The sequence below is a fragment of the Escherichia sp. MOD1-EC6475 genome, from assembly GCF_003046645.1.
GTDB lineage: Bacteria > Pseudomonadota > Gammaproteobacteria > Enterobacterales > Enterobacteriaceae > Escherichia > Escherichia ruysiae.
Map to the genome: position 1 here is coordinate 57,672 of NZ_PZKQ01000043.1, position 57,671 is coordinate 115,342.

46 protein-coding genes (1 of these 46 only partly in view) are annotated in these 57,671 nt (G+C 51.0%); 23 read left to right on the plus strand and 23 right to left on the minus strand.

The annotated features are described in order from the left end of the window. Window positions 1-42: 42 nt before the first annotated feature. Entirely contained in the window at window positions 43-594 is a 552-nt protein-coding gene (gene ampD, locus A7589_RS14230; RefSeq protein WP_000923732.1) for a 1,6-anhydro-N-acetylmuramyl-L-alanine amidase AmpD, read from the plus strand. Next, entirely contained in the window at window positions 591-1,445 is an 855-nt protein-coding gene (gene ampE / locus A7589_RS14235; protein ID WP_000171989.1) for a beta-lactamase regulator AmpE, read from the plus strand. Before ampD ends, ampE begins: the two co-directional genes overlap by 4 nt. Before the next feature lie 42 nt (window positions 1,446-1,487). Here the strand turns inward: ampE and aroP are convergent, their stop codons facing one another. Beyond that, a complete protein-coding gene (aroP, locus tag A7589_RS14240) occupies window positions 1,488-2,861 on the minus strand; it encodes an aromatic amino acid transporter AroP (RefSeq protein WP_077630333.1) in 1,374 nt (457 codons plus the stop codon). Window positions 2,862-3,401: 540 nt separating this feature from the next. Here aroP and pdhR point away from each other — a divergent pair. The 4 genes from pdhR to lpdA all read left to right on the plus strand — a co-directional run bounded on the left by pdhR (window position 3,402) and on the right by lpdA (window position 10,535). Continuing rightward, complete coding sequence (gene pdhR, locus A7589_RS14245; protein ID WP_000331776.1) at window positions 3,402-4,166, plus strand: pyruvate dehydrogenase complex transcriptional repressor PdhR; 765 nt, start codon at window positions 3,402-3,404, stop codon at window positions 4,164-4,166. A gap of 160 nt (window positions 4,167-4,326) precedes the next feature. Further along, window positions 4,327-6,990 (plus strand): pyruvate dehydrogenase (acetyl-transferring), homodimeric type, encoded by a 2,664-nt coding sequence (gene aceE, locus A7589_RS14255; RefSeq protein WP_000003836.1) that lies wholly within the window; start codon window positions 4,327-4,329, stop codon window positions 6,988-6,990. A gap of 14 nt (window positions 6,991-7,004) precedes the next feature. Continuing rightward, window positions 7,005-8,903, plus strand: coding sequence for a pyruvate dehydrogenase complex dihydrolipoyllysine-residue acetyltransferase (aceF, locus tag A7589_RS14260; RefSeq protein ID WP_000963504.1), 1,899 nt, complete (start codon window positions 7,005-7,007; stop codon window positions 8,901-8,903). Window positions 8,904-9,110: 207 nt separating this feature from the next. Next, on the plus strand, window positions 9,111-10,535 hold the full coding sequence (lpdA, locus tag A7589_RS14265; protein ID WP_000102484.1) for a dihydrolipoyl dehydrogenase: 1,425 nt from the start codon (window positions 9,111-9,113) through the stop codon (window positions 10,533-10,535). A 242-nt stretch (window positions 10,536-10,777) separates the two neighbouring features. On the opposite strand, the gene A7589_RS14275 is transcribed toward lpdA, so the two are convergent. Next, on the minus strand, window positions 10,778-12,682 hold the full coding sequence (locus A7589_RS14275; protein ID WP_108188898.1) for a DUF3300 domain-containing protein: 1,905 nt from the start codon (window positions 12,680-12,682) through the stop codon (window positions 10,778-10,780). 354 nt (window positions 12,683-13,036) lie between these two features. On the opposite strand from A7589_RS14275, the gene acnB reads away from it, so the two are divergent. Both acnB and yacL read left to right on the plus strand, forming a co-directional pair. Continuing rightward, on the plus strand, window positions 13,037-15,634 hold the full coding sequence (gene acnB / locus A7589_RS14285; protein WP_010356179.1) for a bifunctional aconitate hydratase 2/2-methylisocitrate dehydratase: 2,598 nt from the start codon (window positions 13,037-13,039) through the stop codon (window positions 15,632-15,634). 175 nt (window positions 15,635-15,809) lie between these two features. Continuing rightward, on the plus strand, window positions 15,810-16,172 hold the full coding sequence (gene yacL, locus A7589_RS14290) for a protein YacL (protein WP_010356181.1): 363 nt from the start codon (window positions 15,810-15,812) through the stop codon (window positions 16,170-16,172). A gap of 37 nt (window positions 16,173-16,209) precedes the next feature. On the opposite strand, the gene speD is transcribed toward yacL, so the two are convergent. The 3 genes from speD to A7589_RS14305 form a co-directional block, all read right to left on the minus strand. Beyond that, a complete protein-coding gene (speD, locus tag A7589_RS14295) occupies window positions 16,210-17,004 on the minus strand; it encodes an adenosylmethionine decarboxylase (RefSeq protein ID WP_000734283.1) in 795 nt (264 codons plus the stop codon). A 15-nt stretch (window positions 17,005-17,019) separates the two neighbouring features. After that, entirely contained in the window at window positions 17,020-17,886 is an 867-nt protein-coding gene (gene speE / locus A7589_RS14300) for a polyamine aminopropyltransferase (RefSeq protein ID WP_000818482.1), read from the minus strand. 105 nt (window positions 17,887-17,991) lie between these two features. Further along, window positions 17,992-18,339 carry a YacC family pilotin-like protein gene (locus A7589_RS14305; protein ID WP_108188899.1) on the minus strand — a complete coding sequence of 116 codons (348 nt, stop codon included), beginning with the start codon at window positions 18,337-18,339 and terminating at the stop codon, window positions 17,992-17,994. Between the two features lie 164 nt (window positions 18,340-18,503). Here A7589_RS14305 and cueO point away from each other — a divergent pair, with 164 nt between their 5' ends. Beyond that, the gene (gene cueO / locus A7589_RS14310) at window positions 18,504-20,054 is read left to right on the plus strand and encodes a multicopper oxidase CueO (RefSeq protein WP_001189661.1); all 1,551 of its coding nucleotides are present in this window, start codon (window positions 18,504-18,506) and stop codon (window positions 20,052-20,054) included. Between the two features lie 41 nt (window positions 20,055-20,095). Here the strand turns inward: cueO and gcd are convergent, their stop codons facing one another. Next, the gene (gcd, locus tag A7589_RS14315) at window positions 20,096-22,486 is read right to left on the minus strand and encodes a quinoprotein glucose dehydrogenase (RefSeq protein ID WP_010356183.1); all 2,391 of its coding nucleotides are present in this window, start codon (window positions 22,484-22,486) and stop codon (window positions 20,096-20,098) included. Between the two features lie 205 nt (window positions 22,487-22,691). On the opposite strand from gcd, the gene hpt reads away from it, so the two are divergent. After that, the gene (gene hpt / locus A7589_RS14320; protein WP_000683335.1) at window positions 22,692-23,228 is read left to right on the plus strand and encodes a hypoxanthine phosphoribosyltransferase; all 537 of its coding nucleotides are present in this window, start codon (window positions 22,692-22,694) and stop codon (window positions 23,226-23,228) included. A 40-nt stretch (window positions 23,229-23,268) separates the two neighbouring features. Here the strand turns inward: hpt and can are convergent, their stop codons facing one another. Next, entirely contained in the window at window positions 23,269-23,931 is a 663-nt protein-coding gene (gene can, locus A7589_RS14325) for a carbonate dehydratase (RefSeq protein WP_000651596.1), read from the minus strand. A 108-nt stretch (window positions 23,932-24,039) separates the two neighbouring features. Here can and A7589_RS14330 point away from each other — a divergent pair, with 108 nt between their 5' ends. The 4 genes from A7589_RS14330 (at window position 24,040) to A7589_RS14345 (ending at window position 27,561) form a co-directional block, all read left to right on the plus strand. Beyond that, window positions 24,040-24,966, plus strand: coding sequence for an ABC transporter ATP-binding protein (locus A7589_RS14330; RefSeq protein ID WP_000150637.1), 927 nt, complete (start codon window positions 24,040-24,042; stop codon window positions 24,964-24,966). After that, the gene (locus A7589_RS14335) at window positions 24,963-25,733 is read left to right on the plus strand and encodes an ABC transporter permease (protein WP_000972201.1); all 771 of its coding nucleotides are present in this window, start codon (window positions 24,963-24,965) and stop codon (window positions 25,731-25,733) included. Before A7589_RS14330 ends, A7589_RS14335 begins: the two co-directional genes overlap by 4 nt. 104 nt (window positions 25,734-25,837) lie before the next feature. Next, window positions 25,838-26,278 (plus strand): PTS sugar transporter subunit IIA, encoded by a 441-nt coding sequence (locus A7589_RS14340; protein WP_000901973.1) that lies wholly within the window; start codon window positions 25,838-25,840, stop codon window positions 26,276-26,278. A 56-nt stretch (window positions 26,279-26,334) separates the two neighbouring features. Beyond that, a complete protein-coding gene (locus A7589_RS14345) occupies window positions 26,335-27,561 on the plus strand; it encodes a polysaccharide deacetylase family protein (protein ID WP_000591840.1) in 1,227 nt (408 codons plus the stop codon). Window positions 27,562-27,564: 3 nt separating this feature from the next. Here the strand turns inward: A7589_RS14345 and panD are convergent, their stop codons facing one another. Then, complete coding sequence (panD, locus tag A7589_RS14350) at window positions 27,565-27,945, minus strand: aspartate 1-decarboxylase (protein WP_000621508.1); 381 nt, start codon at window positions 27,943-27,945, stop codon at window positions 27,565-27,567. 273 nt (window positions 27,946-28,218) lie between these two features. Between panD and A7589_RS14365 the strand changes: the two genes are divergently transcribed. Further along, window positions 28,219-29,151 (plus strand): Rpn family recombination-promoting nuclease/putative transposase, encoded by a 933-nt coding sequence (locus tag A7589_RS14365; RefSeq protein WP_000339893.1) that lies wholly within the window; start codon window positions 28,219-28,221, stop codon window positions 29,149-29,151. Between the two features lie 94 nt (window positions 29,152-29,245). Here the strand turns inward: A7589_RS14365 and panC are convergent, their stop codons facing one another. The 15 genes from panC to thpR all read right to left on the minus strand — a co-directional run bounded on the left by panC (window position 29,246) and on the right by thpR (window position 43,332). Then, entirely contained in the window at window positions 29,246-30,097 is an 852-nt protein-coding gene (gene panC, locus A7589_RS14370) for a pantoate--beta-alanine ligase (RefSeq protein WP_000905367.1), read from the minus strand. 11 nt (window positions 30,098-30,108) lie between these two features. After that, window positions 30,109-30,900 (minus strand): 3-methyl-2-oxobutanoate hydroxymethyltransferase, encoded by a 792-nt coding sequence (gene panB, locus A7589_RS14375; protein ID WP_000805483.1) that lies wholly within the window; start codon window positions 30,898-30,900, stop codon window positions 30,109-30,111. 114 nt (window positions 30,901-31,014) lie between these two features. Continuing rightward, window positions 31,015-32,253: a fimbrial-like adhesin gene (locus tag A7589_RS14380; RefSeq protein ID WP_000648681.1), complete on the minus strand. Its 1,239-nt coding sequence runs from the start codon at window positions 32,251-32,253 to the stop codon at window positions 31,015-31,017. A 46-nt stretch (window positions 32,254-32,299) separates the two neighbouring features. Further along, entirely contained in the window at window positions 32,300-32,896 is a 597-nt protein-coding gene (locus A7589_RS14385; RefSeq protein ID WP_000553774.1) for a fimbrial-like protein, read from the minus strand. A gap of 26 nt (window positions 32,897-32,922) precedes the next feature. Beyond that, the gene (yadL, locus tag A7589_RS14390) at window positions 32,923-33,531 is read right to left on the minus strand and encodes a fimbrial-like protein YadL (RefSeq protein WP_105285311.1); all 609 of its coding nucleotides are present in this window, start codon (window positions 33,529-33,531) and stop codon (window positions 32,923-32,925) included. Between the two features lie 11 nt (window positions 33,532-33,542). Then, window positions 33,543-34,118, minus strand: a complete 576-nt coding sequence (locus A7589_RS14395; RefSeq protein ID WP_108188900.1) for a fimbrial protein — start codon at window positions 34,116-34,118, stop codon at window positions 33,543-33,545. Window positions 34,119-34,133: 15 nt separating this feature from the next. Then, window positions 34,134-36,731 (minus strand): outer membrane usher protein, encoded by a 2,598-nt coding sequence (locus tag A7589_RS14400; protein WP_105282914.1) that lies wholly within the window; start codon window positions 36,729-36,731, stop codon window positions 34,134-34,136. 34 nt (window positions 36,732-36,765) lie between these two features. Then, window positions 36,766-37,506 (minus strand): fimbrial chaperone, encoded by a 741-nt coding sequence (locus tag A7589_RS14405; RefSeq protein WP_000479610.1) that lies wholly within the window; start codon window positions 37,504-37,506, stop codon window positions 36,766-36,768. A 109-nt stretch (window positions 37,507-37,615) separates the two neighbouring features. Continuing rightward, window positions 37,616-38,200 (minus strand): fimbrial protein, encoded by a 585-nt coding sequence (locus A7589_RS14410; RefSeq protein WP_010358095.1) that lies wholly within the window; start codon window positions 38,198-38,200, stop codon window positions 37,616-37,618. Between the two features lie 353 nt (window positions 38,201-38,553). After that, a complete protein-coding gene (gene folK / locus A7589_RS14415; RefSeq protein WP_000215160.1) occupies window positions 38,554-39,033 on the minus strand; it encodes a 2-amino-4-hydroxy-6-hydroxymethyldihydropteridine diphosphokinase in 480 nt (159 codons plus the stop codon). Further along, on the minus strand, window positions 39,030-40,427 hold the full coding sequence (gene pcnB / locus A7589_RS14420; RefSeq protein ID WP_206748363.1) for a polynucleotide adenylyltransferase PcnB: 1,398 nt from the start codon (window positions 40,425-40,427) through the stop codon (window positions 39,030-39,032). The genes folK and pcnB overlap by 4 nt, the downstream gene beginning before the upstream one ends. Before the next feature lie 59 nt (window positions 40,428-40,486). Then, complete coding sequence (gene gluQRS / locus A7589_RS14425; RefSeq protein WP_032147816.1) at window positions 40,487-41,383, minus strand: tRNA glutamyl-Q(34) synthetase GluQRS; 897 nt, start codon at window positions 41,381-41,383, stop codon at window positions 40,487-40,489. A 66-nt stretch (window positions 41,384-41,449) separates the two neighbouring features. Continuing rightward, window positions 41,450-41,905, minus strand: coding sequence for an RNA polymerase-binding protein DksA (dksA, locus tag A7589_RS14430; protein WP_001155227.1), 456 nt, complete (start codon window positions 41,903-41,905; stop codon window positions 41,450-41,452). A gap of 177 nt (window positions 41,906-42,082) precedes the next feature. Next, a complete protein-coding gene (gene sfsA, locus A7589_RS14435; RefSeq protein ID WP_000672748.1) occupies window positions 42,083-42,787 on the minus strand; it encodes a DNA/RNA nuclease SfsA in 705 nt (234 codons plus the stop codon). A 14-nt stretch (window positions 42,788-42,801) separates the two neighbouring features. Then, on the minus strand, window positions 42,802-43,332 hold the full coding sequence (thpR, locus tag A7589_RS14440; RefSeq protein WP_001294671.1) for an RNA 2',3'-cyclic phosphodiesterase: 531 nt from the start codon (window positions 43,330-43,332) through the stop codon (window positions 42,802-42,804). A gap of 73 nt (window positions 43,333-43,405) precedes the next feature. On the opposite strand from thpR, the gene hrpB reads away from it, so the two are divergent. The 8 genes from hrpB to fhuB form a co-directional block, all read left to right on the plus strand. Continuing rightward, entirely contained in the window at window positions 43,406-45,835 is a 2,430-nt protein-coding gene (gene hrpB / locus A7589_RS14445) for an ATP-dependent helicase HrpB (protein WP_108188901.1), read from the plus strand. A gap of 132 nt (window positions 45,836-45,967) precedes the next feature. Further along, the gene (mrcB, locus tag A7589_RS14450) at window positions 45,968-48,472 is read left to right on the plus strand and encodes a bifunctional glycosyl transferase/transpeptidase (protein WP_000918199.1); all 2,505 of its coding nucleotides are present in this window, start codon (window positions 45,968-45,970) and stop codon (window positions 48,470-48,472) included. Window positions 48,473-48,798: 326 nt separating this feature from the next. Next, window positions 48,799-50,955, plus strand: coding sequence for a DNA methyltransferase (locus tag A7589_RS14455; protein ID WP_000986360.1), 2,157 nt, complete (start codon window positions 48,799-48,801; stop codon window positions 50,953-50,955). After that, complete coding sequence (locus tag A7589_RS14460) at window positions 50,955-51,920, plus strand: hypothetical protein (RefSeq protein WP_000323818.1); 966 nt, start codon at window positions 50,955-50,957, stop codon at window positions 51,918-51,920. Before A7589_RS14455 ends, A7589_RS14460 begins: the two co-directional genes overlap by 1 nt. 254 nt (window positions 51,921-52,174) lie before the next feature. Next, the gene (gene fhuA / locus A7589_RS14465; RefSeq protein WP_000135210.1) at window positions 52,175-54,418 is read left to right on the plus strand and encodes a ferrichrome porin FhuA; all 2,244 of its coding nucleotides are present in this window, start codon (window positions 52,175-52,177) and stop codon (window positions 54,416-54,418) included. A 50-nt stretch (window positions 54,419-54,468) separates the two neighbouring features. Then, a complete protein-coding gene (gene fhuC, locus A7589_RS14470) occupies window positions 54,469-55,266 on the plus strand; it encodes a Fe3+-hydroxamate ABC transporter ATP-binding protein FhuC (protein WP_001158929.1) in 798 nt (265 codons plus the stop codon). Beyond that, window positions 55,266-56,156, plus strand: a complete 891-nt coding sequence (fhuD, locus tag A7589_RS14475) for a Fe(3+)-hydroxamate ABC transporter substrate-binding protein FhuD (RefSeq protein ID WP_000016002.1) — start codon at window positions 55,266-55,268, stop codon at window positions 56,154-56,156. The genes fhuC and fhuD overlap by 1 nt, the downstream gene beginning before the upstream one ends. Then, window positions 56,153-57,671: the 5' portion of a Fe(3+)-hydroxamate ABC transporter permease FhuB gene (gene fhuB, locus A7589_RS14480; protein WP_000044015.1), read on the plus strand. The gene runs 464 nt beyond the window's last position; only the first 1,519 of its 1,983 coding nucleotides appear in the window; its start codon is at window positions 56,153-56,155; the stop codon falls past the right edge of the window. The genes fhuD and fhuB overlap by 4 nt, the downstream gene beginning before the upstream one ends.

The window sequence follows — 57,671 nt, forward strand, 5'->3', positions numbered from 1 at the left end:
ACTCTGAACCGGGTATTAGCACCACATATAAGGAGATCCTGCATGTTGTTAGAACAGGGGTGGCTGGTCGGCGCGCGCCGCGTTCCCTCACCACATTACGATTGCCGCCCGGATGACGAAACACCCACCCTGCTGGTGGTGCACAATATTAGCCTGCCGCCAGGTGAGTTTGGCGGTCCGTGGATTGATGCATTATTCACCGGAACTATTGATCCGCAGGCACATCCCTTCTTTGCTGAGATCGCCCATTTGCGCGTTTCCGCCCACTGTTTGATTCGCCGTGATGGTGAAATTGTCCAGTATGTTTCTTTCGATAAACGCGCCTGGCACGCGGGGATATCTCAGTATCAAGGTCGCGAACGCTGTAATGATTTTTCTATTGGGATTGAGCTGGAAGGCACCGACACGCTGGCTTATACCGATGCGCAGTATCAGCAACTGGCGGCGGTTACGCGGGCGCTGATTCATCGCTATCCAGATATCGCTAATAATATGGCGGGGCATTGCGATATTGCGCCGGATCGTAAAACCGATCCTGGTCCTGCATTTGATTGGGCACGGTTTCGTGCGCTGGTCAGCAAGGAGACAACATGACGCTATTCACAACCTTACTGGTGTTAATTTTTGAGCGCCTGTTTAAGTTGGGCGAGCACTGGCAGCTTGATCACCGTCTTGAAGCGTTCTTTCGGCGGGTGAAACATTTTTCGCTGGGGCGCACGTTAGGTATGACCATTATTGCGATGGGGGTGACTTTTTTGCTGTTGCGCGCGTTGCATGGATTATTGTTCAACGTCCCGACGCTGCTGGTATGGCTGTTGCTTGGTTTACTGTGTATTGGCGCGGGTAAAGTGCGTCTCCATTATCATGCATATCTGGCAGCCGCTTCACGTAACGATAGCCATGCCCGTTCCACAATGGCTGGCGAATTAACCATGATTCATGGTGTTCCTGCAGGTTGTGATGAACGTGAGTTCTTGCGCGAGCTGCAAAATGCACTGCTGTGGATCAATTTCCGTTTTTACCTTGCGCCGCTGTTCTGGTTGATTGTAGGGGGAACCTGGGGGCCAGTTACGCTGATGGGTTATGCGTTTTTGCGTGCATGGCAATACTGGCTGGCGCGTTACCAGACGCCGCATCATCGTTTACAGTCCGGTATTGATGCCGTGCTTCATGTGCTGGATTGGGTGCCGGTTCGCCTTGCGGGCGTGGTATATGCCTTGATCGGTCACGGTGAAAAAGCATTACCTGCCTGGTTTGCTTCGCTGGGTGATTTCCATACTTCGCAATATCAGGTGTTAACGCGTCTGGCGCAGTTCTCTCTGGCGCGTGAACCGCATATCGATAAGGTGGAGACGCCGAAAGCAGCGGTTTCAATGGCGAAGAAAACTTCGTTCGTGGTTGTGGTGGTGATTGCGCTACTGACGATTTACGGAGCGTTGGTGTAAAGATTGTAGCCCTCACCCAGCGCGGGTGAGGGCGTAGAGAGATTAATGCGCTTTTACGGCTTTTGCGGTTTTCTCTTTAAACAGATAGCCGATGCCTAACACGAGCAGCCATACCGGGATCAGGTAAACCGAAATCGCCATTCCCGGCGTCATCAGCATAATCACCAGAACCGCCGCCATAAACAGCAGGCAGATCCAGTTACCCAGCGGATAGAGCAGAGCAGGGAAACGGGTAGCCACACCTTGTGCTTGTTTGGCGCGACGGAATTTCATATGCGCAAGACTTATCATCGCCCAGTTGATTACCAGAGCGGAAACCACCAGCGCCATTAACAGTCCGAACGCGGACTCTGGGGCAAGGTAGTTAATCAGTACGCACAATGCCGTAACCAACGCAGAGACCAGAATGGTGTTTACCGGTACGCCGCGTTTATCGACGGAAGCGAGCATTTTCGGTGCGTTTCCTTGTTGTGCCAGACCGAAAAGCATACGGCTGTTGCAGTAGACGCAACTGTTGTAAACCGAAAGCGCCGCCGTCAACACCACGATATTCAGGGCGTTAGCGACAAAAGTATCGCCCAACTCGTGGAAGATCAGCACAAACGGACTGGTATCGGCGGTAACGCGCGTCCACGGCATCAGGGAGAGCAGAACGGCTAAGGAACCAATGTAGAAAATCAGGATGCGGTAGATAACCTGGTTAGTCGCTTTGGGAATACTTTGCTCCGGGTTATCTGCTTCTGCTGCGGTGATGCCTACCAGTTCCAGACCGCCGAACGAGAACATGATAATCGCCATCATCATCACCAGCCCGGTGAAGCCGTGCGGCAGGAAGCCACCTTGATCCCACAGGTTGCTAACGCTCGCCTGCGGGCCACCGTTGCCGCTGAACAGCAGCCAGCCACCGAAGATGATCATCGCCACCACCGCGATAACTTTGATAATGGCAAACCAGAACTCCATCTCGCCAAACACTTTAACGTTGGTCAGGTTGATGGCGTTGATCACCACAAAGAATACGGCGGCCGAAGCCCAGGTGGGGATTTCCGGATACCAGAACTGAATGTATTTGCCGACGGCAGTAAGCTCTGCCATGGCAACTAAAACGTACAGTACCCAGTAGTTCCAGCCAGAGGCGAAACCAGCAAAACTGCCCCAGTATTTATAAGCAAAGTGGCTGAAGGAGCCTGCTACCGGTTCTTCGACCACCATTTCACCTAACTGACGCATGATCAGAAAGGCGATAAAACCGGCAATAGCGTAACCCAGGATAATCCCTGGCCCTGCGGACTGTATTACGGAGGCGCTTCCCAGGAATAGTCCTGTCCCTATCGCGCCACCCAGCGCGATAAGCTGGATATGGCGGTTTTTAAGGCCGCGCTTTAGCTGCTCGCCGTGCTGTTGACCTTCCATCATGAAACCTCGTGCGGTGATTGTTTTTTTGATCTACGCAGTGATGCGTGTGTAAGTTTGCAATTCCGTTTGTTGTATTAATTTGTTTACATCAAAAACGTTTGAATTGTTACAAAGGGACTTCCGTCAGATCAAGAATAATGGTATGCGCCAGTGAATGCACTCGCTTTATGCCAGGTTGAAGATGAGTTGCCTAAAAAGAAATCGTTTGTAAAGGAAAGCCCCGAAACACCCCATCGCAATAAATGAATATAAATTCATTTTAATGGCATTAAAAATCGAAAAATTGGTAAGTGAATCGGTTCAATTTGGATTTTTATAGTTTAATAAACGTTAAAAAAACCATTGATCACGTAAAGTCTACATTTGTGCATAGTTACAACTTTGAAACGTCATATGTGTCAAGTTGTTAAAATGTGCACAGTTTCATGATTTCAATCAAAACCTGTATGGACATAAGGTGAATACTTTGTTACTTTAGCGTCACAGACATGAAATTGGTAAGACCAATTGACTTCGGCAAGTGGCTTAAGACAGGAACTCATGGCCTACAGCAAAATCCGCCAACCAAAACTCTCCGATGTGATTGAGCAGCAACTGGAGTTTTTGATCCTCGAAGGCACACTTCGTCCGGGCGAAAAACTCCCACCGGAACGCGAACTGGCGAAACAGTTCGACGTCTCCCGTCCCTCCTTGCGTGAGGCGATTCAACGTCTCGAAGCGAAGGGCTTGTTGCTTCGTCGCCAGGGTGGCGGCACTTTTGTCCAGAGCAGCCTCTGGCAAAGTTTCAGCGATCCGCTGGTGGAGCTGCTCTCCGACCATCCTGAATCACAGTATGACTTGCTCGAAACACGACACGCCCTGGAAGGTATCGCCGCTTATTACGCCGCGCTGCGTAGTACCGATGAAGACAAGGAACGCATCCGTGAACTCCATCACGCCATAGAGCTGGCGCAGCAGTCTGGCGATCTGGACGCGGAATCAAACGCCGTACTCCAGTATCAGATTGCCGTCACCGAAGCGGCCCACAATGTGGTTTTGCTTCATCTGCTAAGGTGTATGGAGCCGATGTTGGCTCAGAATGTCCGTCAGAACTTCGAATTGCTCTATTCGCGTCGCGAGATGCTGCCGCTGGTGAGTAGTCACCGCACCCGCATATTCGAAGCGATTATGGCCGGTAAGCCGGAAGAAGCGCGCGAAGCATCACATCGCCATCTGGCCTTTATCGAAGAAATTTTGCTCGACAGAAGCCGTGAAGAGAGTCGCCGTGAGCGTTCTCTGCGCCGTCTGGAGCAACGAAAGAATTAGTGATTTTTCTGGTGAAAATTAGCCAGAAGATGTTGTAAATCAAGCGCATATAAAAGCGCGGCAACTAAACGTAGAACCTGTCTTATTGAGCTTTCCGGCGAGAGTTCAATGGGACAGGTTCCAGAAAACTCAACGTTATTAGATAGATAAGGAATAACCCATGTCAGAACGTTTCCCAAATGACGTGGATCCGATCGAAACTCGCGACTGGCTCCAGGCGATCGAATCGGTCATCCGTGAAGAAGGTGTTGAGCGTGCTCAGTATCTGATCGACCAACTGCTTGCTGAAGCCCGCAAAGGCGGAGTCAACGTAGCCGCAGGCACCGGCGTCAGCAACTACATCAACACCATCCCCGTTGAAGAACAACCGGAGTATCCGGGTAATCTGGAACTGGAACGCCGTATTCGTTCAGCTATCCGCTGGAACGCCATCATGACGGTTCTGCGTGCATCCAAAAAAGATCTGGAACTGGGCGGCCACATGGCATCCTTCCAGTCTTCCGCAACCATTTATGATGTGTGCTTTAACCACTTCTTCCGTGCACGCAACGAGCAGGATGGCGGCGACCTGGTTTACTTCCAGGGTCACATCTCTCCGGGCGTTTACGCTCGTGCTTTCCTGGAAGGTCGTCTGACTCAGGAGCAGCTCGATAACTTCCGTCAGGAAGTTCACGGCAATGGCCTCTCTTCCTATCCGCACCCGAAACTGATGCCGGAATTCTGGCAGTTCCCGACCGTATCTATGGGTCTGGGACCGATTGGTGCTATTTACCAGGCTAAATTCCTGAAATATCTGGAACACCGTGGCCTGAAAGATACCTCTAAACAAACCGTTTACGCGTTCCTCGGCGACGGCGAAATGGACGAACCGGAATCCAAAGGTGCGATCACCATCGCTACCCGTGAAAAACTGGATAACCTGGTCTTCGTTATCAACTGTAACCTGCAGCGTCTTGACGGCCCGGTCACCGGTAACGGCAAGATCATCAACGAACTGGAAGGCATCTTCGAAGGTGCTGGCTGGAACGTGATCAAAGTGATGTGGGGTAGCCGTTGGGATGAACTGCTGCGTAAAGATACCAGCGGTAAACTGATCCAACTGATGAACGAAACCGTTGACGGCGACTACCAGACCTTCAAATCGAAAGATGGCGCGTACGTTCGTGAACACTTCTTCGGTAAATATCCTGAAACCGCAGCACTGGTTGCAGACTGGACTGACGAGCAGATCTGGGCACTGAACCGTGGCGGTCACGATCCGAAGAAAATCTACGCTGCATTCAAGAAAGCGCAGGAAACCAAAGGCAAAGCGACTGTAATCCTTGCTCATACCATTAAAGGTTACGGCATGGGAGACGCGGCTGAAGGTAAAAACATCGCGCACCAGGTTAAGAAAATGAACATGGACGGCGTGCGTCACATCCGCGACCGTTTCAATGTGCCGGTGTCTGATGCAGATATCGAAAAACTGCCGTACATCACCTTCCCGGAAGGTTCTGAAGAGCATACCTATCTGCACGCTCAGCGTCAGAAACTGCACGGTTATCTGCCAAGCCGTCAGCCGAACTTCACCGAGAAGCTTGAGCTGCCGAGCCTGCAAGACTTCGGCGCGCTGCTGGAAGAGCAGAGCAAAGAGATCTCTACCACTATCGCTTTCGTTCGTGCCCTGAACGTGATGCTGAAGAACAAGTCGATCAAAGACCGCCTGGTGCCGATCATCGCCGACGAAGCGCGTACTTTCGGTATGGAAGGTCTGTTCCGTCAGATTGGTATCTACAGCCCGAACGGTCAGCAGTACACCCCGCAGGACCGCGAGCAGGTTGCTTACTATAAAGAAGACGAGAAAGGTCAGATTCTGCAGGAAGGGATCAACGAGCTGGGCGCAGGTTGTTCCTGGCTGGCAGCGGCGACCTCTTACAGCACCAACAACCTGCCGATGATTCCGTTCTACATCTATTACTCGATGTTCGGCTTCCAGCGTATCGGCGATCTGTGCTGGGCAGCTGGCGACCAGCAAGCGCGTGGCTTCCTGATCGGCGGTACTTCCGGTCGTACCACCCTGAACGGCGAAGGTCTGCAGCACGAAGATGGTCACAGCCACATTCAGTCGCTGACTATCCCGAACTGTATCTCTTACGACCCGGCTTACGCTTACGAAGTTGCTGTCATCATGCATGACGGTCTGGAGCGTATGTACGGTGAAAAACAAGAGAACGTTTACTACTACATCACTACGCTGAACGAAAACTACCACATGCCGGCAATGCCGGAAGGTGCTGAGGAAGGTATCCGTAAAGGTATCTACAAACTCGAAACCATTGAAGGTAGCAAAGGTAAAGTTCAGCTGCTGGGTTCCGGTTCTATTCTGCGTCACGTCCGTGAAGCAGCACAGATCCTGGCGAAAGATTACGGCGTAGGTTCTGACGTATATAGCGTGACCTCCTTCACCGAACTGGCGCGTGATGGTCAGGATTGTGAACGCTGGAACATGCTGCACCCGCTGGAAACTCCGCGCGTTCCGTACATTGCTCAGGTGATGAACGACGCTCCGGCAGTGGCATCTACCGACTATATGAAACTGTTCGCTGAGCAGGTTCGTACTTACGTACCGGCTGACGACTACCGCGTCCTGGGTACTGATGGCTTCGGTCGTTCCGACAGCCGTGAGAACCTGCGTCACCACTTCGAAGTTGATGCTTCCTATGTAGTGGTTGCGGCGCTGGGCGAACTGGCTAAACGTGGCGAAATCGATAAGAAAGTGGTTGCTGACGCAATCGCCAAATTCAACATCGATGCAGAAAAAGTTAACCCGCGTCTGGCGTAAGAGGTAAAAGAATAATGGCTATCGAAATCAAAGTACCGGACATCGGGGCTGATGAAGTTGAAATCACCGAGATCCTGGTCAAAGTGGGCGACAAAGTTGAAGCCGAACAGTCGCTGATCACCGTAGAAGGCGACAAAGCCTCTATGGAAGTTCCGTCTCCGCAGGCAGGTATTGTTAAAGAGATCAAAGTCTCTGTTGGCGATAAAACCCAGACCGGCGCACTGATTATGATTTTCGATTCCGCCGACGGTGCAGCTGACGCTGCACCTGCTCAGGCAGAAGAGAAGAAAGAAGCAGCTCCGGCAGCAGCACCAGCGGCAGCGGCGGCAAAAGACGTTAACGTTCCGGATATCGGCAGCGACGAAGTCGAAGTGACCGAAATCCTGGTGAAAGTGGGCGATAAAGTTGAAGCTGAACAGTCGCTGATCACCGTAGAAGGCGACAAGGCTTCTATGGAAGTTCCGGCGCCGTTTGCGGGCACCGTGAAAGAGATCAAAGTGAATGTTGGCGACAAAGTGTCCACCGGCTCGCTGATCATGATCTTCGAAGTTGCGGGTGAAGCAGGTGCGGCAGCTCCGGCTCCGGCGGCTAAACAGGAAGCAGCTCCGGCAGCAGCACCAGCGCCAGCGGCTGGCGTGAAAGAAGTTAACGTTCCGGATATCGGCGGTGACGAAGTTGAAGTGACCGAAGTGATGGTGAAAGTGGGCGACAAAGTTGCCGCTGAACAGTCACTGATCACCGTAGAAGGCGACAAAGCCTCTATGGAAGTTCCGGCTCCGTTTGCAGGTGTTGTGAAGGAACTGAAAGTCAACGTTGGCGATAAAGTGAAAACTGGCTCGCTGATTATGATCTTCGAAGTTGAAGGCGCAGCGCCTTCGGCGGCTCCGGCGAAACAGGAAGCGGCAGCGCCGGCTCCGGCAGCAAAAGCTGAAGCTCCGGCAGCAGCACCGGCTGCGAAAGCCGAAGGCAAATCTGAATTTGCTGAAAACGACGCTTACGTTCACGCGACTCCGCTGATCCGTCGTCTGGCACGCGAGTTTGGCGTTAACCTGGCGAAAGTGAAGGGCACAGGCCGTAAAGGTCGTATCCTGCGCGAAGACGTTCAGGCTTACGTGAAAGAAGCTATCAAACGTGCAGAAGCGGCTCCGGCGGCGACTGGCGGCGGTATCCCAGGCATGTTGCCGTGGCCGAAGGTGGACTTCAGCAAGTTTGGTGAAATCGAAGAAGTGGAACTGGGCCGTATCCAGAAAATCTCTGGCGCGAACCTGAGCCGTAACTGGGTGATGATCCCGCATGTTACTCACTTCGACAAAACCGATATCACCGAGCTGGAAGCGTTCCGTAAACAGCAGAACGAAGAAGCAGCGAAACGTAAGCTGGATGTGAAAATCACCCCGGTTGTCTTCATCATGAAAGCCGTTGCTGCGGCGCTTGAGCAGATGCCTCGCTTCAACAGTTCTCTGTCGGAAGACGGTCAGCGTCTGACCCTGAAGAAATACATCAACATCGGTGTGGCGGTGGATACCCCGAACGGTCTGGTTGTTCCGGTATTCAAAGACGTCAACAAGAAAGGCATCATCGAGCTGTCTCGCGAGCTGATGACCATTTCCAAGAAAGCGCGTGACGGTAAGCTGACTGCGGGCGAAATGCAGGGCGGTTGCTTCACCATCTCCAGTATCGGCGGCTTGGGTACTACCCACTTCGCGCCGATTGTGAACGCACCGGAAGTGGCTATCCTCGGCGTTTCCAAGTCCGCGATGGAGCCGGTGTGGAATGGTAAAGAGTTCGTGCCGCGTCTGATGCTGCCGATTTCTCTCTCCTTCGACCACCGCGTGATCGACGGTGCTGATGGTGCCCGTTTCATTACCATCATTAACAACACGCTGTCTGATATTCGCCGTCTGGTGATGTAAATAAAAGAGCCGGCCCAACGGCCGGCTTTTTTCTGGTAATCTCATGAATGTATTGAGATTATTAGCGAATAGACAAATCGGTTGCCGTTTGTTGTTTAAAAATTGTTAACAATTTTGTAAAATACCGACGGATAGAACGACCCGGTGGATAATGGGCGTCATAAAAAAAACGTCAGACCCGCCGGAGATAAATATATAGAGGTCATGATGAGTACTGAAATCAAAACTCAGGTCGTGGTACTTGGGGCAGGCCCCGCAGGTTACTCTGCTGCCTTCCGTTGCGCTGATTTAGGTCTGGAAACCGTAATCGTAGAACGCTACAACACCCTCGGCGGTGTTTGCCTGAACGTCGGCTGTATCCCTTCTAAAGCACTGCTGCACGTAGCAAAAGTTATCGAAGAAGCCAAAGCTCTGGCTGAACACGGTATCGTCTTCGGTGAACCGAAAACCGATATCGACAAGATTCGTACCTGGAAAGAGAAAGTGATCAATCAGCTGACCGGTGGTCTGGCTGGTATGGCGAAAGGCCGCAAAGTAAAAGTGGTCAACGGTCTGGGTAAATTCACCGGGGCAAACACCCTGGAAGTTGAAGGTGAGAACGGTAAAACCGTGATCAACTTCGACAACGCGATCATCGCAGCGGGTTCTCGCCCGATCCAACTGCCGTTTATTCCGCATGAAGATCCGCGTATCTGGGACTCCACTGACGCGCTGGAACTGAAAGAAGTACCAGAACGCCTGCTGGTTATGGGTGGCGGTATCATCGGTCTGGAAATGGGAACCGTATACCACGCGCTGGGTTCACAGATTGACGTGGTTGAAATGTTCGACCAGGTTATCCCGGCGGCTGACAAAGACATCGTTAAAGTCTTCACCAAACGTATCAGCAAGAAATTCAACCTGATGCTGGAAACCAAAGTCACTGCTGTTGAAGCGAAAGAAGACGGTATTTATGTGACGATGGAAGGCAAAAAAGCACCGGCTGAACCGCAGCGTTACGACGCCGTGCTGGTAGCGATTGGTCGTGTGCCGAACGGTAAAAACCTCGACGCAGGCAAAGCTGGCGTGGAAGTTGACGACCGTGGCTTCATCCGCGTTGATAAACAACTGCGTACCAACGTACCGCACATCTTTGCTATCGGCGATATCGTCGGTCAGCCGATGCTGGCACACAAAGGTGTTCACGAAGGTCACGTTGCTGCTGAAGTTATCGCCGGTAAGAAACACTACTTCGATCCGAAAGTTATCCCGTCTATCGCTTATACCGAACCAGAAGTTGCATGGGTGGGTCTGACCGAGAAAGAAGCGAAAGAGAAAGGCATCAGCTACGAAACCGCCACCTTCCCGTGGGCTGCTTCTGGTCGTGCTATCGCTTCCGACTGCGCAGACGGTATGACCAAACTGATTTTCGACAAAGAATCTCACCGTGTGATCGGTGGTGCAATTGTCGGTACTAACGGCGGCGAGCTGCTGGGTGAAATCGGTCTGGCAATCGAAATGGGTTGTGACGCGGAAGACATCGCGCTGACCATCCACGCGCACCCGACTCTGCACGAGTCTGTGGGGCTGGCGGCAGAAATATTCGAAGGTAGCATCACCGACCTGCCGAACCCGAAAGCGAAGAAGAAGTAATTCTTTGTGTGCCGGAACATCCGGCAAATTAAGAAGCGGCTATTCTGGCCGCTTCAGATTGTTGACAAAGTGCTCGTTGTCGATGCCGGATGCGGCGTAAACGCCTTATCCGGCCTACAAAATCATGCAAATTCAATACATTGCAGGTGCCGTGTAGGCCCGATAAGCTTGCGCATCGGGCGATTCGATGTTTGTCATCAGTCTTAAGCGGCTAACAACGCCGCTTTTTTTACGCCTGCAATTTACCTTTCCAGTCTTCTTGCTCCACGCTCAGACAACCGTTCACGTACCGCTGACCGTTGCTCGTTATTCAGCCTGGCAGTATGGTTACTGTCGTTTAGACGTTGCGGGCGGTTCTCCTGAACTTTCTCCCGAAAAACCTGACGTTGCTCAGGAGATGCCGATTGAATACGCTGGCGGGCGTTATCACGCTGTTGTTGGTTCAGTGGGCGTTGCTCAGGTGATGCAGACTGAATACGCTCACGCGCTGCCTCTCTTTGCTGCTGGTTCTGCGGGTTAGTCTGCATTTTCTCGCGTACCGCCTGGCGCTGTTCGGGTGACGCGGACTGAATACGCTGACGCGCCGCCTCTCTTTGCTGCTGGTTCTGCGGGTTAGTCTGCATTTTCTCGCGTACCGCCTGGCGCTGTTCGGGTGACGCGGACTGAATACGCTCACGCGCCGCCTCTCTTCGCTGCTGGTTCTGCGGGTTAGTTCGCATTTTCTCGCGTACCGCCTGGCGCTGCTCAGGTGACGCGGACTGATAACGCTGACGAGCGGCATCCTTTTGCTGCTGGGTCATTGGTTGGCGACGGCTGAAGTCGCGGAAGTCGTCATAGCTCCCATAGTGTTCAGCTTCATTAAACTGCTGTGCCGCTGCCTGACGTTGGGTAACTCGTGTAATGACTGGTGCGGCGCGTGTTCGTTGCTGAAACTGGCTTGCCGCAGCCTGACGCTGACTGTCGCGCGACGGTGCAGGTAGCGACGTGGCGCTCATGCCGCCACTGACATCGGTTTGATGAAACCGCTTTGCCATATCCCTGTCATGATAAGGCACACCATCTCGATAGTTTGGGTTGTGCCGCCATGCCATATTCTTATCAGTAAGATGCTCACCGGTGATGCGGTTGAAATTGTTGACGTCGATATTGATGTTGTCACCGTTGTGTTGCCAGCCGTTGCCGTCACGATGACCGCCATCGTGATGATAATCATCATCGTCATGATGATGATGGTCATGATCGTCGTCATCCCAGTCGATGCTGCTGAATAACGCGTATGTAGTGGCGACGCCCATGCTGTAGCCGAAACCGCGCACAAAGCTGTCAACAAACGGTTCTCCGGCTGGCGGCGGCAGGTAAACCGGCGGATACGCGGAATTGGCCCAGTTCCCGTAAACCACGGTCGGGTTATAGTTGGGAATATAAACCACATCCGGATTGGTTGGTTCGATAGTTATTACGGTTGGTGCAGGCTCTGCAATGACGGGGCTGGCTGTTGAAACGGTATTGGATGGTATGACGGGAGCCGTGACAGCCTGTTTTACCGGTACAGCTTTCTTCGTTGCCGTAATGACTTTCTGTTCGGTTGATGACTTCAGCGATCCGGTTTGTTGCGCCAGTTGACGCAAACGCTGTACCGAGTCCATTACATCCTGCGGCTGCGCCAGAAACGCATCGCCGAGGTTTTGTACCCACTGCGGGTTTTCGCCCATCAATGCCATCAGCTGTGGAAACGCCACCAGTGATTTGACGCTGGCATCCCACGGCTGGTCAGCTACTGCCTGAATAGCAGCGTCACCTTGTTTAAGTGGATTATCGTGCGACCATTGCACTGCTTGCGCAACGTTTGCCGGATAGGTTGATGCCATTAACACTTGTGAAAGCAGAGAATCGGGGTACAGCGCGACAGGCGCGACCCATTGATCAATTTGTGCAGTACTGAAGGTAGATTTGACGACGGCGGGCGTTACTGGCGGCGCGGAAACCGTTGCAGGAAGCGTAGCTGTAGTGACAACAGGCACAGTTTGCGCTTCTACAGGCGTTTCCACAGTGCGGCTTTTTACATACAAAGCACCGGAAGTGGCACAAAGCCCGGCACTGCAAATTAGCGCCAGCACATGGGGTTTAAACGGCAAAGTCATTTTCATAATTCGGATCTCAAGGAAATCGCAATGGTCGGCGAACTGCCACCCGCAGGTGCTGTGAATCCGAGTATAAAGAGGCGGTAGTTTAAATTTTGACTAATCTTGGGATTCGTTGAGAAAGGTGATTATCACTATGCGAATTAACGAAGTTTTTACGAAGGAAAACAATCTCTAGACCATCCTTAACGATTCAGCCACTTTTTTATGTTGCTTTTTTGTAAACAGATTAACACATCGTCAAAATCCTGCTATTCTGCCCGTTGCGGTACTGGGCATTTACCCTACAAACTGCTGTCTCACAGGAGCGTGAAGAGAATCGCCTGCCGCACTATGACAATGAGAGCGAGGAGAACCGTCGTGCTAGAAGAATACCGTAAGCACGTAGCTGAGCGTGCCGCTGAGGGGATTGCGCCCAAGCCCCTGGATGCAAACCAAATGGCCGCGCTTGTAGAGCTGCTGAAAAACCCGCCTGCGGGCGAAGAAGAATTCCTGTTAGATCTGTTAACCAACCGAGTTCCCCCTGGCGTCGATGAAGCCGCCTATGTAAAAGCTGGTTTCCTTGCTGCTGTCGCGAAAGGCGAAGCCAAATCCCCACTGTTGACTCCAGAAAAAGCCATTGAACTGCTGGGCACCATGCAGGGTGGTTACAACATTCATCCGCTGATCGATGCGCTGGACGATGCCAACTTGGCGCCAATTGCCGCCAAAGCACTGTCTCATACGCTGCTGATGTTCGATAACTTCTATGATGTAGAAGAAAAAGCCAAAGCAGGCAACAAATACGCGAAGCAGGTTATGCAGTCCTGGGCGGATGCCGAATGGTTCCTGAATCGCCCGGCGCTGGCTGAAAAATTGACCGTTACCGTCTTCAAAGTGACCGGTGAAACCAACACCGATGACCTCTCTCCGGCACCGGATGCATGGTCGCGTCCGGATATCCCACTGCACGCGCTGGCGATGCTGAAAAATGCCCGTGAAGGTATTGAGCCAGACCAGCCAGGCGTTGTTGGGCCGATCAAACAGATTGAAGCCCTGCAACAGAAAGGTTTCCCGCTGGCGTACGTCGGTGACGTTGTGGGCACGGGTTCTTCGCGTAAATCCGCCACTAACTCCGTACTGTGGTTTATGGGCGATGATATTCCGCATGTGCCAAACAAACGTGGCGGCGGTCTGTGCCTCGGCGGCAAAATTGCGCCAATCTTCTTTAACACTATGGAAGACGCTGGTGCACTGCCAATTGAAGTGGACGTCTCCAACCTGAATATGGGCGACGTAATTGACGTTTACCCGTACAAAGGTGAAGTGCGTAACCACGAAACCAACGAACTGCTGGCGACCTTCGAACTGAAAACCGACGTGCTGATTGATGAAGTGCGTGCGGGTGGTCGTATTCCGCTGATTATCGGTCGCGGTTTGACCACCAAAGCGCGTGAAGCACTTGGTCTGCCGCACAGCGATGTCTTCCGTCAGGCGAAAGATGTCGCTGAAAGCGATCGCGGCTTCTCGCTGGCGCAGAAAATGGTGGGTCGTGCCTGTGGCGTGAAAGGCATTCGTCCGGGCGCTTACTGTGAGCCGAAAATGACTTCGGTCGGTTCTCAGGACACCACCGGCCCAATGACCCGTGATGAACTGAAAGACCTGGCGTGCCTGGGCTTCTCGGCTGACCTGGTGATGCAGTCTTTCTGTCACACAGCGGCTTATCCGAAGCCGGTTGACGTTAACACACACCACACGCTGCCGGACTTCATTATGAACCGTGGCGGTGTGTCGCTGCGTCCGGGTGATGGCGTAATCCACTCCTGGCTGAACCGTATGCTGCTGCCGGATACCGTGGGTACTGGCGGTGACTCTCATACTCGTTTCCCGATTGGTATCTCCTTCCCGGCGGGTTCTGGTCTGGTGGCATTTGCTGCCGCGACTGGCGTTATGCCGCTGGATATGCCGGAATCCGTTCTGGTGCGCTTCAAAGGCAAAATGCAGCCGGGCATTACCCTGCGCGATCTGGTACACGCGATCCCGCTGTATGCGATCAAACAAGGTCTGCTGACCGTTGAGAAGAAAGGCAAGAAAAACATCTTCTCTGGTCGCATTCTGGAAATTGAAGGTCTGCCGGTTCTGAAAGTTGAGCAGGCATTTGAGCTGACCGATGCGTCCGCCGAGCGTTCCGCTGCCGGTTGTACCATTAAGCTGAACAAAGAGCCGATTATCGAATACCTGAACTCCAACATCGTTCTGCTGAAGTGGATGATCGCGGAAGGTTACGGCGATCGTCGTACCCTCGAACGTCGTATTCAGGGCATGGAAAAATGGCTGGCGGATCCTGAGCTGCTGGAAGCCGATGCGGATGCGGAATACGCGGCGGTGATCGACATCGATCTGGCTGATATTAAAGAGCCAATCCTGTGTGCACCGAACGACCCGGACGACGCACGTCCGCTGTCTGCGGTACAGGGTGAGAAGATCGACGAAGTGTTTATCGGTTCCTGCATGACCAACATCGGTCACTTCCGTGCCGCCGGTAAACTGCTGGATGCGCATAAAGGACAGTTGCCGACTCGCCTGTGGGTGGCACCGCCAACCCGTATGGACGCCGCGCAGCTGACAGAAGAAGGCTACTACAGCGTCTTCGGTAAGAGCGGCGCGCGTATTGAGATCCCTGGCTGTTCCCTGTGTATGGGTAACCAGGCGCGTGTGGCGGACGGTGCGACGGTGGTTTCCACCTCTACCCGTAACTTCCCGAACCGTCTGGGTACTGGCGCGAACGTCTTCCTGGCTTCTGCGGAGCTGGCCGCTGTCGCGGCACTTCTTGGCAAACTGCCAACGCCGGAGGAGTACCAGACCTACGTTGCGCAGGTAGATAAAACTGCCGTTGATACTTACCGTTATCTGAACTTCAACCAGCTTTCTCAGTACACCGAAAAAGCGGATGGGGTGATTTTCCAGACTGCGGTTTAAAAAGTCAGCGCACGCGCTGCGCATAAACGAGACAATGCCCGGAGAATGTGATTCCCGGGCATTTTTTTATTTCTAAACCATCGCCGTTCCGCTGTTTTTCTCCGGTAAGGCTGCGATAATTACATCAATGGCGCAATGCGATTTCGGCGCATTGCCGGGAGCAGAGGAACACACTATGGATTACGAATTTCTGCGCGATATTACCGGAGTGGTAAAGGTGCGTATGTCCATGGGGCATGAAGTGGTCGGGCACTGGTTTAATGAAGAGGTGAAAGAAAACCTGGCCTTGCTTGATGAAGTGAAAGACGCCGCGCGCACGCTCAAAGGTAGCGAACGTTCCTGGCAGCGGGCAGGGCATGAGTACACGCTATGGATGGACGGCGAAGAGGTGATGATTCGCGCCAATCAACTGGAATTCGCTGGCGATGAAATGGAAGAGGGGATGAACTACTACGACGAAGAAAGCCTGTCGCTGTGCGGCGTTGAGGATTTTCTTCAGGTGGTGGCGGCTTACCGCAATTTCGTGCAACAGAAGTAACTAAATCAGGCGGAGCCTCGGTGCTCCGCCTGAGCCGTTAAATAGCTGGCATATTGCGCCCGTAATAAATCTCGCGCATTTCTTTCCACAGCGCAGCGGTAATTTCTTTGCGCTCGCTGTCGGTCAAATCTTCCGGTTTGGTGTGGAACATGTAGTGCTTAAGGTCGAACTCTTTAAGCAACATCTTGGTATGGAAGATATTTTCCTGATAGACATTTACATCCACCATGTCATACAGCGCCTTCATATCCTCGGACATAAAGTTCTGAATCGAATTAATCTCATGGTCGATAAAGTGCTTCATGCCGTTGATGTCACGGGTAAAACCGCGCACGCGATAATCAATGGTTACGATATCAGACTCAAGCTGGTGGATCAGGTAATTCAGCGCCTTCAGCGGGGAAATCACGCCGCAGGTGGAGACTTCTATGTCGGCGCGGAAGGTACATAAACCGCCTTCAGGATGGCTTTCCGGGTAGGTATGTACGCAAATATGACTTTTATCGAGATGGGCAACCACGGCTTCTGGCAGCGGGCCGGGGTGTTCTGTTTTGTCGATAAGTTTCGGATCAACCGGCTCTTCGCTCACCAGAATAGTGACGCTGGCACCCTGTGGTTCGTAATCCTGGCGGGCGATGTTAAGAATATTGGCTCCGATAATGGAACAGGTTTCTGACAGGATTTCGGTCAGACGGTTGGCATTATAGAGTTCATCGATATAAGCAATATAACCGTCGCGCTCTTCGGCGGTTTTGGCGTAGCAGATATCGTAAATACAAAAACTCAGACTTTTGGTCAGATTATTAAAGCCATGCAGTTTCAGTTTTTTCAATTTCTTATCTTCTCCTTAGGACGGCTGTGAAGCCAGTGCGTCTTGCAGATACTGAGGTAAGGCAAAAGCTGCCGTATGGACTGCCGGGTTGTAATAACGGCATTTCAGGCCAGAAGCGAGAAAACGCGCCTGAATAATTTCGGTAGAGAGATGGCGTAAGGCGTCGTTATCTGTCGCCCATGCAAAGGTCATGATGCCGCCGTAATAGGTCGGGATCGCCGCCTGATAAAAGCCAACGTCGCTGAAGTAATGGCTGAGTTTGCGATGGCTGTCGATGGCCTCTTCCTGCTGTAAAAAGCAGACGCCGTTCTGCGCGACGAAAATACCGCCAGGATTCAGGCAGCGTTTGCAACCTTCATAAAATGCTGAGGTGAACAGGCTTTCGCCGGGACCGATAGGATCGGTGCAGTCGGAGATAATGACATCAAAGGTCTGGCTGGTTTGATTAACGAAATTGACGCCATCGTCGATCACCAGCTTAAAGCGCGGATCGTCGTAGCTACCGGCGTTATGGTTGGGTAGATACTGACGGCAGAACGATACGACACCCGCATCGATTTCCACCATCGTGATTGACTCAACGTTTTTATGTCGGGTTACTTCACGCAGCATGGCACCGTCGCCGCCGCCGATAATCAGCACATGTTTCGCGTGACCGTGGGCCAGTAGCGGAACATGGGTCATCATCTCATGATAGATAAACTCGTCGCGCTCGGTGGTTTGTACTACGCCATCCAGCGCCATCACGCGACCAAATGCGGCGTTCTCAAAAATGATCAGATCCTGGTGATCGGTCTTTTCATGATACAGAACGTTATCTACAGCAAAGTACTGCCCAAACTGGTCGTGTAGCGTTTCATGCCACCGTTTTTTTTCGGCCATGGGTTGATACCTCCTTTGTTAACACCCGTAAAAAAAGGGCGCAACATAATAGCTAACATTGACCGCAGATGCACGGTCAATGTTTCTACAAAAAGGTATCAGGGATTATTTGACGTAGGCAAGCAGGCTTAAGGAATCGCGAGCCAGGGCTTTGCACTTTTTAGCGACGGGAATACCAATACCGCTGAGATCGCGGTAGCTGTCTTCACCGAGGGATTTCATGTCGAAGGTGTCGTAATTGCTGAGATCCCACTGGTTTTGCTGGGCGAAAAAGACCAGTGCGCGACGAATTTGCCCGTTAGGTAAGTTCTGGTAACCGCAATCGTTCTTCAGAAAAACAAAAACAGCCGTTAAATCGGCCATATCTTCGGCTTCAGACTCGCTGAGCGCGTAACTGTTTGTGCATACAGCCATCAGGCTGCCGAATAATACTGTTCTGAAAAACGTCTTCATTGCTTCTACCAGGACTTAAAGATGATAAACGTTAGCACACTGCGAGCGAGGCGACGACCATTATTGTGGATTAAATTGTGTCTGTGGCTTGACCTTCCTGTAAGGGGAAGGACTATGCTCAACGTTTGATTTTGTTTCGCCTGCTTAAGAATAAGGAAATAACTATGCAACGTCGTGATTTCTTAAAATATTCCGTCGCGCTGGGCGTGGCTTCGGCCTTGCCGTTGTGGAGCCGCACAGTATTTGCGGCGGATCGTCCAACGTTACCGATCCCTGATTTGCTCACGACCGATGCCCGTAATCGTATTCAGTTAACTATTGGCGCAGGCCAGTCCAGCTTTGCCGGAAAAACGGCGACCACCTGGGGTTACAGCGGCAATCTGCTGGGGCCAGCGGTGAAATTACAGCGCGGCAAAGCGGTAACGGTTGATATCTATAACCAACTGGCGGAAGAGACGACGTTGCACTGGCACGGGCTGGAAGTGCCGGGGGAAGTGGACGGCGGCCCGCAGGGGATTATTCCGCCTGGTGGTAAACGCACGGTGACGTTGAACGTCGATCAACCTGCCGCTACCTGCTGGTTCCATCCACATCAACACGGCAAGACCGGGCGACAGGTGGCGATGGGGCTGGCTGGGCTGGTGGTGATTGAAGATGACGAAATCCTGAAATTAATGCTGCCGAAACAGTGGGGTATCGATGATGTCCCGGTGATTGTTCAGGATAAAAAATTTAACGCTGACGGACAGATTGATTATCAACTGGATGTGATGACCGCCGCCGTGGGCTGGTTTGGCGATACGCTGCTGACCAACGGCGCTATCTACCCGCAACATGCTGCTCCGCGTGGCTGGCTGCGTCTGCGTTTGCTCAATGGCTGTAATGCCCGCTCGCTCAATTTCGCTACCAGCGACAATCGCCCGCTGTATGTGATTGCCAGCGACGGTGGTCTGCTGCCTGAACCGGTGAAGGTGAGCGAGCTGCCGGTGCTGATGGGTGAGCGTTTTGAAGTGCTGGTGGAGGTTAACGACAACAAACCGTTTGATCTGGTGACGCTACCGGTCAGCCAGATGGGGATGGCGATTGCGCCGTTTGACAAGCCGCATCCGGTAATGCGTATTCAGCCGATTGCCATTAGTGCTTCAGGTGCCTTACCTGAGGCGTTAAGTAGCCTGCCTGCTTTACCTTCGCTGGACGGATTAACGGTACGCAAACTGCAACTCTCTATGGATCCGATGCTCGATATGATGGGGATGCAGATGCTAATGGATAAATATGACGATCAGGCGATGGCCGGGATGGATCACAGCCAGATGATGGGGCATATGGGGCACGGCAATATGAATCATATGAACCACGGCGGGAAGTTCGATTTCCACCATGCCAATAAAATCAACGGTCAGGCGTTTGATATGAACAAGCCGATGTTTGCGGCGGCGAAAGGGCAGTACGAGCGTTGGGTTATTTCTGGCGTGGGTGACATGATGCTGCATCCGTTCCATATCCACGGTACGCAGTTCCGTATCTTGTCAGAAAATGGCAAACCGCCAGCGACGCATCGCGCAGGCTGGAAAGATACCGTTAAGGTGGAAGGTAATGTCAGCGAAGTGCTGGTGAAGTTTAATCATGATGCCCCGAAAGAACATGCTTATATGGCGCACTGCCATCTGCTGGAGCATGAAGATACGGGGATGATGTTAGGGTTTACGGTTTAATACCCTTTCCGGATGGCGGAGCCGCCATCCGGAATTACACATTACTTCACATCATCCGGCAGCGCATAAGCCACAATATAGTCGCCCATCTTCGTACCAAATGAACCGTGACCGCCTGCGGAGATCACCACATACTGCTTACCATTCACTTCATAGGTCATCGGTGTTGCCTGACCGCCCGCTGGTAGACGACCCTGCCACAGTTTTTCACCGTTGCTCATGTTGTAAGCGCGCAGGTAGTTATCTGCCGTAGCGGCAATAAACAGCACGTTACCCGCCGTGGAGATTGGTCCGCCAAGCATCGGCATACCCATGTTGAACGGCACCGGAACCGGCATCGGGAACGGCATACTGTCCTGCGGCGTACCAATACGTTTCTTCCACACCACTTCATTGGTTTTCAGATCCAGCGCCGAAATATAACCCCATGCTGGCTGTTTACACGGCAGACCAAATGGTGAAAGGAACGGATTGAGCGTGACGCCATACGGTACACCGTACTGCGGCTGAATACCGGATTCCGTACCCGTGCCTTTGGCATCTTTCGGTTGTTCCATTGGGTTGCCAGGGCCGCGCGGGATCAGTTTCGAAACAAATGGCAGCGCCATTGGGTTGGCAATTGCCACTTCACGATTCGGATCAACGGAAATCCCGCCCCATTCGAACATCCCCAGGTTACCCGGGAATACCAGCGTACCCTGTTCAGATGGTGGGGTGAAAATGCCTTCATAGCGCATCTGGTGGAACATCACGCGGCACACCAGTTGGTCAAACATGGTAGCGCCCCACATATCCGCGCCGCTCAAATCTTTCGTCGGACGGAAGCTCAGTTCAGAGAACGGTTGGGTCGGGGTAACGTAATCGCCTTTCGCTGCGCCTTGTGGAACCGGTTTTTCCGGAGCCGGAACCACCAGTTCACCATTACGACGATCGAGCACAAAAATGTTGCCGGTTTTCGCCGGAGCATAAATAACCGGCACCTTCTGACCATTAACGGTGATATCCGCCAGCGTCGGCTGTGCCGGAAGATCCATATCCCACAGGTCGTGGTGAACGGTCTGGTAGCTCCACGCCAGTTTCCCGGTAGTCGCATTTAGCGCCAGAATCGAGCTGGCATAACGTTCCTGTTCCGGAGTGCGGTTACCGCCCCAGATATCTGGTGTGGTCACGCCCATCGGCAGATACACCAGATCCAGCTTCGCGTCATAGGCCGCAGGTGCCCAGGAGTTTGGCGAGTTAAAAGTAAAGGTGTGTTCGTCAGAGGGGATCGCGTTCGGATCTTTCGCGCCCGGATCAAAGGCCCACAGCAGCTTCCCGGTGTTGACATCAAAACCACGGATCACGCCAGACGTTTCGCGGGTTGAGAAGTTGTCGGTGACTGAACCGGCCATTACGATGATTTTATCGGTGATAATCGGCGGCGAAGTCGGCTCATACAGACCCGGCTTCGTGTCCGGCATATTGCTTTGCAGGTTGAGCACGCCTTTATCGGCGAAGGTTTCGCACAGCTTGCCGTTTTCAGCATTAATCGCAATCAGGCGGCCATCATTCACCGGAAGAATGATACGACGCGGGCAATCCGCCATCACTTCCGGCGAAGCGGTTTCAGCTTTGGCTTCATGATAAGAGACGCCACGACAGGTTACGTGCTGGAAAGACTCGTTGGTTTTCAGCTCAGGATCGTAGTGCCATTTCTCTTTGCCGCTGGCGGCATCGAGTGCAAACAGGCGCTGGTGAGCGGTGCACAGGTAAAGCGTGTCGCCCACTTTAATTGGCGTCACTTCATTGGTGATTTCGCCCGGATCGTTCGGCTGTTTCACATCACCCGTGCGAAATACCCAGGCTTCTTTCAGGTTGTGGACGTTATCGGCGTTAATTTGTTTCAGAGGCGAAAAGCGTTGGCCTTCCTGATTGCGGCCATAGGCAGGCCAGTCCTGATCGGCAACGGGGGAGATGGCTTCTGCTGGTGTGGCATCGGCGCTTAAGGTGCCATTGATTTCCTGCGGATCGTTAAATCCCGCCCAGGTGAGGATACCGCCGCTAATCAGCAACGCCACTACCAGCGCGGCAACTGCGCCACTGGAAGGAATGACCAGGCGACGCCAGACAAACGGCAGGATCAGCCAGATGCCGAAGAAGACCAGAATATCGCTGCGCGGGGTCAGCGCCCAGAAATCAAAACCGACTTCCCAGACGCCCCAAATCATGGTGCCGAGCAGCAGAGCCGCGTACAGCCAAAGCGCGGCGCGTTTACTGCGCCACAGCATCCAGGCGACGCCGAGCATCACAAGGCCTGCAATAGGATAGTACCAGGAGCCGCCAATCGCGACCAGCCAGCCTCCGCCAATGAGAAGATACAGCCCGCAAAGAACTGCAAAAAGAGCTGTTAGCGTGACGAGTAATCGTCGCGAGCCGGTATTGTTAATTGCCATAAAGAAACACCATTTCAATTCATTAATATTTTAGTAGCAATTAATTATAGGTTTTAACATGTGTGATCGTCATCACAATTTGAGCTTTATTAACAGATTCCGCCAATGAATAGTTTTACTGGTATACTGCGTGTCTTGCGCTTTGCTGCGGTGCCGAAGCCAGCCCGTGCGAAGTGATTTGTTTTTAAATCATATGGTTAGAGATATGAAACATACTGTAGAAGTAATGATCCCCGAAGCGGAGATTAAAGCGCGTATCGCCGAACTGGGTCGTCAGATTACTGAGCGTTACAAAGACAGCGGCAGCGATATGGTGCTGGTAGGCCTGCTGCGTGGCTCATTTATGTTTATGGCGGACCTGTGCCGTGAAGTTCAGGTATCTCATGAAGTCGACTTTATGACCGCCTCCAGCTACGGTAGCGGCATGTCCACCACCCGTGATGTGAAAATCCTCAAAGATCTGGATGAAGATATCCGTGGCAAGGACGTGCTGATTGTTGAAGATATCATCGACTCGGGTAATACACTGTCGAAAGTGCGTGAAATCTTAAGCCTGCGCGAACCGAAGTCGCTGGCGATTTGTACGCTGCTGGATAAACCGTCCCGCCGTGAAGTGAACGTCCCGGTAGAATTTATCGGTTTCTCGATCCCGGATGAGTTTGTGGTGGGTTACGGTATTGATTACGCACAGCGTTACCGCCATCTGCCGTATATCGGCAAAGTGATTCTGCTGGACGAGTAAGTGCGGATTTGCCGGATGTGTTGCATCCGGCATAGCGAATTTATTTGTGGTTGATGTGCTTCAGCTTGAGGTTGGAAATCCCGTGGCGGTAACGTTGCTCCAGGGTTTCGCGGTTGGTGGCTGTGACATCCAGGTCACGCAGTAAGCCGTCGTGAATGCCGTAAGCCCAGCCGTGAATGGTGACTTTCTGCCCGCGTTTCCACGCTGATTGCATAATGGTGGAGTGACCCAGGTTATATACCTGTTCCATTACGTTCAGTTCGCACAGGGTATCCAGACGACGTTCCGGCGGCATTTCGCCGAGCAATGAGCTATGTTTGAACCAGATATCGCGGATGTGCAGCAGCCAGTTGTTGATAAGCCCCAGTTCCGGGTTTTCAACAGCAGCTTGCACGCCGCCGCAACCATAGTGGCCACAAATAATAATATGTTCAACTTCGAGAACATCCACTGCATACTGAACCACGGAGAGGCAGTTTAGATCGGTGTGAATGACCAGGTTAGCAACATTACGGTGAACAAAGAGTTCGCCCGGCTCAAGACCGGTTAAACGTTCTGCAGGAACGCGACTGTCGGAACATCCAATCCATAGAAAGCGCGGTTTTTGCGCTTGTGCCAGTTTCTCAAAAAACCCGGGATCCTCTTCCACCAGCATTTTTGACCATAGTGCATTATTGCTGATGAGTGTATCTATGTCTTTCATGGAGGTTAACGACCTGTAACCAAATAATTACGTTTGGCTAATATAGGGCAACTCCGGGACGATTTAAACCACAGATAAAGTGTAAGAACGTAAGGTAAGTAAAAATTTATGACCATTGCACTGGAACTTCAACAGCTTAAAAAAACCTATCCAGGCGGCGTTCAGGCGCTTCGTGGAATAGATTTGCAGGTCGAGGCGGGTGATTTTTATGCGCTTCTGGGGCCGAATGGGGCCGGGAAATCGACCACTATCGGTATTATCAGCTCGCTGGTAAATAAGACCTCCGGGCGCGTCAGCGTATTTGGTTACGATCTTGAAAAAGATGTCGTCAACGCCAAACGCCAGTTGGGGCTGGTGCCGCAGGAATTTAACTTCAACCCGTTTGAAACCGTACAGCAAATAGTGGTGAATCAGGCGGGGTACTACGGCGTAGAGCGCAAAGAAGCGTACATCCGCAGCGAAAAGTATCTTAAACAGCTCGATCTATGGGGAAAGCGTAACGAACGTGCGCGTATGTTATCTGGTGGGATGAAGCGCCGTTTAATGATCGCCCGTGCGTTAATGCATGAACCTAAACTGCTGATTCTTGACGAACCAACTGCAGGTGTGGATATCGAACTTCGCCGCTCAATGTGGGGCTTTTTGAAGGATTTAAACGACAAAGGCACCACCATCATTCTCACCACGCACTACCTGGAAGAAGCAGAAATGCTGTGCCGCAATATCGGCATTATTCAACACGGTGAGCTGGTGGAAAATACCTCGATGAAGGCGCTGCTGGCGAAGCTGAAATCGGAAACCTTTATTCTCGATCTGGCGCCGAAAAGCCCGTTGCCGAAACTCGATGGCTATCAGTATCGACTGGTAGATACCGCCACGCTTGAAGTTGAAGTGCTGCGTGAGCAGGGGATCAACAGTGTGTTTACGCAGTTAAGCGAGCAGGGCATTCAGGTATTAAGTATGCGTAACAAAGCCAACCGTCTGGAAGAGCTGTTTGTTTCACTGGTTAATGAAAAACAAGGAGATCGCGCATGATGCATCTTTACTGGGTGGCGCTAAAAAGCATCTGGGCGAAAGAAATTCATCGCTTTATGCGTATCTGGGTGCAGACGCTGGTGCCGCCGGTCATCACCATGACCCTTTACTTTATTATCTTCGGCAACCTGATTGGTTCTCGCATTGGTGATATGCATGGCTTCAGCTATATGCAGTTCATCGTACCGGGGCTGATCATGATGTCGGTGATCACCAATGCCTACGCCAACGTTGCATCATCATTTTTTGGTGCCAAGTTCCAGCGTAATATTGAAGAGTTGCTGGTAGCTCCGGTTCCAACGCACGTGATTATCGCCGGATATGTCGGTGGTGGTGTCGCGCGCGGGTTGTTTGTTGGCATTCTGGTGACGGCGATCTCGCTGTTCTTTGTGCCGTTTCAGGTGCATTCGTGGGTATTCGTTGCTTTAACGCTGGTGCTCACAGCTGTGTTGTTCTCCCTTGCGGGTTTGCTGAACGGTGTGTTTGCCAAAACATTCGATGACATCAGCCTGGTGCCAACCTTTGTGTTAACGCCACTCACGTATTTGGGCGGGGTCTTTTACTCCCTGACTTTGCTGCCGCCGTTCTGGCAGGGGCTGTCACACCTGAACCCAATCGTTTATATGATCAGTGGTTTCCGCTACGGCTTCCTCGGCATTAATGATGTGCCGCTGGTCACTACTTTTGGCGTACTGGTTGTTTTTATTATTGCGTTTTATCTGATCTGCTGGTCGCTGATCCAGCGTGGGCGCGGCTTGCGTAGCTAAGTCTATCTCCTCTCCTCCGGATACGGGGGAGGGGAGTTTTGACGGCTATCACCCTTTATCAACAATGGTCAGGGTAGACTGATTTTCGGCTAAGGAGGAAAGCGATGTTAGGTTGGGTTATTACCTGTCACGACGATAGGGCGCAAGAGATACTGGATGCGCTGGAAAAAAAACATGGCGCACTTATCCAGTGCCGGGCAGTGAATTTCTGGCGCGGGTTAAGTTCAAATATGCTTAGCCGCATGATGTGCGATGCTCTGCATGAAACTGATTCTGGCGATGGGGTGATTTTTTTAACCGATATAGCAGGCGCTGCACCTTATCGCGTTGCGTCGTTATTAAGCCACAAGCATTCTCGTTGCGAAGTCATTTCTGGGGTGACCTTACCGTTAATTGAGCAGATGCTCCCCTGTCGGGAGACAATGTCCAGTGCGGCATTTCGAGAGCATATCGTGGCATCAGGAGCACCAGAAGTCAGTAGCCTCTGGCATCAGCAACAAAAGAATCCCCCTTTTGTCCTCAAGCACAATTGGTTCGAGTATTAAATCGCATTCTGATTTTGCTACACTAACGGCGTTGTTTCTCGCCTGGTAGTTTCCTCATGATTAAAAAGATAATTATCCTGATGCTGCTGGTTTCATCAGCTGTCAGCGCAGCACTTCCCACGCGTTATATGCAAACCACTCAGGATGCGACTATCTGGGGAAAAATTGGCGACAACACGGTAACTGTCGGTAACATTCGTGCCGGGCAGATTATTTCGGTCATCCCAACCGCAGCCGATTATTATGAATTCAATTTTGGTTTTGGTAGGGTGTATATTGATAAAGGTCATCTTGAACCTGTACAAGGGCGGCAAAAAGTTGAAGATGGTCTGGGCGATCTGAATAAACCACTGAGCAACCAAAATCTTATTACCTGGAAAGATACGCCGGTATATAACGCGCCCGATGCAGGCAGTGCGCCATTTGGCGTGCTGGCCGATAACTTGCGTTATCCCATTATCAATAAATTGAAAGATCGCCTGAATCAAACCTGGTATCAAATTCGTATTGGCGAACGTCTGGCCTATATCAGTGCGCTGGATGCGCAGCAGGATAATGGTATTCCTGTATTGACCTACCATCATATTTTACGCGATGAAGAGAATACCCGTTTTCGCCATACTTCGACCACAACGTCGGTACGTGCATTCAATAACCAGATGACCTGGTTGCGCGACAGGGGATATACCACGTTGACCTTGTATCAACTGGAAGGATATCTGCGTAATTCGATGAATCTACCCGCTCGCGCGGTTGTGCTGACCTTTGATGATGGTTTGAAGTCGGTGAGTCGGTATGCATATCCCATTCTGAAAAAATACGGTATGAAGGCGACGGCATTTATTATTACCTCTCGCATCAAACGTCATCCACAGAAATGGAATCCGCAGTCATTACAGTTTATGAGTATTTCTGAACTGCATGATGTCAGCGATGTTTTTGATTTCCAGTCACATACCCATTTTTTACATCGGGTTGATGGTTATCGCCGACCCATATTACTTAGCCGCAGTGAGCATAATATTTTGTTTGATTTTGAACGTTCACGTCGGGCGCTGACGCAATTTAATCCGCATGTATTGTATCTTTCTTATCCGTTTGGCGGATTTAATGACAAAGCGGTTAAAGCGGCAAATGATGCCGGATTTCATCTGGCGGTGACGACCATGAAAGGTAAAGTTAAACCGGGGGATAATCCCTTGTTGCTAAAACGGCTTTATATCTTAAGAACGGATTCGCTGGAGACGATGTCGCGGCTGGTGAGTAACCAGCCGCAGGGGTGATTATCAGGCAACCTGAACCGGGATCGCTTTTGCGGTACGTTTCATTTCGTTGTCGCCTTCAAAGTAGGCGACGTTTGGCCGCCAGGTACGGGCTTCGGCATCTGGCATAGTGACGAAGCTGGCGATGATGACAATATCGCCGACGCTGGCGCAGTGAGCTGCCGCGCCGTTGACAGAAATAATTCTCGAACCGCGCTCTGCCGCGATGGCGTAGGTGGAGAAACGCTTGCCGTTGGTGACATTCCAGATATCAATGGCTTCGTTTTCGAGAATACCGGCTGCGTCAAGAAAATCCTGGTCAATGGCGCAAGAACCTTCATAGTGCAGGTCCGCATGAGTCACTTTCACGCGGTGGAGTTTGCCCTGCAGCATCGTGCGAATCATAACTTCTACCTTTCTACCCTGTCGTTAACGAAGCAGGCGGAGCCTGCTTTGAGAAAATTCTCACGCAGTATTGCCCGATTTTTGTTTAGTGTCTACTCATCTGACGGCATTTGCATCAGCAGTTTGCGTACCGCGCCGAAGCCCGCCATGCAACGCCTGTAACCGATTGAAATTTCTCTGAACGCTGCTCGGTAAACAACAAAGAGGCGGCTGACGACTGCGTGCCTTGACTGGATACTGCCTTCACGCAAGACAACACGGAAGGCAGGTAAGATGGACGCACCAAGTACCACGCCGCATGACGCGGTGTTTAAACAATTTTTAATGCATGCGGATACCGCTCGCGACTTCCTCGACATACACCTGCCTGAGGAATTGCGTGAGATCTGCGATCTCAACACGCTGCATCTGGAGTCGGGAAGTTTCATCGAAGAGAGCCTGAAAGGGCACAGCACCGACGTGCTCTATTCCGTGCAAATGCTGGGTAATCCCGGCTATCTGTATGTCGTGATTGAGCATCAAAGCAAGCCGGACAAAAAAATGGCCTTTCGTATGATGCGCTACTCTATTGCCGCCATGCACCGACATCTGGAGGCTGACCACGATAAGCTGCCGCTGGTGGTGCCGATTCTGTTTTATCAGGGCGAGGCCACACCTTACCCGCTCTCAATGTGCTGGTTTGATATGTTTTACTCACCGGAACTGGCGCGACGCGTCTACAACAACCCTTTCCCGCTGGTGGATATCACCATCACGCCGGATGACGAAATCATGCAGCACCGGCGGATTGCGATCCTCGAACTGCTGCAAAAACATATTCGCCAGCGCGACTTAATGTTATTGCTGGAGCAACTGGTCACGCTGATTGACGAAGGGTACACTAGCGGAAGTCAGTTAGTTGCCATGCAAAACTATATGCTGCAACGCGGTCATACTGAACAAGCGGATTTGTTTTACGGTGTGGTGAGAGACAGGGAATCGGGAGGGGAGTCTATGATGACGTTGGCGCAGTGGTTTGAAGAGAAGGGCATTGAGAAGGGCATTGAGAAGGGGATACAGCTGGGAAGACAGGAAGGGAGACAGGAGGCAAGACAAGAGGAAAGGCAGGAATTCGCCAAGCGTCTTTTGAGTAAAGGGATGTCTCGAGACGATGTTGCAGAAATGGCAAATTTACCTTTTGCTGAGGTTGATAAGCTGATTAACTAAGTTGCCTGCGATATGAATAATTGCTTACAGACGTCATCGCCATGACGTGGGCAAATGAATAACTGGCGCCATCAGCCGTAGCGCCAGTTAAATATTACGCCAGCTCGACCATTTTGTTGTCGATCAGGCGAGCGTCGCCAAGCCAGGCGGCTACCAGAATCACGGCGCGTTTACTGTTTTCAGTGACTTCCAGCAACGTGTCAGCATCACGAATCTGAATATCATCGGCGCGGAAACCTTTTTCATTCAGTTCTTGCCCTGCAATAGCAATAATCTCATCAAGATCCCGCTCTCCAGCCTGCAATTTGTCTGCAATCGAACATAAAACCTTGTACAGACCTGGCGCAATTTTGCGTTGTTCTGCCGTCAGATAACCGTTACGAGAACTGAGCGCCAGACCGTCTTTGGCGCGCATAATTGGCACACCGACAATCTCAATATCAAAGCCCATATCGGCAACCATTTTGCGGATCAGCGCCAGTTGCTGAAAATCTTTTTCACCGAAGCAGGCGATGTCCGGCTGGACCAGGTTGAACAGTTTGCTGACGATGGTCGAAACGCCGCGAAAATGTCCCGGACGGCTAGCGCCTTCCAGCATGGTGGACAGCCCCGGAACGTCAACATAGGTGTGGGTTTCTGTACCGTTCGGGTAGATCTCTTTTACTGATGGAGCGAAAACCAGATCCACTTTACGTTTGTTTAGCTTCTCGCAGTCTTCCTGCAAGGTGCGTGGATAGCGAGCCAGGTCTTCCGGGCGGTCGAATTGCATCGGGTTAACGAAAATACTGACGACGACCACATCGGCGCGGGCTTTGGCTTCATCGACCAGCTTCATATGGCCATCGTGCAGGTTACCCATGGTAGGCACCAGCGCCACGCGCTTGCCTTCCATACGCAGGCGGCGAATTTGCTGGCGCAGCAGCGGAAGGGTTTCGATAATTAACACAACGTGACTCCTTAATGGAAACTGTGTTCTTCGCCCGGGTAAACGCCGGACTCCACTTCAGCCATATACTGCCGTACAGCAGCGCGGATGTCGCCCGCTTCGGCAAGGAAATTTTTGGCGAATTTAGGGATGTGACCACCGGTTATGCCGAATGCGTCGTGCATCACGAGGATTTGTCCGTCGGTTACATTCCCCGCGCCAATACCGATAACCGGAATCGCCAGCGCCTCGGTAATACGTTTTGCCAGCTCAACCGGCACGCATTCCAGCACCAGCAATTGTGCGCCTGCGGCTTCTAACGCTAATGCGTCATTGAGTAAACGGTCGCCTGCATCGCCGCGCCCTTGCACTTTATAACCGCCGAAAATATTCACCGACTGCGGCGTTAAGCCCAAATGCCCACACACCGGAACGGCACGTTCGGTCAGCATTTGAACTGTTTCTACCAGCCAGGCACCGCCTTCGATTTTGACCATATTCGCACCCGCGCGCATGACAGTTGCGGCGTTTTCAAATGCTTGTTCAGGAGTGGCATAAGCCATAAATGGCAGGTCAGCCAGCAGCAGACAGTTTGGCGCACCGCGACGAACGGCGGCTGTGTGGTAGGCGATATCTTCCACAGTGACGGGGAGGGTAGAGTCATGTCCCTGAACCGTCATTCCAAGGGAATCACCCACCAGCATGACGTTAATTCCTTCATCGGCAAACAATTTTGCAAAGCTATAGTCGTAAGCAGTGATGGTGGCGAAGCGTTTTTTGTCCTGTTTACATTTTTGCAGCAGGGAAATGGTAGTCGGTTTCATAACGTGTCCTGATGGCTAATGTCAGATCTGTTGGCATTCTATCAGGCGGAGAAGGGGGGGCAATCGTTTTAGTGGGGCACATCGTCAGTTGCCTGAGGATGTGCCTTATGTGAATCAAGGGTAGGTGATCTGGAAAGTACTGGTCGCTTTAAATTCCCCTGGGGTAATCTGGTTACTCCCATCCTGCTTTAATGTTGCCTGGAAATGAAGGGGCTGGGAAGTTCCCCGATCCTTTTCAGGATAAATACCACCACTACTGTCAGTTTCAGATTCATAATCTTTGTAAACTGAACTATTGTTATTTGGTTCGAGAATAATTTTTTGTGAATGTACAGAGTTGGGTAAGCCTTCAATAAGAACGCCAACGCCCGTAGCACTATCTGAACTTGTTAATGTATTACCCAGCAACTGTCGATTTGAAATCCCAACTTTTGTCGATGTCATTTTTGCTTCAATGTTGCGTATGCGAATACAGTTTTGCAGAGAAATATCAAAGGGGACTGGCGACGCTGAATTTGAAGATATTTGTCCCGCAGTGTACTCCCCTAAATTAACCGTTGAACCACTGACGGTGGGGCCGGTAAGTACGGAAGTAAAACAGGTGGGCAACGTAATATGTAAATTTACCAGGTTAAAGTCGATGTAGATATAATCACTGCTGATATATTGTCCAGCACCATAGGATTTAAAACTATATAAATAATTTGAAGTGGTCTTTAATCCAACTTGCTGATTGGCCGTTGGGTTAAATGTTTGGTCAGTATAAAAATCAATAGTGAGATCCTGGACTATCCCGCCAATAGACCAGTATGTTCCTTCTTTATTGGCATAGTCATTGCAATATCTCCGGAGAGTAGAGTTGGTGATAGTGAAGCGGAAAACGTATGCGGTTTGGTCACCAATGTAAACTTCATTTATATTGGTTGTAGTATTCCAGGCAGACCAGACTCTTGATATTTTTAGTGTGTAATAGAGACCTGGAACGGTAGTTTCAAATAACTTGTGCCCACCATAACTTTTACCGGAATCAACCATCTTATGCTCAATTGTCATAGGTTCGCCACTAGCACGACCACTGGTATTACAATAAATTAAACCATCACCATCAGTCCCTGCGGAGTCTACTTCAGCAAACTTAAGAGTTACCCCCGTAGGGCCGAGTTGGGTTGGCTTATAAAACACAAGATTGTTAGTACCCGCCGAATAACGAAATGTCGCCCGACCTCCAGATGAAGGACCACTCATCTTGGTGATCGATTCATTACCAGCAATAATACTGGTGTTGTTAGCCTTTGCTGTAACACTCAAAATCAGCACGCATATAAACGTTAAAAAATGAAACACTGCTTTCATAATCACTCCATTGAACATAAAATTATCTTATCCAATATCAGCGTATTTATTCATAATAAATATCAATTAAGACATTACTGGTGACTTGTCCGGATGTTATAGGCACGGAAGTATTGATTTTTTGCATTCGCGCATAAAATTTCCAGGTGGAATTATTCATTGCTGATGTCATTACTGGATAGAATGATCGAGAAGTTCCTGTACTACTTAGAACATTAAATTTATTTGCCGGATCCTGGATGGAAAAAATGACTACGCCGACATTAGTCGCCCCTGCCGCATTATCGTTAGCAAAAATTTGTTGGGAGCCTGCTGCCATCACGCCATTGAGTGCTCTGAAGTCTATATGCAACTGACTGAGAACATCTCCTGTTTCCTGAAATGCGCAGTCTGTAACAGTAACTGTAAATTCTTTTCCCCCAGGTTGATAATCTTCTGGGGATGTATTATCGGAAAAGTATCCCACACCGACGACCCCCAGATCGATATTACCCAGATTACTGACTCCGCTTTGACAGGTACTATTCTTTACATTTGCCGTCATATCAATATCCATGCCGGCAATAGCGGGAGAGGCCGTGGACAATATTAAAGACAAAAACAAACCTGTTTTTTTCATCATATTACGTTGGGTGGGATGCATGGTGAGTTCCTGAATATGATGGCCTGTTAGTTGTAGGTTACGGTGAATGTTGCCGGAGCAGAAAAGGTTCCGGCGGTGACATTACTGACAGTTTTGTCTTTATCCACTACCAGGCGGGCACTCATTGGGTAATCCACAACATTATTGCCCGTTGCAGTTGCGATCGTGACTTCTTTATTTGCAGGTGCAACGCAACTAAATTGTGCCGCATTGCCTACTGCGGGAGTAGTCGTACTCCAGACTTCTACGGCAACGGCGCTTGCTTTACCTGTGCCGGTAGAACCATTGGCAAAACCGGGACCATCGTTATTTATTCCTTCACAAGTTGCGCGTTTAGTCAGATTAATCTGGGCTTTTTTCCCAGGAATACCTGCACAGTCTTTAAACTGTAATTTAAACGTTTTAATCTTGGATTTGGCATTGATTTCAGAAATATAAACATCACCAAATTCCACAACAGATATGGGTTGATTGCTATCATTGAGCAGCTTTGCGTCGCAGGTCCCCATCTCTACAGTAGTAACAACGGTCAGTCCAAGGCTATCTGTAGCCGCATATAAAGGATTAGTGAACTGAAATACCGCCAGAGCTAAACCAATGGATAATCCAGAACGTAATTTTTTATTTATCATTATTGTCATCCTTATTATTCATAGATGAAATTGAATGTCGCTTTTGCGCGAAAGTTTCCTGGAACGCCTTGTCCTGCCGATGTCTCGCGTAGCGCAACGGTCATTGCAAGACCACTGGTATTGATTTCTGTTAAACTCCAGCGAATTTTTTCTGCGCTGTTTGGTTTCAGAAATGTTGAATCATCTGCACTCTGCCTTTTTATTCCCATACCTATATAATCGGTTGTTGAGGAGGAATCCGATGCAAGTAGGATAATCAGTTTTGGAGAGGTGCCGGACTGATTACCTGACAGGGTAGTGTCGATCCAACTGATTCCGCTGCTACACCCACTGGCAACTAATTTAAAGTCTGCCTGGGCTTCTGTTGCTGCATTAACAATTTTATCCAGCCCCATATTGGGCATTCTTAATGTGTAATTATCGTTTCCATCATTTGTGACGCTAGAGCCATTTAATGCAGTCAGAGTGATATTACAGGTTGTTGCTTTAACTGTTGCCGTAAAATCAACATTAATATCTTCAGCGAACGCTGATGGTGATAATAGCAATCCCATCAGTATCACTAATTTATGCGGTATCATTTTTATCATTTGCATCCCTTATGGTTACTGAATTTGACAACTAATCCCATTGATAATAAGCGTTTGTGCTATTTTTTCTGGCTCTGCATTTTGTTGATAATGGGCAAGACAACTGACAGGTTTACCCTCTTCGAGCCATTTAACTTGGATATTTCCCTGTTGTTCGATACCACGAACAAAAGCCTGACCACCTTGACCAACATTGCCAATAACATTGCCTAGTTCGTCATATATATCTGCCGCAAAAGGAATGTTTTGACCATCACTGCGTTTAATGTTCAAAATGGCAGATTGTCCCTGTACCGTTTCAAAACCGGCGAAGATCACTGACCCCTGACGTGGTACGGCAACTGTACTGGTGCTTTTCAATTCAACATCATTTTCAATATCTGTAATATCCAGAGCAATGCGGTTTTCATGATAAGGAGAAAGCGCACTGGTAACGCCATAGCCCCAGCGATCGACCGTACTATTACCGTAATTTATGCGAGCGCCTTTTGCTCCAGGGGCCTGAACAACTGCCAGTGTGTCTGAGTCGCTGAAACTGTCATTACTGAATGTCAGACCACCGCGATGTAGTACAAAACCACCGTCAGTATTGAGAGAAAATTGACGGCTGTTATCGCTACTTGCGGAAACTGAACCAGCCAACGTACCCCAGGGGGATTCATAACTGGCATAGCCTCCGATATAGCTCAAATTATTACTGGATTTATTCATCGTATAGCCAGTATTCACGCTGTAACTGACACGATTGTTTTCACTAAAACCACTGCTGCTGACATTGAGTTGGTTGTTGCCTTTAAAGTCACTATTTAACTGAGTATCAATAGTCTGAAAGCCAGAATCGCGGTGTTCTGTACCCAGAAGCTTTTCAATAGGAATGGTGAAACTGAGATAAACACTGTCTTCGTCTTCACCCTGTTGAGACCATGAACGCTGTGCACTGATGCTATAACTGCCCCAGGATGCACTATTACTGTAACCTATTGAGTAATTGCTCCGACTTTGCCCGGAAACCCAGTAGTCAGACCAACTTCCGGAAAGATAAAACGAACCGTAATCTTCTTTTTCATATTTCAGAGGCTGGTTAATACTTACCGTAACCTGATTTTTCATGCGTGAGTAATTGCGCATGGATTGCGGTTCAAGATCTTGTTCTGGATGCTTTACCTCATCAATCAGAGTCAGAGCATCATTGAGGCCAAGGTAGTTTTGTGTTGAGTAACGATAAGCTGCGATATTGAATGAAGTGCGTGTATCTTCGAACAATTTATTCCATGAAAGACGATAACTTTGTCCCTGATATGTTTTATCGTCCGGGATGCGGACATTGGAGTGAGTCACATCGACAGAAAATGCGCCAAGGCTGGTATTAAGGCCAAGCCCCAGTAATCCTGCGGTGTAGTTATTATCGGTAAGTTGAATACCTGTATAACCCGTCAGGTAGTTGTTTAAACCATAGTAATAGCTGGCCTGGAATAAGTTAGGCTCATCTTGAATATCATCTTTTAATACCTGACCACCGCTGATATCCCACCGACCAACGCCTGGACGTAACATTTGTACTACCGATGAAAATGGCTGTGAAAAAGTGCGTTTGCTTCCATCGGATTCTTCAATTGTGATGATCAGATCGCTGCCATAGCCTGATGGACTGAGATCATCAATGGTAAATGCGCCAGGCGGTACAGTCGTTTCATAGATCTTATAACCGCCCTGAGTAACGGTAACTTTTGCGTTAGTGTTGGCGACGCCATGAATAATCGGGGCAAAGCTGGCCAACGCCGGAGGTAACATTCTACTGTCGCTATAAAAGCGAATACCGCGAATACTGACCGAATCAAATGTTTCACCAGTGGTATATGATTCGCCAATAATTAGTTGTGAGCGTAATGAAGCGAGATCGCGTTGTAGATACCGATTCTGAAAATCATAATCGCCATTAGAATTGGTCATCCAGCTGTAGTTACCTGAGGCGCGCAAGCGCCATGCTCCTAAATTTACGCCACCGTTAAATGCGGTATAAATGCTGTCATTTTTCCTGTCAGGACTTTCACTGTGATAACCGTTGATGTTGTAAGACAGCATGGCGGCGTTAATACCGTCTTCCCACAATGAAGGATCAACATAGTTTTGATAATTCTTCATTACCCATGCCTGGGGAACATCAATATCCAGACGTTGATCGTTCACATCATAACGGACAGATGCCTGTGGAATCATTGCCGCAATGTTGAGGCAATCGCCCAGTTCTTCATCACGCTCAAGCAAGACGATTGTTTCGCTTATCGCCTCTGGTGGCGTAATGTGAAACTGATACAAATTCTTCAGCGTGATACAGGCCAGTGCATTTTTCTTCCCTTCAACAACAATAAAAGGGATGCTCTGATTTGTAACTGGTTGATTATTAACGTAAATGCTTGCGTCATAAATACCCGGTAGCGTGGGGTTGCCCTCACTGTATCGACTAAGGTCAATATTGGAAGTATTCTGCCCCATCAGGAAGGTTGGGTCGTATTCAACTTGTTCTGCGCTTAGGCAACTGGAGCTATAAAGCAGCGCGCAAAACGTAGCGATCTGCGTGAGGTTGTGATGAATTATCGTTGTTTTATAGGGCACGTTCTGCTTCCTGCTACGTTATATCTTTGCCAAATTACAGCCTGGCTTCGCCTTCAATTGCGCCACCAAAATCGTTAATGGCGTAGAAATGCACTTTTGCTGAGGCGGTTTTGCCGCTGATACCATTTATCTTGATGACATCGTCACTGAATGGCGCAACCATCTTCATATCAAGCGGATAGCGTTTGCCATTGGCTTCCAAATCGCCACTACTAAAAGAGACGTGATAAGGTGTTGGATTAGAAACGCGTAATGCCGTTTGGCCTCCAGCAGCAGCCCAGGACCATTTCAGGGCTAGCGGAGCTTCAGAAGGATTCCCACTTAAACCTTCCGGGCGATAAAAAAGTTTGATTCGGGTGCGAAATGCCAACTGGAGCAGACTTTGATCAGCCACTTTTTCGGCGTCAGGTTTTGGCGGAACTTCCAGCACGTTAAACCAGAACACACTTTCTTTGTCTTTTGGCAGAGGAGTGCTGGCGGTATACATCAGTTTGATGGTTTGACCCCGTTTTGCATCAATACGGGATACGGGGGGAGTTGCAGTAAATGGCACGGAAATAGAACCTGGCTCGGCATTATCATCACCCGTGTCTAACCAACTCTGAACAAGTAAAGGATTATTGCCTTTATTTTCCAGACGAACATTTACGCTTTTTTGATCACTTTTATAAATGACACGCGTACCAGAAATTACAATATCCGCTAACGCTGGTGCGCTAAAAGCCATACAAGCCGCGATACAAAATGCTGCTGTATGTTTGGTATTTAAAAACATAAACCATCCCTGACAGAGTTAATAGGAACAAGGGAATAAACATCAGGAGTCTTTCTCACGGATGTTATTCCCTATATAAATTCAATCAATTCATTTGATTGATGAATAATTACCGGTAAGTTACGGTATATGCTGTATTGGTTCTTACAAAACCAGCGGTCGCAGCCGTGCTTGCATCTTCACGAACGTAAGAGGCTTTGAAATCAAACGTTGCAGATTTTGATGTGGCATCCAGCGGTTTTGAATAGATATCGCCTGTGTTATTGATTTTAACTTGTTTAATAGTAGAACCATCAATGTTGTGCAGAGCGATATTCACACCAACAGACGGGGTGTTGATGGACATATCGTTATTCAGCGTACCTTTGCTGTTACCAAAGAAAACGGTGCCAAACGTCATATCAGCGGTAGTGCCAGGTGCTGGGTTAGCTTTGCTGCAGTCAACAGTGATGCTAAAAGGTTTAGCTTTGGCACCAACGGTTGTTTCCAGTACGCCGTCATCGATATCGGCAACGGTAGCGGTTTGCAGCAGGATCAGACCATCATTATTGCCGCCATCAACACGCGTTTCACAGGTATTATCTACTACCAGACCGCTGATGTTTAACTGACCACCATCTAAAGCAGCTGAAGCAGAACCTGCAACCATTGCCAGCACCAGGCCGGACAGGGCAAAACCTAATTTTTTAGACATAAAAATCCTTGAATAATATTCCATAAGCAGATGACTTATCTTGTAACACCGGCGTCAATACATAACGAATGTGCAACAAATAAGTTTGTTAATGATAGATGCCTGAACTTACCAAATGTTACAACCATTCATCATTAAGCCGCATATTGTGCATATCTAATATTATAAATCCACTTAATTAGATTTTAAGTAAAACTAAATTTTAAAATGGTGAAGGATGGTGTATGGAAGGTGGGAGTATTCAGAGATATTAATATCCAATAAAGGATAACTCTTATTATCTTAATCGAATTGATTTGGCAATTGAGGTGGGGGTATTTTCAGAAAAAATTTATATTCAGTGCAAAAATGAATTACCATTTATTTAATTTACTGAAGCCTTTTGTTTTTAAAAGACCAACTAAATTGTCCCCATCAGGAAACACCACGTCAGGCGCAATCTCAAACAACGGCCACAGCATAAAGCCACGATTTTTCATATCGTAGTGTGGAACGGTAAGGCGTTCGGTATTTATCACTTCATTACCAAACAGCATGATATCGAGATCCAGCGTGCGCGGTCCCCAACGTTCGGCTTTACGGACGCGACCTTGCTGCAATTCAATACGCTGTGTGTGATTGAGTAACTCTTCGGGCGCGAGAGTGGTTTCAAGTGCCACGGCAGCATTCAGATAATCAGGTTGATCTTGCGGCCCCAGCGGTGGGGTGCGGTAAAACGAAGAAACGGCAAGAATGCGGCTTTCAGGGATATCGCCTAAGGCTTTCACGGCAGCATTGACCTGCTCCAGCGGAGAGGCCAGATTGCTGCCTATGGCAATATATGCCACTGTCATGCGGTGCCCTCACGACGAGGTGCGCGTTTGCGTGGGCGACGAGTACGACGACGAGCTGACGGTTCTTCATCCAGTTCGTTAAGCATCCCTTTTTGGTCTGGCGGCGCGGAAACCTGGAACTCACCCCACCATTTCACCAGACGTTGCAGTTCAGCGTTACGCTCAACTTCAGCTCGCAAGGCCAACAGGTCGTAAGCCGCACGGAACTTAGGATGCTCCAGCAGTTTCCATGCACGTTTACCCTGACGACGGGACATACGCAACTGCAACTGCCAGATATCGCGGGTTAAAGTCGTCAGACGTTTCGGGATTGCCAGTGAACGGCAGGCTTCGTCCAGCACATCGTTCATCGCCAGCGCGAAAGCGTCGTGATAGGTCAGGCCGCTTTCCTGGGCGATCTTCTGTGCTGTTTCCAGCAGTGGATACCAGAACATGGCGGCAAACAGGAACGCCGGGTTCACACGCATATCGTTATGGATACGCGTATCGGTATTCTTCAGTACCTGCTCAATGATCCGCTCCATCGGGCTGTCGCCATTTTCCGTGAAGTAGCGGGTAATGGTCGGGAACAGCGGCTGGAACAGATGATATTCACACAACAGCTTATAGGTTTCGTAACCGTAGCCCGCTTGTAGCAGCTTAAGAGACTCTTCAAACAGGCGCGCCGGAGGGATATCGTTCAGCAGGGTAGCGAGGCGAGGGATCGGTTCTGCGGTTTCCGGGCTGATGCGCATACCCAGTTTTGCCGCAAAACGTACCGCGCGCAGCATACGTACCGGATCTTCACGGTAGCGCGTTTCCGGGTTACCAATCAGACGGATAACGCCGTCTTTCAGATCTTTCATGCCGCCAACGTAATCACGAACGGTAAAATCTGCGACGCTGTAATACAGGCTGTTGATAGTGAAATCGCGGCGCTGGGCGTCTTCTTCGATGGAGCCGAAAATGTTGTCGCGCAGCAACATGCCATTTTGCCCGCGTTGGGAGGTCGTGCGGTCGCTGACGTTACCTTCGTGGTGTCCACGGAAGGTTGCGACTTCGATAATCTCCGGGCCAAACATCACATGAGCAAGACGGAAACGGCGACCCACCAGGCGGCAGTTACGGAATAGTTTACGCACCTGCTCAGGCGTGGCGTTGGTGGTCACGTCAAAATCTTTCGGCTTTTTGCCAAGTAACAGGTCGCGCACGCCGCCGCCAACCAGCCAGGCTTCGTATCCCGCTTTATTGAGCCTGTACATTACCTTCAGGGCATTTTCACTGATATCTTTGCGGGAGATAGCATGTTGCTCACGCGGGATCACCGTCACCTGTGGACGGGCGGCAGCCTGTTCAGCTTCGCTTTCCTCGCGGCTTAGCACCTTGCGGCAAAAATTAGCGACTCGGGTAAAAATAGTACACCTCGGTAGTGTCAAACATCATTCAGGACAAAAAAATAGCGGCTAATCATAGCTCAGCATGACGCATTTGAGAATGTTGAATTTACAATTGCCGACTCAGGTACGGCGGTCAGCGTCCAGTTTTTGACGGCTGACTGAAGGATTTGCTCGACGCTGAAATCCTGCCAGTGTGTTTCTGCCTGCTGACCCAGAAATTGAAGCGCGGCGATTAACACCGGGCGAGGATCGCCTTTCGGCAACGCAGGCGCATGATTCTGCTTGGAAAGTTTAGCGCCTTGTGCGTTAAGCGCCAGCGGCAAATGAATGTAATCTGGCACCTGCCAGCCAAAAAGCTGGTACAGCGAGATTTGTCGCACCGTCGGTTCAATCAAATCTGCGCCACGGACAATTTCTGTCACGCCCTGGAAGTGATCGTCAACCACCACTGCCAGGTTATAGGCGAACAAACCGTCACGGCGATGAATAATAAAATCTTCCCGCGCCAGTTTTTCGTCAGCGTGAATAATACCGCGCAGCTGATCGGTAAACTGGGTGACCGGATGCTGCTGGCGGATGCGTACTGCTGCGTTTTCTGGGGAATGATGTAATTCACGGCAATGACCGTCGTAAATACCGCCAATGCTGTGAATACGCGCACGCGTACAGGTGCAGTAATAACTTAGCCCTTGCTCACGTAACCAGGCGAGTGCTTCGCGATAGGCGTCATGACGTTGCGATTGCCAGAGAACATCGCCGTCCCAGTACAGACCGTAATGTTCCAGCTGGCGCAGGATTGTCTCTGCGGCACCGGGAACTTCACGAGGCGGGTCGATATCTTCAATGCGTACCAGCCAGCGACCTTGCCGGGCGCGTGCCTGTAGATAGCTACCAAGCGCGGCAATCAGAGAGCCAAAATGAAGCTCGCCGGAAGGAGAGGGGGCGAAGCGACCAATATAGTGTGTGTCTGTCATCTCGTTGAACAAAAAATAAGGCGGGAGCATTTCCCGCCTGTGGTAAACGTGATGGAACGGCTGTAATTAGCCAGCCATCTGTTTTTCGCGAATTTCAGCCAGCGTTTTGCAGTCGATGCACAGATCGGCTGTCGGGCGCGCTTCCAGACGACGAATACCAATTTCAACACCGCAGGATTCGCAGTAGCCGAAATCTTCGTCTTCCACTTTTTTCAGCGTCTTCTCGATCTTTTTGATCAGCTTACGCTCGCGATCGCGGTTACGCAGTTCGAGGCTGAACTCTTCTTCCTGGGCTGCACGGTCTACCGGGTCCGGGAAGTTGGCTGCTTCATCCTGCATATGTGTAACGGTGCGATCGACTTCATCCCTGAGTTGATTACGCCATGCTTCCAGAATACGACGGAAGTGCGCCAGCTGGGCTTCATTCATATACTCTTCGCCCGGCTTCTCCTGATATGGTTCCACCCCAGCGATGGCGAGAATACTCAGGGACGATGTTTTACGGTTTTGCCCTTCTTGCATGTTGCTTCTCCTTAACACGCACTATCGATCCCCATGTTCGGGGGAAAAATGAGGCCGCTATAAATAGCAGATGCTTTTCCGGATAGCAATTATCTAAACGTAACACTTGACAACTGTGTGAGGAAAAGCGTATTTGCGCACGCGACCAGAATGTAAATTAACCAGTTACTTACTTTACTACAATGTAACCGGCAGTGATTTTTTAAGAGCCATGCCTTCAGCAGAAAGTTCCGCTTTATAAGCCAGAATTTCTACCCCCTTCTGTTGAGCCTCTGACAATAGTTGCGCGTATTTCTCATCGATGTGGCGCGCGGGTGAAAACCGTGTAATGGCTGAATGCAGCACGGCAAAAAAAATCACTGCACGCTGACCTTCAGCTGCTACGCTCATCAACTCCCGAAGATGTTTCTGACCTCGTTCAGTGACTGCATCGGGAAAGTATCCCTGTTCATTTTCCGCTAACGTAACCGATTTCACTTCAATATAGCAGTCAGGTCGAAACCTCGCCTGTAACATGAAGTCAATACGACTGCGCTCGGCGCCGTATTTTACTTCGCTTTTCAGCGAGCTATAGCCTGACAGTTCCGAAATAACCCCATTGAGGATAGCCTCTTTCGTCAACCTGTTTGCCCAAAGTGTATTGACGCAAATAAATGCACCGCTTTGGCTTTGGGTCAATTCCCAGGTGTGTGGATATTTCCGTTTTGTGTTGTCGGAAGTGGAATACCAGACGGTATCGCCAGGCGTTGCACAACCGGTCATCGCACCTGTATTAGGGCAGTGTAGCGTTAATTCGCGGCCATCGGGTGTGATCACATCGGCTAAAAAGCGTTTATAACGCTGAACCAGCGTGGCGCGTTGTAGAGGGGGTGAAAATTTCATTGTGACAACCCTTGTTATTGCGTCAGTGTCCAGCGTTTTAGCGGCGTGTAGCGTGTGCGCCCACGTGCAAACGAGGAGGCGTAGAGGGTAAACTCCGTCACCGCATATGACCAGTTAAAACCAGGCGGCGGGATTGTCACCGCCTCGCTGGCGTCGCGCAATAAGGTGATATGCGGATGAAACGGTCGATTGCTTTGAAAACAACCACTGCGAGCGGCCTGCGAACGGAGCATATTTGCTAACTGGATTAAGCCGCGCGGTGGCTGGCGCATCCCTAACCACACCACGCGCGAACGCAGCCACTGACCGGCGTCATCAAGCGTCAGAGTGAAGCCCGGTTGACGAATCCGTCCGGCTAAAAGAGAAAGCGCCTTCTCTTTCTCTGCGCTCACTTCGCCTAAAAACGCCAGCGTCAGATGCAAATTTTCGGCGGCAACCGGACGCCCCGCTTCTGGCGGAAATTGTGCGGCGCGCCAGTGGATAATCTGTTCGCGAATTTCTGCGGGTAAGTCGATGGCAAAGAACAGCCGTTGCGGTTCAGACATGTGAGGCACTCGGTTATGAATTACCGCGATGCTACAATGTGGCGCGAAGAATGTTAACCCTCAGGAGCGTTTTGTGTCGTCGTTGCCCGTTGCTGCCGTCTTACCTGAATTACTTGCTGCTCTCGATACCGCACCGCAGGTGTTATTAAGCGCGCCGACCGGAGCCGGGAAATCGACCTGGCTGCCGCTACAACTGCTGGCGCATCCAGGCATTAACGGAAAAATTATCCTGCTGGAGCCACGGCGTCTGGCGGCACGTAACGTTGCGCAACGACTGGCGGAGCTGCTTAACGAAAAGCCTGGTGACACGGTTGGCTACCGGATGCGTGCACAAAATTGCGTGGGGCCGAATACCCGACTGGAAGTCGTTACTGAAGGTGTACTGACGCGCATGATCCAACGCGACCCAGAACTGAGCGGCGTCGGTATGGTGATCCTTGATGAATTTCATGAACGCAGTTTGCAGGCGGATTTGGCGCTGGCATTGTTACTCGATGTGCAACAAGGGCTGCGCGATGACTTAAAGCTGCTGATTATGTCGGCTACGCTGGATAATGACCGTTTACAGCAGATGCTGCCAGAAGCGCCGGTTGTTGTTTCTGAAGGACGTTCTTATCCGATTGAACGCCGCTATTTGCCGCTGCCTGCTCATCAACGCTTTGACGAGGCCGTTGCGGTTGCTACCGCTGAATTGCTGCGTCAGGAAAGCGGATCATTACTGCTATTTTTACCCGGCGTCGGAGAAATTCAGCGCGTTCAGGAACAACTGGCTTCGCGCATCGGCAGTGATGTGCTGCTCTGCCCGCTGTATGGTACGTTGTCGCTGAACGATCAGCGAAAAGCGATCCTCCCCGCACCACAAGGAATGCGCAAAGTGGTGCTGGCGACCAATATTGCTGAAACCAGTTTAACTATTGAAGGTATTCGTCTGGTGGTAGACAGCGCCCAGGAGCGTGTAGCGCGCTTTGATCCGCGCACGGGGCTTACGCGACTGATCACTCAACGCGTTAGTCAGGCATCAATGACGCAACGTGCCGGGCGTGCCGGGCGTCTGGAGCCGGGGATCTGTCTGCATTTAATCGCCAAAGAGCAAGCAGAACGCGCTGCCGCGCAAAGTGAACCGGAGATTTTACAAAGCGATCTCTCCGGTTTGCTGATGGAGTTATTGCAATGGGGATGCAGCGATCCAGCTCAGATGAGCTGGCTGGATCAACCGCCAGCGGTGAATCTACAGGCGGCGAAACGTCTGTTACAAATGCTGGGGGCGCTGGACGGTGATCGGCTAAGCTCGAAAGGGCAGAACATGGCGACGCTGGGTAACGACCCGCGTTTAGCGGCAATGCTGGTGAGTGCGAATAGCGACGACGAAGCCGCTACCGCCGCAAAAATTGCCGCCATTCTCGAAGAGCCGCCACGGATGGGGAATAGCGATCTGGGTGTGGTGTTTTCGCGCAATCAACCGGCCTGGCAGCAACGCAGTCAGCAACTGTTAAAACGCTTAAATGTGCGTGGTGGCGAGGCAGACAGTTCGCTTATCGCGCCGCTTCTCGCCAGGGCGTTTGCCGATCGTATTGCTCGCCGCCGTGGGCAAGAGGGGCGCTATCAACTGGCGAACGGCATGGGAGCGATGCTGGACACCGATGATGCCTTAAGCCGCCATGAATGGCTGGTAGCGCCGTTATTATTGCAGGGCAGCTCCTCGCCGGATGCGCGAATTTTACTGGCGCTACCGGTCGATATTGATGAGTTAGTACAACGCTGCCCGCAGCTGCTATATCAATCTGACACCGTTGAATGGGACGATGTTCAAGGTACGTTGAAAGCCTGGCGTCGGCTGCAGATTGGTCAGCTCACAGTAAAAGTACAGCCGCTGGCGAAACCGTCGGAAGATGAATTACATCATGCAATGCTCAACGGTATTCGCGATAAAGGTCTAAGCGTACTTAACTGGACGCCGGAAGCGGAACAGCTATGTTTGCGTTTGCTGTGTGCTGCGAAGTGGCTACCGGAATATGACTGGCCAGCGGTTGATGAGGCAAATTTGCTGGCGACGCTGGAAACGTGGCTGCTGCCACATATGGCCGGAGTGCATTCACTGCGAGGTCTGAAATCACTCGATATTTATCAGGCGCTGCGCGGATTACTTGATTGGGGAATGCAGCAACGGCTGGATAGTGAACTTCCTGCGCATTACACTGTGCCGACGGGAAGCCGGATCGCCATTCGTTATCATGAAGATAACCCCCCTGTGCTGGCGGTGAGAATGCAGGAGATGTTTGGCGAAGCCACCAATCCGACGATTGCCCAGGGGCGCGTGCCGTTGGTGCTGGAGCTGCTTTCACCCGCCCAAAGGCCGCTGCAAATCACGCGTGATTTAAGCGCCTTCTGGCAAGGGGCGTATCGCGAAGTGCAAAAAGAGATGAAGGGGCGTTATCCCAAACATGTCTGGCCGGACGACCCCGCCAACACCGCGCCGACGCGCCGGACGAAAAAGTATTCGTGAGGTTGGTTTTCTCCCTCTCCCTTAAGGGAGAGGGAACCGATCGAGCACAAAATTTGAGAGATATCTTCTTCTGTCTTGCAACGGAAGAACAGAAAATCGGGCTTTTGCGCCTGAATATTGCGGAGAAAAAGTATGGCCGGGAATGACCGCGAGCCAATTGGACGCAAAGGGAAACCGACGCGTCCTGTCAAACAAAAGGTAAGCCGTCGTCGTTATGAAGATGACGATGATTATGATGACTATGAGGATGAAGAACCGATGCCGCGCAAAGGTAAAGGCAAAGGACGTAAGCCTCGTGGTAAACGCGGCTGGCTCTGGCTGCTACTGAAACTGGGCATCGTATTTGCGGTGTTAATCGCCGTTTATGGGGTTTATCTCGATCAAAAAATTCGCAGCCGTATTGATGGCAAGGTCTGGCAATTGCCAGCGGCAGTTTATGGTCGGATGGTAAACCTTGAGCCAGACATGACCATCAGCAAGAACGAGATGGTGAAACTGCTGGAGGCAACCCAGTATCGTCAGGTGTCGAAGATGACCCGTCCTGGCGAATTTACCGTGCAGGCTAACAGCATTGAGATGATCCGCCGTCCGTTTGATTTCCCGGATAGTAAAGAAGGGCAGGTGCGTGCGCGTCTGACCTTTGATGGCGATCATCTGGCGACCATCGTCAATATGGATAACAACCGTCAGTTCGGTTTCTTCCGCCTTGATCCGCGACTGATAACGATGATCTCTTCGCCAAACGGCGAGCAACGTCTGTTTGTGCCGCGCAGTGGCTTCCCGGATCTGCTGGTGGATACCTTGCTGGCGACGGAAGACCGGCATTTCTACGAGCATGACGGTATCAGCCTCTACTCCATCGGACGTGCGGTTCTGGCGAACCTGACTGCCGGACGCACGGTGCAGGGGGCGAGTACGCTGACGCAACAGTTGGTGAAAAACTTGTTCCTTTCCAGTGAGCGTTCTTACTGGCGTAAAGCGAACGAAGCTTACATGGCGCTGATCATGGATGCGCGTTACAGCAAAGATCGTATTCTTGAGCTGTATATGAACGAGGTGTATCTCGGTCAGAGCGGTGACAACGAAATCCGTGGTTTCCCGCTGGCGAGCCTGTATTACTTTGGGCGTCCGGTGGAAGAGTTGAGCCTTGATCAGCAGGCGCTGCTAGTTGGTATGGTGAAAGGTGCGTCAATTTACAACCCGTGGCGTAACCCGAAACTGGCACTGGAGCGGCGTAATCTGGTGCTGCGATTGCTGCAACAACAGCAGATTATTGATCAAGAACTCTACGACATGTTGAGTGCGCGTCCGCTGGGCGTTCAGCCGCGCGGTGGGGTAATCTCTCCACAGCCTGCTTTTATGCAACTGGTACGTCAGGAGCTGCAGGCGAAACTGGGCGATAAAGTGAAAGATCTCTCCGGCGTGAAGATCTTCACTACCTTTGACTCGGTAGCTCAGGACGCGGCAGAAAAAGCTGCCGTGGAAGGCATTCCGGCACTGAAGAAACAGCGTAAGTTGAGCGATCTGGAAACGGCGATTGTGGTCGTCGACCGCTTTAGTGGCGAAGTTCGTGCGATGGTCGGTGGTTCGGAACCGCAATTTGCGGGCTATAACCGTGCGATGCAGGCGCGTCGTTCGATTGGTTCACTGGCAAAACCGGCGACTTATCTGACGGCCTTAAGCCAGCCGAAAATCTATCGCCTGAATACGTGGATTGCCGATGCGCCCATCGCGCTGCGTCAGCCGAACGGTCAGGTCTGGTCACCGCAGAACGATGATCGTCGTTATAGCGAAAGCGGTAGAGTGATGCTGGTGGATGCGCTGACGCGTTCGATGAACGTGCCAACGGTAAATCTGGGGATGGCGCTGGGGCTGCCTGCGGTTACGGACACCTGGATTAAGCTGGGCGTGCCGAAAGATCAGCTGAATCCGGTTCCGGCGATGCTGCTGGGGGCGTTGAACCTGACGCCAATCGAAGTGGCACAGGCATTCCAGACTATCGCCAGCGGCGGTAACCGCGCACCGCTTTCTGCACTGCGTTCAGTGATTGCTGAAGATGGTAAAGTGCTCTATCAGAGCTTCCCGCAGGCGGAACGCGCTGTTCCGGCGCAGGCGGCGTATCTGACACTATGGACCATGCAACAGGTTGTGCAGCGTGGTACGGGTCGTCAGCTTGGGGCTAAATATCCAAATCTGCATCTGGCAGGGAAAACAGGGACTACCAATAACAACGTTGATACTTGGTTTGCGGGCATTGACGGCAGCACGGTGACCATCACCTGGGTAGGCCGCGATAACAACCAGCCAACTAAGCTGTATGGTGCCAGCGGGGCAATGTCGATTTACCAGCGTTATCTGGCTAACCAGACGCCAACGCCGCTGAATCTTGTACCGCCGGAGGATATTGTGGATATGGGCGTAGACTACGACGGTAACTTTGTTTGCAGCGGTGGTATGAGAACTTTGCCAGTATGGACCAGCGATCCAGATTCGTTGTGCCAGCAAAGCGAGATTCAACAGCAGCCGTCGGGCAATCCGTTTGATCAGTCTTCTCAGCCGCAGCAGCCTGCGCAACAGGAGCAGAAAGACAGCGACGGCGTAGCAGGCTGGATCAAGGATATGTTTGGCAGTAATTAACGTTCTCAGGCAGTAATGCGTTGATACTAATGGCAGGTTCTCTGTTGATACAGGGAACCTGCTAAATTTAGTGGGATGCAAATATCAGAAGAAATTGACCTGTTTAATATTCAACGCAATGAATTTAAATATTTTTTGCGTGAAGCATTCTTCCTTTGATGCCAAAAGACATCCTCTCAGAATGGTCGATGAAAGCGTATCGACACAGCCTTTGCCGGACTTAATGAGAAAGCGAATCAAAAAGGTAAATAGTGAATGACTATAGCAGTGCACGCTAATGAGGTATCTCTCAACGTTGTTATTGGTATTAATGAGGGGGGCAAAAGATGATGCGCTCTGGTCAGCAAGTATCACATCCTGAGAATCACTATCAGGCATTATTGCAGGAAATTATGGCATTAAGTGGCCTGGATCCGAAAGGCGTGGCGCAGTATCTCGGCACTTCTTACATTGCAGTTACTCGCTGGATTCGCGGAGATATTGAACCCAGTGCCGATACGATAAAAGAATTGCATGAGCTACTTGCGAAGCTCAATGCGGGTCTGGCGATCGATCTTGCAAATCTGAATACGACACGAACATTCGCCTCTCGTGGGATACGTAAAAAAACCACAGCCGACAAATATGAAGGCACGATTGTGCTGCGCGATGAGCCGGGCCCGGCTCTGCTCTCCCGACTTAAAAAAGGAGAACTTTGGGGCAATGGTGAATACCAGTTGGCTGAAATTCTTTCATCGCATCCTGAAGCCGCGCAGACCGTGAAAGAGGCTGTAGCGGAGGGCGTTTCAGCAGGAAAGAATACGTATACTTATGACGCGCATACATATCACACCAAAGTTCCGCCTCAAGGGATTGCCCAGGTGCTGCAAAAATATTTGCCCGAAGGCGGACTGGTGCTTGATCCCTTTGCGGGAAGCGGTATGACAGGGGTTGCGGCGCTGACGACCGGCCATGATGTCATTCTCAATGAACTGTCACCTGCAGCCAGTTTTATCGCTAATCGATTTACATCGCAATGCGATCCCGCTGCGCTCGCGGCGGCGGTAAAAGTAGTTACTGAGAGTCTGGCGGATCTGCGCAAAACCCTTTACACAACGCAATGCCGTACCTGTGGAAAAGAGGCGGAGTTGCTCTTTACTGTCTGGTCATACAAAGTCATTTGCAGCGAGTGTAGTAAGGAGTTTGTGCTTTGGGACGAATGCCGTAGCTACGGTAACACTGTGCGTGAACATAAATTTTTGCGCGAGTTCCCGTGCCCTCATTGCCATCATCAGGTCAAAAAATCGCGCCTTGCCCGAACGACGCCTGTGCCGGTTCTTGTGGGGTACAAATGCTGCGGTAAAGTTCAGTCTGAGGTGCCGCCTGTGGAGGCCGATCTTAAGCTCATTGCCGCAATTGACGCAGGCAAATATCTTGCTGAGGAGTTCATCCCGGATTTCGAGCTGCCAGATGGAGTGAATCTGGCACAGCCCAAGCGTCATGGTCTGACTAACATAAAGCATTTTTATACTGCCAGAAATCTGGCGGCGATGAGCCAGTTGTGGGAAGCGATTCATCGCGTTGAAGATACTAATATTGCCGCATTTCTCGGCTTTGTTTTCACTTCGCTCTATCAGCGTGTGACCCGGCTTTCTGAGTACCGTTTTTGGGGCGGCAGCGGTAATACGGCAAATTTTAATGTCCCTTATATTTTCAATGAAGCAAATATCTTTTTGACCTTCGAACGCAAAGCCAGATCAATTATTGATCACCTTGAAACCACGGCTAAAGCCTACGTTGGTCGTTGTCAGGTTAAAACGGGTTCTGCGACCGATCTTTCGTTTCTGCCGGATAATAGTGTTGATTTAATTTTCACCGATCCGCCGTTTGGAGCCAACATTAACTATAGCGAAATGAATATGTTGTGGGAGTCCTGGTTAATGTCCTATACGGATGCCACGGATGAAGCCATAGTTAATCGCGTACAAAAAAAGGATGCCAACAGATATCAGGAATTAATGACGCAGAGTCTGGCTGAAAGTTATCGTGTGCTAAGACCTGGACACTGGATGGTGTTGGTATTTATGAACTCTTCGGAAGATATCTGGAATCGCCTGCGTAATGCCGTGCTGGATGCTGGTTTTACCATTGAAAGGATCGATATTTTCGACAAGCAGCACGGTACGTTTAAGCAATTTGTTAGCGATAACACCGCAGGTGCTGATCTCATGCTGCATTGTCGTAAAGTTGAAAATGGCAACAAGCGGGCAGTGTCAACGGCGGAGGCGAAAACTATTTCAGTTAAGGAATTTCTGAGCCAGCGAAATGGTACGATCCCCGTGCTTCCTTATCTGCACGTTAAACGTGAGGCTGATATCGACTATCGCACTCTCTACAGCGAATATCTGGCTGAAAGTCTTTTACTGCATGGGAAAATGTTGGACTTCGCGACCTTCAGGTCTCAGGCAATTGCTCTTTTGGAAGGTAATAAGGACTCGTTGTAATGGCATACTTACAAGCATTTACTGATACTGAAAAGGTATTTGCTAAACGGTGGTTGGCAACTCAGGTTGCCGCCATGATGGGCAGAAAGCTGGAGGAAGGCGACTGGAGCCGCGTTTACTGCCTGGCAAAAAATATTCCCGATGGTGGCTGGAGCAATTTACATATTGATGTCAATTATCAGGGATTGGGGCTGGAGATGAAACTCTTGCGCATAGCAGGCCTGCGGGACAGACCGATCAAGTCAGTCTGCGGTACTACGCTTATGCACCCAGCTGCAACGCGTTCGATCCGTATTGATGATACCACTCGTGATGCTAACGATGTGATGCATGACGTCTTCCAGCAATACGCAGAGCTTATTGAACGTCGAACGCAAACGGTAAGAGATGCCGCACCTCATAAGACCCCTGATATGCGTACAGGCTGGCTGCTATGGGAGGATAGTCTGACGGAATTCCTCTATTTTGAAGAGCGGATGATCCCGCCAAATCCGGAGCAGTACACAGCAGTATGGAATGTTACTCCAGCTAAAGGGGCACGTAAGGCCAGCAAAAGTTTGTGGATATATGACCGGGATACAAAGCAGAAACGCTATTCTGTGACGACGAGTGCGGGTATCAAGATCCAGCCATATTTTGACGTGCCGCTGCCGTCAGACGAGAATCTTTGCTATTTTCGCGTGCAGAGTGAACCGGTGAATGAAGAGATCGTCCGCATGTGGGTTTCTGCCTCTACGGCTCAGGCACTAAAAAGCCGTCTGGGTTCGCTCGATACCGCCACCATGAATGAAGCAATTTTCCGTGCCATTGAACAGAGTGAGAACAACACTCAGGCGCCGGAAGTTGATGAAGGACTGGCGGTTTCTATAGATATCAGTAAACAAGCGCACGTTCAGCTCGCGGAAGCCTGGGAGGCCGTGAGCGATGAGCACCGCGCGCAGCTTCTTCTGAAAGCGTTATCCTGACGCTGCTTGTGTAGACTGGGGAATAAATCACTACGCCTTGTGGAGTGAATGAACACAGGGCGTAGATAAGTCAAGTTCAGTAACATCCCGCCTAAACAATTAACCCTTTCTTTTCATCTGATTGTTTATTGACCCTTCAGGGGCGCGCATATTGCGTACCGCTTGCGAACCCGTCAGCCTTTCGAATATTATCTTATCTTTATAATAATCATTCTCGTTTACGTTATCATTCACTTTACATCAGAGATATACCAATGGCGCGTTACAAAACTGCTCAGCCAAAACACTCGCTGCGTAAAATCGCAGTTGTAGTAGCCACAGCGGTTAGCGGCATGTCTGTTTATGCACAGGCAGCGGTTGAACCGAAAGAAGACACTATCACCGTTACCGCAGCACCTGCACCGCAAGAAAGCGCGTGGGGGCCGGCGGCTACCATAGCAGCGCGACAATCCGCTACCGGCACCAAAACAGATACGCCGATTCAAAAAGTGCCACAGTCTATTTCTGTTGTAACCGCCGAAGAGATGGCGCTGCATCAGCCTAAGTCAGTCAAAGAGGCACTTAGCTACACGCCGGGTGTCTCTGTTGGTACGCGTGGCGCATCCAACACCTATGACCACCTGATCATTCGCGGTTTTGCCGCAGAAGGCCAAAGCCAGAATAACTATCTGAACGGCCTGAAGTTGCAGGGTAACTTCTATAACGATGCGGTCATTGACCCGTATATGCTGGAACGTGCTGAAATTATGCGTGGCCCGGTTTCCGTGCTTTACGGTAAAAGCAGCCCTGGCGGCCTGTTGAACATGGTCAGCAAACGCCCGACTACCGAACCTCTGAAAGAAGTTCAGTTTAAAGCCGGTACTGACAGCCTGTTCCAGACCGGTTTTGACTTTAGTGATGCGCTGGATGATGACGGCGTTTACTCTTATCGCCTGACCGGTCTTGCGCGTTCTGCCAATGCTCAGCAGAAAGGGTCAGAAGAGCAGCGTTATGCTATTGCACCGGCGTTCACCTGGCGTCCGGATGATAAAACCAATTTCACCTTCCTTTCTTACTTCCAGAACGAGCCGGAAACCGGTTATTACGGCTGGTTGCCAAAAGAGGGAACCGTTGAGCCGCTGCCGAACGGTAAGCGTCTGCCGACGGACTTTAACGAAGGCGCGAAAAACAACACCTATTCTCGTAATGAGAAGATGGTAGGGTACAGCTTCGACCACGAATTTAACGATACCTTTACCGTGCGTCAGAACCTGCGCTTTGCGGAAAACAAAACCTCGCAAAACAGCGTTTATGGTTACGGTGTCTGCTCCGATCCGGCGAATGCTTACAGCCAACAATGTGCGGCATTAGCGCCTGCGGACAAAGGCCATTATCTGGCACGTAAATACGTCGTTGATGATGAGAAACTGCAAAACTTCTCTGTTGATACCCAGTTGCAGAGCAAGTTTGCCACTGGCGATATCGACCACACCCTGCTGACCGGTGTTGATTTCATGCGTATGCGTAACGACATCAACGCCTGGTTTGGTTACGACGACTCCGTACCGCTGCTCGATCTGTACAATCCAGTGAATACCGATTTCGACTTCAATGCGAAAGATCCGGCAAACTCCGGCCCTTACCGCATTCTGAATAAGCAGAAACAAACGGGTGTTTATGTTCAGGATCAGGCGCAGTGGGATAAAGTGCTGGTCACCCTGGGCGGTCGTTATGACTGGGCGGATCAAGAGTCTCTTAACCGCGTTGCCGGGACGACCGATAAACGTGATGACAAACAGTTTACCTGGCGTGGTGGTGTTAACTACCTGTTTGATAATGGTGTAACACCTTACTTCAGCTATAGCGAATCGTTTGAACCTTCTTCCCAGGTCGGAAAGGATGGTAATATTTTCGCACCGTCTAAAGGTAAGCAGTACGAAGTCGGCGTGAAATATGTGCCGGAAGATCGCCCAATTGTGGTGACAGGTGCACTGTATAATCTCACCAAAACCAATAACCTGATGGCGGACCCTGAGGGTTCTTTCTTCTCGGTTGAAGGTGGCGAGATCCGCGCACGTGGCGTAGAAATCGAAGCAAAAGCGGCGTTGTCGGCGAGTGTTAACGTGGTGGGTTCTTATACCTACACCGATGCGGAATACACCACCGATACTACCTACAAAGGCAATACGCCTGCGCAGGTGCCAAAACACATGGCTTCTCTGTGGGCTGACTACACCTTCTTTGACGGCCCACTTTCAGGTCTGACGCTGGGCACTGGTGGTCGTTATACTGGCTCCAGCTATGGTGATCCGGCTAACTCCTTTAAAGTGGGAAGTTATACGGTCGTGGATGCGTTAGTGCGTTATGATCTGGCGCGAGTCGGTATGGCTGGCTCCAACGTGGCGCTGCATGTCAACAACCTGTTCGATCGTGAATATGTCGCAAGCTGCTTTAATACCTATGGCTGCTTCTGGGGCGCAGAACGTCAGGTCGTTGCAACCGCAACCTTCCGTTTCTAATTTCTCTTTTGGGGCACGGATTTCCGTGCCCGTTTCACAAGTTGGCTGTTATGCAGGAATACACGAATCATTCCGATACCACTTTTGCACTGCGTAATATCTCCTTTCGTGTGCCCGGGCGCACGCTTTTGCATCCGCTGTCGTTAACCTTTCCTGCGGGGAAAGTGACTGGTCTGATTGGTCACAACGGTTCTGGTAAATCCACTCTGCTCAAAATGCTTGGCCGTCATCAGCCACCGTCGGAAGGTGAGATTCTTCTTGATGCCCAGCCGCTGGAAAGCTGGAGCAGCAAAGCGTTCGCCCGCAAAGTGGCTTATTTGCCGCAGCAGCTTCCTCCGGCAGAAGGGATGACCGTGCGTGAACTGGTGGCGATTGGTCGTTACCCGTGGCATGGCGCGCTGGGGCGCTTTGGTGCGGCAGATCGCGAAAAGGTCGAGGAAGCTATCTCGCTGGTTGGTTTAAAACCGCTGGCGCATCGTCTGGTCGATAGTCTCTCTGGCGGCGAACGTCAGCGGGCGTGGATCGCCATGCTGGTGGCGCAGGATAGCCGCTGTCTGTTGCTGGACGAACCGACCTCGGCGCTGGATATCGCCCACCAGGTTGACGTACTGGCGCTGGTGCATCGTTTAAGTCAGGAACGTGGTCTGACGGTCATTGCCGTGCTGCACGATATCAATATGGCGGCACGCTACTGTGATTATCTGGTCGCCCTGCGCGGCGGTGAAATGATTGCTCAGGGAACGCCTGCGGAAATTATGCGCGGCGAAACCCTCGAAATGATTTATGGCATCCCGATGGGGATTTTGCCGCATCCGGCGGGTGCAGCACCTGTGAGTTTTGTTTATTAATGAGCGGCTTACCTCTTATTTCGCGCCGCCGACTGTTAACGGCGATGGCGCTTTCTCCGTTGTTATGGCAGATGAATACCGCCCGCGCGGCGGCTATTGATCCAAATCGTATTGTGGCACTGGAGTGGTTGCCGGTGGAGTTACTACTGGCGCTCGGCATCGTACCTTACGGCGTGGCGGATACTATCAACTATCGACTGTGGGTCAGCGAGCCGCCATTGCCGGAGTCGGTGATTGACGTTGGTTTGCGTACAGAACCTAACCTCGAACTGCTGACCGAAATGAAACCGTCGTTTATGGTCTGGTCGGCGGGATATGGCCCTTCACCAGAAATGTTAGCTCGTATTGCGCCGGGACGCGGATTTAACTTCAGCGACGGCAAACAGCCGCTGGAGATGGCGCGTAAATCACTGACGGAAATGGCCGATTTGCTTAACCTGCAAAGCGCAGCGGAAAAGCATTTAGCGCAATATGAAGATTTTATCCGCAGCATGAAACCCCGCTTTGTGAAGCGAGGAGCGCGTCCATTATTGCTGACAACATTGATTGATCCGCGCCATATGTTGGTCTTCGGTCCAAACAGCCTGTTCCAGGAAATTCTCGATGAATACGGCATTCCAAATGCCTGGCAGGGTGAAACCAACTTCTGGGGCAGTACCGCCGTCAGTATCGATCGTCTGGCAGCGTACAAAGACGTTGATGTGCTCTGTTTTGATCACGACAACAGCAAAGAGATGGACGCGTTAATGGCAACCCCGCTGTGGCAGGCAATGCCGTTTGTCCGTGCCGGACGCTTTCAGCGCGTACCCGCAGTCTGGTTCTATGGTGCGACACTTTCGGCAATGCACTTTGTGCGGATTCTGGATAACGCCATTGGAGGTAAAGCGTGAGTAAACGTATTGCGCTTTTCCCTGCGTTATTGCTGGCGCTGCTGGTGATTGCCGCAGCGGCGTTGACCTGGATGAACTTCTCGCAGGCGCTGCCGCGTAGTCAGTGGGCGCAGGCTGCCTGGTCGCCGGATATCGATGTCATTGAACAGATGATTTTTCACTACAGCTTGCTGCCGCGTCTGGCTATTTCGCTGTTGGTTGGCGCAGGTCTGGGGCTGGTGGGCGTGCTGTTTCAGCAAGTGTTGCGTAACCCTTTGGCAGAACCGACCACGCTGGGCGTCGCAACGGGCGCGCAACTGGGAATTACCGTCACCACGCTCTGGGCGATCCCCGGCGCGATGGCGAGCCAGTTTGCCGCGTTGGCAGGGGCTTGTGTCGTTGGCTTAATTGTCTTTGGCGTCGCGTGGGGGAAACGGCTTTCGCCGGTAACGCTGATCCTCGCGGGGCTGGTGGTGAGCCTTTATTGTGGAGCCATCAACCAGTTACTGGTTATCTTCCATCACGACCAGTTGCAAAGCATGTTCCTGTGGAGCACCGGAACGCTGACGCAAACCGACTGGGGCGGCGTTGAACGTTTATGGCCGCAGTTGCTGGGCGGCGTGATGCTGACGTTACTGCTATTGCGTCCGTTAACCCTGATGGGGCTTGATGATGGCGTGGCGCGCAATCTCGGGCTGGCCTTGTCGCTCGCGCGTCTGGCGGCGCTGTCGCTGGCGATTGTCATCAGTGCTCTGCTGGTGAATGCGGTAGGGATTATCGGCTTTATCGGGTTGTTCGCACCACTGCTGGCGAAAATGCTGGGGGCGCGGCGTTTGCTGCCACGACTGCTGCTGGCGTCGCTGATTGGTGCGTTAATTCTCTGGCTTTCCGATCAAATCATCCTCTGGCTGACTCGTGTGTGGATGGAAGTTTCCACCGGATCGGTGACTGCGTTGATAGGTGCGCCGCTGCTACTGTGGCTGCTGCCGCGTTTACGCAGCATTAGCGCGCCGGATATGAAGGTTAACGATCGTGTCGCGACTGAACGCCAACATGTGCTGGCGTTTGCCCTCGCGGGCGGCGTGCTGCTGCTGATTGCTGTGGTGGTGGCGCTGTCGTTTGGCCGTGATGCGCACGGCTGGACGTGGGCGAGCGGGGCGCTGCTTGATGATTTAATGCCCTGGCGCTGGCCGCGAATTATGGCGGCGCTGTTTGCGGGCGTCATGCTGGCGGTGGCGGGCTGCATTATTCAGCGGCTGACCGGAAACCCGATGGCAAGCCCGGAAGTGCTGGGGATTAGTTCCGGTGCGGCGTTTGGCGTCGTGTTGATGCTGTTTCTGGTGCCGGGCAACGCCTTTGGCTGGCTGTTGCCTGCGGGAAGTCTCGGCGCGGCGGTGACCTTGTTAATCATTATGATCGCTGCCGGTCGCGGAGGTTTTTCCCCACACCGGATGTTGCTTGCGGGGATGGCGTTAAGCACCGCGTTCACCATGCTTTTGATGATGTTGCAGGCGAGTGGTGACCCGCGAATGGCGC

Excerpts from the sequence above, each read along its gene's own strand:
- ampE (WP_000171989.1), top strand. The coding sequence starts at position 591 with ATGACGCTATTCACAACCTTACTGGTGTTAATTTTTGAGCGCCTGTTT.
- thpR (WP_001294671.1), bottom strand. The coding sequence starts at position 43,332 with ATGTCTGAACCGCAACGGCTGTTCTTTGCCATCGACTTACCCGCAGAA.
- aceE (WP_000003836.1), top strand. The coding sequence starts at position 4,327 with ATGTCAGAACGTTTCCCAAATGACGTGGATCCGATCGAAACTCGCGAC.
- dksA (WP_001155227.1), bottom strand. The coding sequence starts at position 41,905 with ATGCAAGAAGGGCAAAACCGTAAAACATCGTCCCTGAGTATTCTCGCC.
- A7589_RS14340 (WP_000901973.1), top strand. The coding sequence starts at position 25,838 with ATGTTAGGTTGGGTTATTACCTGTCACGACGATAGGGCGCAAGAGATA.
- fhuA (WP_000135210.1), top strand. The coding sequence starts at position 52,175 with ATGGCGCGTTACAAAACTGCTCAGCCAAAACACTCGCTGCGTAAAATC.
- lpdA (WP_000102484.1), top strand. The coding sequence starts at position 9,111 with ATGAGTACTGAAATCAAAACTCAGGTCGTGGTACTTGGGGCAGGCCCC.
- fhuD (WP_000016002.1), top strand. The coding sequence starts at position 55,266 with ATGAGCGGCTTACCTCTTATTTCGCGCCGCCGACTGTTAACGGCGATG.
- ampD (WP_000923732.1), top strand. The coding sequence starts at position 43 with ATGTTGTTAGAACAGGGGTGGCTGGTCGGCGCGCGCCGCGTTCCCTCA.
- A7589_RS14335 (WP_000972201.1), top strand. The coding sequence starts at position 24,963 with ATGATGCATCTTTACTGGGTGGCGCTAAAAAGCATCTGGGCGAAAGAA.
- A7589_RS14305 (WP_108188899.1), bottom strand. The coding sequence starts at position 18,339 with ATGAAGACGTTTTTCAGAACAGTATTATTCGGCAGCCTGATGGCTGTA.
- A7589_RS14405 (WP_000479610.1), bottom strand. The coding sequence starts at position 37,506 with ATGTTTTTAAATACCAAACATACAGCAGCATTTTGTATCGCGGCTTGT.
- A7589_RS14330 (WP_000150637.1), top strand. The coding sequence starts at position 24,040 with ATGACCATTGCACTGGAACTTCAACAGCTTAAAAAAACCTATCCAGGC.
- pdhR (WP_000331776.1), top strand. The coding sequence starts at position 3,402 with ATGGCCTACAGCAAAATCCGCCAACCAAAACTCTCCGATGTGATTGAG.
- folK (WP_000215160.1), bottom strand. The coding sequence starts at position 39,033 with ATGACAGTGGCATATATTGCCATAGGCAGCAATCTGGCCTCTCCGCTG.
- yacL (WP_010356181.1), top strand. The coding sequence starts at position 15,810 with ATGGATTACGAATTTCTGCGCGATATTACCGGAGTGGTAAAGGTGCGT.
- mrcB (WP_000918199.1), top strand. The coding sequence starts at position 45,968 with ATGGCCGGGAATGACCGCGAGCCAATTGGACGCAAAGGGAAACCGACG.
- A7589_RS14385 (WP_000553774.1), bottom strand. The coding sequence starts at position 32,896 with ATGCATCCCACCCAACGTAATATGATGAAAAAAACAGGTTTGTTTTTG.
- A7589_RS14365 (WP_000339893.1), top strand. The coding sequence starts at position 28,219 with ATGGACGCACCAAGTACCACGCCGCATGACGCGGTGTTTAAACAATTT.
- A7589_RS14410 (WP_010358095.1), bottom strand. The coding sequence starts at position 38,200 with ATGTCTAAAAAATTAGGTTTTGCCCTGTCCGGCCTGGTGCTGGCAATG.
- A7589_RS14380 (WP_000648681.1), bottom strand. The coding sequence starts at position 32,253 with ATGAAAGCAGTGTTTCATTTTTTAACGTTTATATGCGTGCTGATTTTG.
- aceF (WP_000963504.1), top strand. The coding sequence starts at position 7,005 with ATGGCTATCGAAATCAAAGTACCGGACATCGGGGCTGATGAAGTTGAA.
- speE (WP_000818482.1), bottom strand. The coding sequence starts at position 17,886 with ATGGCCGAAAAAAAACGGTGGCATGAAACGCTACACGACCAGTTTGGG.
- gluQRS (WP_032147816.1), bottom strand. The coding sequence starts at position 41,383 with ATGACAGACACACACTATATTGGTCGCTTCGCCCCCTCTCCTTCCGGC.
- cueO (WP_001189661.1), top strand. The coding sequence starts at position 18,504 with ATGCAACGTCGTGATTTCTTAAAATATTCCGTCGCGCTGGGCGTGGCT.
- A7589_RS14395 (WP_108188900.1), bottom strand. The coding sequence starts at position 34,118 with ATGATAAAAATGATACCGCATAAATTAGTGATACTGATGGGATTGCTA.
- hpt (WP_000683335.1), top strand. The coding sequence starts at position 22,692 with ATGAAACATACTGTAGAAGTAATGATCCCCGAAGCGGAGATTAAAGCG.
- A7589_RS14345 (WP_000591840.1), top strand. The coding sequence starts at position 26,335 with ATGATTAAAAAGATAATTATCCTGATGCTGCTGGTTTCATCAGCTGTC.
- A7589_RS14275 (WP_108188898.1), bottom strand. The coding sequence starts at position 12,682 with ATGAAAATGACTTTGCCGTTTAAACCCCATGTGCTGGCGCTAATTTGC.
- sfsA (WP_000672748.1), bottom strand. The coding sequence starts at position 42,787 with ATGAAATTTTCACCCCCTCTACAACGCGCCACGCTGGTTCAGCGTTAT.
- fhuC (WP_001158929.1), top strand. The coding sequence starts at position 54,469 with ATGCAGGAATACACGAATCATTCCGATACCACTTTTGCACTGCGTAAT.
- gcd (WP_010356183.1), bottom strand. The coding sequence starts at position 22,486 with ATGGCAATTAACAATACCGGCTCGCGACGATTACTCGTCACGCTAACA.
- panB (WP_000805483.1), bottom strand. The coding sequence starts at position 30,900 with ATGAAACCGACTACCATTTCCCTGCTGCAAAAATGTAAACAGGACAAA.
- A7589_RS14460 (WP_000323818.1), top strand. The coding sequence starts at position 50,955 with ATGGCATACTTACAAGCATTTACTGATACTGAAAAGGTATTTGCTAAA.
- aroP (WP_077630333.1), bottom strand. The coding sequence starts at position 2,861 with ATGATGGAAGGTCAACAGCACGGCGAGCAGCTAAAGCGCGGCCTTAAA.
- panD (WP_000621508.1), bottom strand. The coding sequence starts at position 27,945 with ATGATTCGCACGATGCTGCAGGGCAAACTCCACCGCGTGAAAGTGACT.
- A7589_RS14455 (WP_000986360.1), top strand. The coding sequence starts at position 48,799 with ATGATGCGCTCTGGTCAGCAAGTATCACATCCTGAGAATCACTATCAG.
- can (WP_000651596.1), bottom strand. The coding sequence starts at position 23,931 with ATGAAAGACATAGATACACTCATCAGCAATAATGCACTATGGTCAAAA.